At 42.5% G+C, this 55,907-nt stretch carries 64 protein-coding genes and 1 pseudogene; 55 read left to right on the top strand and 10 right to left on the bottom strand.

What is annotated here, in order from left to right:
• Positions 1-14: 14 nt before the first annotated feature.
• From mreD to rplQ, 32 genes and pseudogenes are all read left to right on the top strand, one after another.
• The gene (gene mreD / locus JMX50_RS10320) at positions 15-500 is read left to right on the top strand and encodes a rod shape-determining protein MreD (RefSeq protein ID WP_201619945.1); all 486 of its coding nucleotides are present in this window, start codon (positions 15-17) and stop codon (positions 498-500) included.
• A gap of 235 nt (positions 501-735) precedes the next feature.
• Positions 736-1,485 carry a Maf family protein gene (locus JMX50_RS10315; protein ID WP_201629446.1) on the top strand — a complete coding sequence of 250 codons (750 nt, stop codon included), beginning with the start codon at positions 736-738 and terminating at the stop codon, positions 1,483-1,485.
• 119 nt (positions 1,486-1,604) lie between these two features.
• Positions 1,605-3,197 carry an Rne/Rng family ribonuclease gene (locus JMX50_RS10310; RefSeq protein ID WP_201629445.1) on the top strand — a complete coding sequence of 531 codons (1,593 nt, stop codon included), beginning with the start codon at positions 1,605-1,607 and terminating at the stop codon, positions 3,195-3,197.
• 434 nt (positions 3,198-3,631) lie between these two features.
• Positions 3,632-3,943 (top strand): 30S ribosomal protein S10, encoded by a 312-nt coding sequence (gene rpsJ / locus JMX50_RS10305; RefSeq protein WP_010196670.1) that lies wholly within the window; start codon positions 3,632-3,634, stop codon positions 3,941-3,943.
• Positions 3,944-3,991: 48 nt separating this feature from the next.
• Positions 3,992-4,630, top strand: coding sequence for a 50S ribosomal protein L3 (gene rplC / locus JMX50_RS10300; RefSeq protein ID WP_201562653.1), 639 nt, complete (start codon positions 3,992-3,994; stop codon positions 4,628-4,630).
• Between the two features lie 14 nt (positions 4,631-4,644).
• Entirely contained in the window at positions 4,645-5,247 is a 603-nt protein-coding gene (gene rplD, locus JMX50_RS10295) for a 50S ribosomal protein L4 (RefSeq protein WP_149490930.1), read from the top strand.
• Positions 5,244-5,594, top strand: a complete 351-nt coding sequence (rplW, locus tag JMX50_RS10290) for a 50S ribosomal protein L23 (RefSeq protein ID WP_183621135.1) — start codon at positions 5,244-5,246, stop codon at positions 5,592-5,594. The genes rplD and rplW overlap by 4 nt, the downstream gene beginning before the upstream one ends.
• A gap of 11 nt (positions 5,595-5,605) precedes the next feature.
• Positions 5,606-6,433 carry a 50S ribosomal protein L2 gene (gene rplB, locus JMX50_RS10285; protein ID WP_149490928.1) on the top strand — a complete coding sequence of 276 codons (828 nt, stop codon included), beginning with the start codon at positions 5,606-5,608 and terminating at the stop codon, positions 6,431-6,433.
• 12 nt (positions 6,434-6,445) lie between these two features.
• Positions 6,446-6,721, top strand: a complete 276-nt coding sequence (gene rpsS, locus JMX50_RS10280; protein ID WP_021813372.1) for a 30S ribosomal protein S19 — start codon at positions 6,446-6,448, stop codon at positions 6,719-6,721.
• A gap of 10 nt (positions 6,722-6,731) precedes the next feature.
• Positions 6,732-7,061 carry a 50S ribosomal protein L22 gene (rplV, locus tag JMX50_RS10275; protein WP_068408473.1) on the top strand — a complete coding sequence of 110 codons (330 nt, stop codon included), beginning with the start codon at positions 6,732-6,734 and terminating at the stop codon, positions 7,059-7,061.
• Positions 7,062-7,064: 3 nt separating this feature from the next.
• Positions 7,065-7,857: pseudogene (gene rpsC, locus JMX50_RS10270) on the top strand (30S ribosomal protein S3).
• Entirely contained in the window at positions 7,797-8,210 is a 414-nt protein-coding gene (rplP, locus tag JMX50_RS10265) for a 50S ribosomal protein L16 (protein ID WP_183621137.1), read from the top strand. Before rpsC ends, rplP begins: the two are co-directional and overlap by 61 nt.
• Entirely contained in the window at positions 8,210-8,407 is a 198-nt protein-coding gene (gene rpmC, locus JMX50_RS10260) for a 50S ribosomal protein L29 (RefSeq protein WP_011279794.1), read from the top strand. Before rplP ends, rpmC begins: the two co-directional genes overlap by 1 nt.
• Complete coding sequence (rpsQ, locus tag JMX50_RS10255) at positions 8,404-8,679, top strand: 30S ribosomal protein S17 (protein WP_201562651.1); 276 nt, start codon at positions 8,404-8,406, stop codon at positions 8,677-8,679. Before rpmC ends, rpsQ begins: the two co-directional genes overlap by 4 nt.
• A 181-nt stretch (positions 8,680-8,860) precedes the next feature.
• Entirely contained in the window at positions 8,861-9,229 is a 369-nt protein-coding gene (gene rplN, locus JMX50_RS10250) for a 50S ribosomal protein L14 (RefSeq protein WP_010196702.1), read from the top strand.
• Between the two features lie 8 nt (positions 9,230-9,237).
• Positions 9,238-9,555 carry a 50S ribosomal protein L24 gene (gene rplX, locus JMX50_RS10245; RefSeq protein WP_011279796.1) on the top strand — a complete coding sequence of 106 codons (318 nt, stop codon included), beginning with the start codon at positions 9,238-9,240 and terminating at the stop codon, positions 9,553-9,555.
• A 21-nt stretch (positions 9,556-9,576) separates the two neighbouring features.
• Positions 9,577-10,113, top strand: coding sequence for a 50S ribosomal protein L5 (gene rplE, locus JMX50_RS10240; protein WP_102077550.1), 537 nt, complete (start codon positions 9,577-9,579; stop codon positions 10,111-10,113).
• Between the two features lie 12 nt (positions 10,114-10,125).
• Positions 10,126-10,431 (top strand): 30S ribosomal protein S14, encoded by a 306-nt coding sequence (gene rpsN, locus JMX50_RS10235; RefSeq protein WP_011279798.1) that lies wholly within the window; start codon positions 10,126-10,128, stop codon positions 10,429-10,431.
• Positions 10,432-10,442: 11 nt separating this feature from the next.
• Positions 10,443-10,841, top strand: a complete 399-nt coding sequence (rpsH, locus tag JMX50_RS10230; RefSeq protein ID WP_201629444.1) for a 30S ribosomal protein S8 — start codon at positions 10,443-10,445, stop codon at positions 10,839-10,841.
• Positions 10,842-11,065: 224 nt separating this feature from the next.
• Positions 11,066-11,599 carry a 50S ribosomal protein L6 gene (rplF, locus tag JMX50_RS10225; protein ID WP_183621140.1) on the top strand — a complete coding sequence of 178 codons (534 nt, stop codon included), beginning with the start codon at positions 11,066-11,068 and terminating at the stop codon, positions 11,597-11,599.
• A gap of 11 nt (positions 11,600-11,610) precedes the next feature.
• Entirely contained in the window at positions 11,611-11,961 is a 351-nt protein-coding gene (gene rplR, locus JMX50_RS10220) for a 50S ribosomal protein L18 (RefSeq protein WP_149490924.1), read from the top strand.
• A 2-nt stretch (positions 11,962-11,963) separates the two neighbouring features.
• A complete protein-coding gene (gene rpsE / locus JMX50_RS10215; RefSeq protein WP_010196711.1) occupies positions 11,964-12,479 on the top strand; it encodes a 30S ribosomal protein S5 in 516 nt (171 codons plus the stop codon).
• A gap of 20 nt (positions 12,480-12,499) precedes the next feature.
• Positions 12,500-12,679 (top strand): 50S ribosomal protein L30, encoded by a 180-nt coding sequence (rpmD, locus tag JMX50_RS10210; protein WP_068408453.1) that lies wholly within the window; start codon positions 12,500-12,502, stop codon positions 12,677-12,679.
• Complete coding sequence (gene rplO / locus JMX50_RS10205) at positions 12,679-13,119, top strand: 50S ribosomal protein L15 (RefSeq protein ID WP_068034621.1); 441 nt, start codon at positions 12,679-12,681, stop codon at positions 13,117-13,119. Before rpmD ends, rplO begins: the two co-directional genes overlap by 1 nt.
• 19 nt (positions 13,120-13,138) lie before the next feature.
• Positions 13,139-14,470, top strand: coding sequence for a preprotein translocase subunit SecY (gene secY, locus JMX50_RS10200; RefSeq protein WP_201629504.1), 1,332 nt, complete (start codon positions 13,139-13,141; stop codon positions 14,468-14,470).
• 32 nt (positions 14,471-14,502) lie between these two features.
• A complete protein-coding gene (rpmJ, locus tag JMX50_RS10195; RefSeq protein WP_010196721.1) occupies positions 14,503-14,619 on the top strand; it encodes a 50S ribosomal protein L36 in 117 nt (38 codons plus the stop codon).
• Positions 14,620-14,685: 66 nt separating this feature from the next.
• A complete protein-coding gene (locus JMX50_RS10190; RefSeq protein ID WP_201624038.1) occupies positions 14,686-14,895 on the top strand; it encodes a hypothetical protein in 210 nt (69 codons plus the stop codon).
• Complete coding sequence (rpsM, locus tag JMX50_RS10185; RefSeq protein WP_021813384.1) at positions 14,874-15,230, top strand: 30S ribosomal protein S13; 357 nt, start codon at positions 14,874-14,876, stop codon at positions 15,228-15,230. The genes JMX50_RS10190 and rpsM overlap by 22 nt, the downstream gene beginning before the upstream one ends.
• Positions 15,231-15,250: 20 nt before the next feature.
• Complete coding sequence (gene rpsK, locus JMX50_RS10180; protein ID WP_010196728.1) at positions 15,251-15,640, top strand: 30S ribosomal protein S11; 390 nt, start codon at positions 15,251-15,253, stop codon at positions 15,638-15,640.
• A 48-nt stretch (positions 15,641-15,688) separates the two neighbouring features.
• Positions 15,689-16,330: a 30S ribosomal protein S4 gene (gene rpsD / locus JMX50_RS10175; RefSeq protein WP_011279807.1), complete on the top strand. Its 642-nt coding sequence runs from the start codon at positions 15,689-15,691 to the stop codon at positions 16,328-16,330.
• An 81-nt stretch (positions 16,331-16,411) separates the two neighbouring features.
• The gene (locus JMX50_RS10170; protein WP_068408445.1) at positions 16,412-17,419 is read left to right on the top strand and encodes a DNA-directed RNA polymerase subunit alpha; all 1,008 of its coding nucleotides are present in this window, start codon (positions 16,412-16,414) and stop codon (positions 17,417-17,419) included.
• Positions 17,420-17,438: 19 nt separating this feature from the next.
• On the top strand, positions 17,439-17,798 hold the full coding sequence (gene rplQ, locus JMX50_RS10165) for a 50S ribosomal protein L17 (protein WP_183621142.1): 360 nt from the start codon (positions 17,439-17,441) through the stop codon (positions 17,796-17,798).
• 81 nt (positions 17,799-17,879) lie between these two features.
• Here rplQ and JMX50_RS10160 read toward each other — a convergent pair whose 3' ends face one another.
• Both JMX50_RS10160 and JMX50_RS10155 read right to left on the bottom strand, forming a co-directional pair.
• Positions 17,880-18,500, bottom strand: coding sequence for an L-threonylcarbamoyladenylate synthase (locus tag JMX50_RS10160; protein WP_201619949.1), 621 nt, complete (start codon positions 18,498-18,500; stop codon positions 17,880-17,882).
• A 283-nt stretch (positions 18,501-18,783) separates the two neighbouring features.
• Positions 18,784-19,527, bottom strand: a complete 744-nt coding sequence (locus tag JMX50_RS10155) for an elongation factor P hydroxylase (RefSeq protein WP_201629443.1) — start codon at positions 19,525-19,527, stop codon at positions 18,784-18,786.
• Between the two features lie 251 nt (positions 19,528-19,778).
• Here JMX50_RS10155 and JMX50_RS10150 point away from each other — a divergent pair, with 251 nt between their 5' ends.
• From JMX50_RS10150 to lysM, 6 genes are all read left to right on the top strand, one after another.
• Positions 19,779-20,372, top strand: a complete 594-nt coding sequence (locus tag JMX50_RS10150) for a YceD family protein (protein ID WP_201629442.1) — start codon at positions 19,779-19,781, stop codon at positions 20,370-20,372.
• 328 nt (positions 20,373-20,700) lie between these two features.
• Positions 20,701-20,883 carry a 50S ribosomal protein L32 gene (gene rpmF / locus JMX50_RS10145; protein WP_079691010.1) on the top strand — a complete coding sequence of 61 codons (183 nt, stop codon included), beginning with the start codon at positions 20,701-20,703 and terminating at the stop codon, positions 20,881-20,883.
• 419 nt (positions 20,884-21,302) lie between these two features.
• Entirely contained in the window at positions 21,303-22,271 is a 969-nt protein-coding gene (gene fabD, locus JMX50_RS10140; RefSeq protein WP_201629441.1) for an ACP S-malonyltransferase, read from the top strand.
• Positions 22,262-22,996 (top strand): 3-oxoacyl-ACP reductase FabG, encoded by a 735-nt coding sequence (fabG, locus tag JMX50_RS10135; protein WP_265088596.1) that lies wholly within the window; start codon positions 22,262-22,264, stop codon positions 22,994-22,996. Before fabD ends, fabG begins: the two co-directional genes overlap by 10 nt.
• A 283-nt stretch (positions 22,997-23,279) precedes the next feature.
• The gene (gene acpP, locus JMX50_RS10130) at positions 23,280-23,516 is read left to right on the top strand and encodes an acyl carrier protein (protein ID WP_025652201.1); all 237 of its coding nucleotides are present in this window, start codon (positions 23,280-23,282) and stop codon (positions 23,514-23,516) included.
• Between the two features lie 342 nt (positions 23,517-23,858).
• Complete coding sequence (lysM, locus tag JMX50_RS10125; protein ID WP_201562638.1) at positions 23,859-24,368, top strand: peptidoglycan-binding protein LysM; 510 nt, start codon at positions 23,859-23,861, stop codon at positions 24,366-24,368.
• A gap of 118 nt (positions 24,369-24,486) precedes the next feature.
• Here the strand turns inward: lysM and queG are convergent, their stop codons facing one another.
• Complete coding sequence (gene queG, locus JMX50_RS10120; protein WP_201629440.1) at positions 24,487-25,728, bottom strand: tRNA epoxyqueuosine(34) reductase QueG; 1,242 nt, start codon at positions 25,726-25,728, stop codon at positions 24,487-24,489.
• 192 nt (positions 25,729-25,920) lie between these two features.
• On the opposite strand from queG, the gene JMX50_RS10115 reads away from it, so the two are divergent.
• Positions 25,921-27,696, top strand: a complete 1,776-nt coding sequence (locus JMX50_RS10115; RefSeq protein WP_201629439.1) for an NAD(P)H-hydrate dehydratase — start codon at positions 25,921-25,923, stop codon at positions 27,694-27,696.
• A gap of 70 nt (positions 27,697-27,766) precedes the next feature.
• On the opposite strand, the gene JMX50_RS10110 is transcribed toward JMX50_RS10115, so the two are convergent.
• The gene (locus JMX50_RS10110; protein WP_201629438.1) at positions 27,767-28,267 is read right to left on the bottom strand and encodes a DUF4124 domain-containing protein; all 501 of its coding nucleotides are present in this window, start codon (positions 28,265-28,267) and stop codon (positions 27,767-27,769) included.
• 966 nt (positions 28,268-29,233) lie between these two features.
• On the opposite strand from JMX50_RS10110, the gene JMX50_RS10105 reads away from it, so the two are divergent.
• From JMX50_RS10105 to JMX50_RS10070, 8 genes are all read left to right on the top strand, one after another.
• Positions 29,234-30,946 carry an acetolactate synthase 3 large subunit gene (locus tag JMX50_RS10105; RefSeq protein WP_201629503.1) on the top strand — a complete coding sequence of 571 codons (1,713 nt, stop codon included), beginning with the start codon at positions 29,234-29,236 and terminating at the stop codon, positions 30,944-30,946.
• Complete coding sequence (ilvN, locus tag JMX50_RS10100) at positions 30,946-31,443, top strand: acetolactate synthase small subunit (protein ID WP_183621152.1); 498 nt, start codon at positions 30,946-30,948, stop codon at positions 31,441-31,443. Before JMX50_RS10105 ends, ilvN begins: the two co-directional genes overlap by 1 nt.
• Before the next feature lie 163 nt (positions 31,444-31,606).
• The gene (ilvC, locus tag JMX50_RS10095; protein WP_201562628.1) at positions 31,607-32,623 is read left to right on the top strand and encodes a ketol-acid reductoisomerase; all 1,017 of its coding nucleotides are present in this window, start codon (positions 31,607-31,609) and stop codon (positions 32,621-32,623) included.
• A 266-nt stretch (positions 32,624-32,889) separates the two neighbouring features.
• Positions 32,890-33,315, top strand: a complete 426-nt coding sequence (locus JMX50_RS10090; protein ID WP_201619956.1) for a hypothetical protein — start codon at positions 32,890-32,892, stop codon at positions 33,313-33,315.
• A 368-nt stretch (positions 33,316-33,683) separates the two neighbouring features.
• The gene (locus JMX50_RS10085; protein ID WP_057758834.1) at positions 33,684-33,896 is read left to right on the top strand and encodes a cold-shock protein; all 213 of its coding nucleotides are present in this window, start codon (positions 33,684-33,686) and stop codon (positions 33,894-33,896) included.
• An 828-nt stretch (positions 33,897-34,724) separates the two neighbouring features.
• Positions 34,725-35,474, top strand: a complete 750-nt coding sequence (locus JMX50_RS10080) for an electron transfer flavoprotein subunit beta/FixA family protein (RefSeq protein ID WP_201562624.1) — start codon at positions 34,725-34,727, stop codon at positions 35,472-35,474.
• A 155-nt stretch (positions 35,475-35,629) separates the two neighbouring features.
• The gene (locus JMX50_RS10075; protein ID WP_201562622.1) at positions 35,630-36,562 is read left to right on the top strand and encodes an electron transfer flavoprotein subunit alpha/FixB family protein; all 933 of its coding nucleotides are present in this window, start codon (positions 35,630-35,632) and stop codon (positions 36,560-36,562) included.
• Between the two features lie 331 nt (positions 36,563-36,893).
• Positions 36,894-38,102 (top strand): cupin-like domain-containing protein, encoded by a 1,209-nt coding sequence (locus JMX50_RS10070; RefSeq protein WP_201629437.1) that lies wholly within the window; start codon positions 36,894-36,896, stop codon positions 38,100-38,102.
• 112 nt (positions 38,103-38,214) lie between these two features.
• Here the strand turns inward: JMX50_RS10070 and JMX50_RS10065 are convergent, their stop codons facing one another.
• Both JMX50_RS10065 and JMX50_RS10060 read right to left on the bottom strand, forming a co-directional pair.
• Positions 38,215-39,009, bottom strand: coding sequence for a TrmH family RNA methyltransferase (locus tag JMX50_RS10065; protein ID WP_201629436.1), 795 nt, complete (start codon positions 39,007-39,009; stop codon positions 38,215-38,217).
• 98 nt (positions 39,010-39,107) lie between these two features.
• On the bottom strand, positions 39,108-40,091 hold the full coding sequence (locus JMX50_RS10060; protein WP_201629435.1) for a class 1 fructose-bisphosphatase: 984 nt from the start codon (positions 40,089-40,091) through the stop codon (positions 39,108-39,110).
• A gap of 428 nt (positions 40,092-40,519) precedes the next feature.
• On the opposite strand from JMX50_RS10060, the gene JMX50_RS10055 reads away from it, so the two are divergent.
• From JMX50_RS10055 to JMX50_RS10045, 3 genes are read left to right on the top strand one after another with little or no spacing between them, the layout of a single operon-like run.
• The gene (locus JMX50_RS10055; RefSeq protein WP_201629434.1) at positions 40,520-41,593 is read left to right on the top strand and encodes an aspartate carbamoyltransferase catalytic subunit; all 1,074 of its coding nucleotides are present in this window, start codon (positions 40,520-40,522) and stop codon (positions 41,591-41,593) included.
• A gap of 60 nt (positions 41,594-41,653) precedes the next feature.
• Positions 41,654-42,865, top strand: a complete 1,212-nt coding sequence (locus tag JMX50_RS10050; protein WP_201629433.1) for a dihydroorotase — start codon at positions 41,654-41,656, stop codon at positions 42,863-42,865.
• Positions 42,858-43,415, top strand: a complete 558-nt coding sequence (locus JMX50_RS10045) for a DUF2127 domain-containing protein (RefSeq protein ID WP_227671022.1) — start codon at positions 42,858-42,860, stop codon at positions 43,413-43,415. Before JMX50_RS10050 ends, JMX50_RS10045 begins: the two co-directional genes overlap by 8 nt.
• Positions 43,416-43,533: 118 nt before the next feature.
• Here the strand turns inward: JMX50_RS10045 and JMX50_RS10040 are convergent, their stop codons facing one another.
• The 3 genes from JMX50_RS10040 to JMX50_RS10030 form a co-directional block, all read right to left on the bottom strand.
• Complete coding sequence (locus tag JMX50_RS10040; protein WP_201629431.1) at positions 43,534-44,808, bottom strand: cation:proton antiporter; 1,275 nt, start codon at positions 44,806-44,808, stop codon at positions 43,534-43,536.
• 145 nt (positions 44,809-44,953) lie between these two features.
• Positions 44,954-46,561 (bottom strand): DUF2254 domain-containing protein, encoded by a 1,608-nt coding sequence (locus JMX50_RS10035; RefSeq protein WP_227671021.1) that lies wholly within the window; start codon positions 46,559-46,561, stop codon positions 44,954-44,956.
• A gap of 263 nt (positions 46,562-46,824) precedes the next feature.
• Positions 46,825-48,384, bottom strand: a complete 1,560-nt coding sequence (locus tag JMX50_RS10030; protein ID WP_201629429.1) for a YihY/virulence factor BrkB family protein — start codon at positions 48,382-48,384, stop codon at positions 46,825-46,827.
• Positions 48,385-48,816: 432 nt separating this feature from the next.
• Between JMX50_RS10030 and wrbA the strand changes: the two genes are divergently transcribed.
• Together wrbA and JMX50_RS10020 are read left to right on the top strand one after the other, a co-directional pair.
• Positions 48,817-49,434: an NAD(P)H:quinone oxidoreductase gene (wrbA, locus tag JMX50_RS10025; protein ID WP_201629428.1), complete on the top strand. Its 618-nt coding sequence runs from the start codon at positions 48,817-48,819 to the stop codon at positions 49,432-49,434.
• Between the two features lie 69 nt (positions 49,435-49,503).
• Positions 49,504-50,001, top strand: a complete 498-nt coding sequence (locus JMX50_RS10020; protein ID WP_201629427.1) for a hypothetical protein — start codon at positions 49,504-49,506, stop codon at positions 49,999-50,001.
• A 121-nt stretch (positions 50,002-50,122) separates the two neighbouring features.
• Here JMX50_RS10020 and JMX50_RS10015 read toward each other — a convergent pair whose 3' ends face one another.
• Positions 50,123-50,893: a DUF3108 domain-containing protein gene (locus tag JMX50_RS10015; RefSeq protein ID WP_201629426.1), complete on the bottom strand. Its 771-nt coding sequence runs from the start codon at positions 50,891-50,893 to the stop codon at positions 50,123-50,125.
• A gap of 603 nt (positions 50,894-51,496) precedes the next feature.
• On the opposite strand from JMX50_RS10015, the gene JMX50_RS10010 reads away from it, so the two are divergent.
• From JMX50_RS10010 to JMX50_RS10000, 3 genes are all read left to right on the top strand, one after another.
• Positions 51,497-51,787: a co-chaperone GroES gene (locus JMX50_RS10010; RefSeq protein WP_010196840.1), complete on the top strand. Its 291-nt coding sequence runs from the start codon at positions 51,497-51,499 to the stop codon at positions 51,785-51,787.
• Positions 51,788-51,914: 127 nt separating this feature from the next.
• Positions 51,915-53,564 (top strand): chaperonin GroEL, encoded by a 1,650-nt coding sequence (gene groL / locus JMX50_RS10005; RefSeq protein ID WP_201619970.1) that lies wholly within the window; start codon positions 51,915-51,917, stop codon positions 53,562-53,564.
• A 537-nt stretch (positions 53,565-54,101) separates the two neighbouring features.
• A complete protein-coding gene (locus tag JMX50_RS10000) occupies positions 54,102-55,715 on the top strand; it encodes a hypothetical protein (protein ID WP_201562594.1) in 1,614 nt (537 codons plus the stop codon).
• Positions 55,716-55,907 lie beyond the last annotated feature (192 nt).

Raw genomic sequence — 55,907 nt, 5'->3', positions numbered from 1 at the left:
AAAGGTAAGTATTCATGGCATATCCTGATTCTGATAATGCAACTGGGCTGTTGCTTGCCGTGATTGTCCTGAGCTTTATTGTCGCCTCCTCGCTCAGTGTTTATCCGTTAAGCCCGAGCATGGCAACATTGCGCCCGATGGTTATGATGATGGTGCTGATTTTTTGGTTACTGTTTCAACCACGTTATGTTGGGGTTTTTGCCGCCTTTACCATTGGCATCATCGCTGATTTGTTGATGGACACACACTTAGGTCAGCAAGCCTTTGCTGCCGTGATGGTGGCATTGGTGATAAAAGTCACTAGCATCTATATCAGACAGCTAAATACCATCAGTGCGTGGTTAATTGCCAGCCTAGGATTGGTCATCTTTCAAGTCACTTTATGGATACTACAGATGTATATCCAAGATACCTTTGTCGCCCAATCTGCCTTATCTTTATTGATGAGTATTATAAGTTGGCCATTGGTGCTATTTATATTACGCAAATTTGCGCGCTGATTTTAGATGCTTATTAGGGCGTGTCCTCATTTTAAAAATGGTGATAAAAATGAGATAAATTGTAGCCAAACGAGGAAAATAGTGCAGTTAATATCGGGATATTACCCAGCTATTTGACGAGGTTTGGCAAAATTTAGCCATTTTTAGCCCATTTAGATGTCCATCGATTGAATTGAGGACACGCCCTAATCTGCAACAATAAAAAGTCATGAATTTATAAAATAAGAGAATAGCAATGAAACTCATTTTAGCGTCTGGCTCACCGCGCCGTCATGAGCTGTTAACCAGAGCGCAACTGGACTTTACGGTCATGAGCATCGATATTGACGAAACGCCTCATATTGACGAAGCACCCAAAGCGTATATTGAACGTATGGTCGCTACTAAGGCAGAGGCAGCAGTCGAACAATTAAATAGAGCATTGAATAAAAAGTTAAACGACAAACAAGCTGATTTACCCGAATCCATTATTATTTTAACCGCTGATACCATCGGTGTCTTAGCAGACGGCAAGACAGTGTTGGTTAAACCGGCTGATCGTGAAGACGCTTATCGCATGTGGCAGCAGATGTCTGATAATGTCCATGAAGTCTGGACAGCGGTGCAAGCAACTCATGTAGCATTCTCCTCTAAAGCGGCTAACAATCCAAATCATAAGCCAGTATTGCAAGTCGTGAATCAGCAACGAATCACTGAGCGTACCGAAGTGACCTTTATACCTTTAACCATAGAGATGATGAGTAATTACTGGGACAGCGGCGAGCCTGCTGATAAAGCGGGTGGTTACGGCATTCAGGGTTTGGGTGCAGCATGGGTGAGCCGTATTAATGGCAGCTATACCAATGTGGTTGGTTTGCCGCTGGCACAGACATTGGCGCTTATAAACAAGATGCAAATAAATGACATGCAAGTAAATGACATGCAACTAAAAGAAATGCCAGAGGATAAAGCTAAGGTTGTCAATTCGCTAAAAGCAGATGGCTAACCTTTATGCACATAATGACACGGTAGGGTGATGGGCAAACGCAAGGTGCATTTGGTACACTGTGAGGCTACCAAACTATGAACGCTTCACAAGAAAGCTGAGTGATAAGAGAAAATATTATGTCCGAAGAGCTGCTGATTAATATTAGTCCCATGGAATCTCGGGTCGCCGTGTTGGATAACGGTGTCTTAGGCGAGATTTATATTGAGCGTCATCATAAACTGGGTTTGGTCGGCAATATCTATCTAGGGACGGTGGTACGTGTGCTTCCTGGTATGCAGGCAGCCTTTGTTGATATTGGACAATCGCGCACCGCATTTTTACATGTCAATGATATGCAGCGTGAACCGCGTCCAGTCGCCGAAAAGAAAAACAAATCCCAAGACTCGACCAATAACGAACGCACTATTATAGACGCTGCTACTGATGAATTAGCAATCACGCCGCCCGTTGTCAGTGCGCAAAGCACTGAAGTCGTCCCCGTTACAAAAACTCTGATTCAGCATCGTCTGCACGAAAGCCAACGTATTTTAGTACAAGTCACCAAAGACCAGCTCGGTAGCAAGGGTGCGCGTCTAACCACCAATATCTCGCTACCATCACGTTATTTAGTGTACCTGCCATCAAGTGAGCATATCGGTATCTCGCAACGTATCGATGGCGACGAAGAGCGCACACGGCTGAAAACTGAACTTGCTAGCCTGATGCAAACGGTCAATCTAAAAGGCGGTCTGATTGCCCGTACGGCGGCTGAGCGTGTCCCTGTCGATAAGCTTGAAGAAGATATTTACTATTTATTGCAGCTGTGGCGCACTATTTGTGCCCGTCGCCAAGAAATGAAGCCCAATCAAAGCTCCGAGCTTATCTATCAAGAGTTATCGCTGCCACTGCGCTCGATTCGTGACTTGGTACATGCCGATACCGAAAAAGTGGTGATTGATAATGAACAAATTTATGAGCAAGTTAGATACTTTGCCAAAGAATTTGTCCCCTTTGTCTATGACCGCATTGTGCATTATACCGCTGAGCAATCACTGTTTGATGTGCACCGTGTCGAAGACGACTTACGCGACGCCCTAAAACGGCGGGTTGACTTAAAGTCGGGTGGCTATCTGATTATCGATCAGACTGAAGCCATGACCACGATTGATGTCAATACCGGCTCATTCGTTGGCGCGCGCTCGTTAGAAGATACCGTTTATAAAACCAATCTCGAAGCCACCCATGCTATTGCACGGCAGCTACGTCTGCGCAATCTAGGTGGTATTATTATTCTAGATTTTATTGATATGCTTGAGCAGCAGCATAAAGACGATATTTTAGAGAGTTTGCAAGCACAGCTGACACAAGACTATGCCAAAACCAAAATCACCCAAGTCAGTGAGCTTGGCTTGGTTGAGATGACGCGCAAACGTACGCGCGAATCGCTCGGTCAGCAGCTTTGTGAGCCGTGCTCAACCTGTCAAGGTCGCGGCTTTGTTAAAACCGCTGAAACCGTCTGCTTTGAGATTTTCCGTGAAATTATGCGCTGTGCTCGCACTTATAACTCACCAAAGAAATTTACCGTGGTCGCCCATGCTGCCGTGATAGATTTATTACTGACTTCAGAGTCGGACACCGTGGCAGATTTAGAATACCTATTGGGTCGGGTAATTACCTTTGATGTTGAGAATCTTTATACCCAAGAGCAGTATGATATTGTTCTAGATTAAAATGTGATTGTTAACTGCCTCAAATACATATTTAATAAGTTATTTTGCTATAAATAGTAGGAATGTGTTTTACAAATAATGTTTTATATCAACTACTATCTAACATCATTGCAAATAACCTCCTTGCAATGGGTCAAAAATTATGTATAATACACACCACTGAATTATATATGCGCAGCCAATCAAACAGCTGGCGCTATGACAGCTAGAGCATCGTTTCTAGCACTATTTCATTATGCCTTTGCTGACATCCTATAATGGAAGGGTCGGCGGGGCTTTAAACTATTTTGCTTTTAGTACGCTATAAGTTCCGTTAACGAACTCATTCTGGTTTAGAACAGAAGGCCGCTTTAAGTGAATATTTAACCAAACGGCTTTTGCTCATTTACTTGCAAAGCAAGAATGACAAAGGCACATATTAGGAGCTTGCTGGCATGGCTAACCAGAGAATCCGTATCCGTCTTAAGTCTTTTGATCATCGTCTGATTGATCAATCTGCACAAGAGATTGTTGATACTGCAAAGCGCACCGGTGCGCAAGTTTGTGGTCCTGTACCGTTGCCGACTCGCATTGAGCGCTTCAACGTTCTAACTTCACCACACGTAAACAAAGACGCTCGTGATCAGTACGAAATCCGTACTCATAAGCGTATGGTTGACATCGTTCAACCTACCGACAAAACTGTGGATGCGCTAATGAAGCTTGACTTGGCGGCGGGTGTTGACGTTCAAATTGCTTTGGGTTAATGCACATAAACACCCAACCCATTAATATAAGATATAAAGAGGTCTAAAATGGCGATCGGTTTAGTCGGTAAAAAATGCGGCATGACCCGTGTCTTCACTGAAGCAGGCGCATCTATCCCTGTAACAGTGGTTGAGATCAGTGCTAACCGCATTACTCAAGTAAAAAATACTGATGTAGATGGCTATCAAGCCATCCAAGTTACCACAGGCACCCGTCGTGACAGCCGCGTAACAGCAGCTCAAAAAGGTCACTTCGCTAAAGCTGGTGTTGCAGCTGGCCGTGGTGTTTGGGAATTTCGTGCCAATGAAAGCGATCTTGAAGGTCGTGAAATTGGTGGTGAGATCCTAGCTGACTTGTTCGAACAAGGTCAGATGGTTGATGTCACAGGACAGAGTAAAGGTAAAGGCTTTCAAGGCGGCGTGAAGCGTCACAACTTCAGCATGCAAGATGCCACTCATGGTAACTCAGTATCTCACCGTGCCCTTGGTTCAACTGGTCAAAACCAGTCACCAGGTAAAGTCTTCAAAGGCAAAAAAATGCCAGGTCAGATGGGTAACAAACGTGTTACCGTTCAGGGCCTAGAAGTGATATCGGTTGATGTTGAAAAAGGGTTACTTGTCATCAAGGGTGCTATCCCAGGTGCCACCGGTGGCGATGTCATCGTACGTCCGTCAGTCAAAGCCTAAGCAAGGGGATTAACGTGGATTTAAAAACAGTTACAGGGGCGGCAGTTGAGCTTTCTGATACGGCTTTCGGTCGTGAATTCAACGAAGCATTAGTGCATCAAGTCGTCACCGCATATCTTGCTGGTGCTCGTCAAGGTACACGCGCTCAAAAAACCCGTGCCGAAGTTTCTGGCGGTGGCATTAAGCCATGGCGCCAAAAAGGTACTGGTCGCGCTCGTGCAGGTTCTATTCGTAGCCCAATCTGGCGTTCTGGTGGTCGTGCATTCGCTGCAAAACCACAAGATTGGTCACAAAAAGTTAACCGTAAGATGTATCGCGGTGCGATGCAGTGCATCCTAGCCGAATTGATTCGTCAAGATCGTCTAATTTTGGTTGAAGAGCTAAGCGTTTCTGGCCCTAAGACCAAAGAGCTGATTGCAAAGTTAAATGACTTAGGCGCACCTCGTGCACTAATCGTCACCAAAGAAGTTGACGAAAACTTATACTTAGCTGCTCGCAACATTCCACACGTCAATGTACTTGGTACAAACGAAGTGGATCCAGTGAGCTTGATTGCTTTTGATAAAGTAATCATGTCAGTTGAAGCTGCGAAACAATTTGAGGAAGCACTAGCATGAATAACGCAAGACTTTATCAGATCCTAAGAGGACCTGTATTCTCAGAGAAATCTCAAATGCTTGGCGATTCACTTGGTGTGCAGGTATTTAAAATTGACTCTAACGCTACTAAGCTAGAAGTCAAAAAAGCAGTTGAGATGATGTTCGAAGGCGTTGAAGTTTTAAAAGTAAACACTTTGAATGTTAAAGGTAAGACAAAGCGTTTTGGTAAGAATATCGGCCGTCGTAATGACTATAAAAAAGCCTACGTTACCTTAAAAGCTGGTCAAGATGTACAAATGGCTGATGCTGGTGAAGACGTCGCAAAAACGACTGCTTCTACTAGTGAAACAGCGAACAACGAATAAGGATTACACTCATGCCTATCGTAAAAGCAAAGCCAACATCACCAGGCCGTCGTTTTGTTGAAAAAGTGGTGCATCCACACCTTTACAAAGGTCGTCCTTTTGCAGCGCTTCTCGAATCAAAAAGTAAGTCAGGTGGTCGTAACAATAATGGTCGCATCACGACTCGTCACATCGGTGGTGGTCATAAGCAACATTATCGTATTATCGATTTCAAACGTACTAAAGACAATATCCCAGCCACGGTAGAGCGTATTGAATACGATCCTAACCGTACTGCGCACATTGCTTTACTTAAGTACGCTGATGGTGAACGCCGCTATATCATTGCTGCTAAAAAACAAGCAGTTGGTGATACAGTAATGTCAGGAGAGAACTCTCCAATCCGTCCAGGTAACTGTTTACCGCTGAAAAACATCCCATTGGGTACTGTGATTCACAATATCGAACTTAAAATCGGTAAAGGTGCACAGCTAGCTCGTTCTGCGGGGGCCAGCGTTCAATTACTTGGTCGTGACGGTATTTATGCTATTCTACGTCTACGTTCTGGCGAAACACGCCGCGTACATGTGAACTGCCGTGCCGTTATCGGTGAAGTTTCTAACACTGAAAACAACTTGAAATCACTTGGTAAAGCCGGTGCTTCACGTTGGCGTGGTGTTCGTCCTTCTGTTCGTGGTGTTGCTATGAACCCGGTTGATCACCCACATGGTGGTGGTGAAGGTCGTAACAAAGGTCGCCATCCAACCAGCCCTTGGGGTCAGAAGTCTAAAGGACTTAAAACGCGTCACAATAAGCGTACTGACAGTATGATCATCCGCCGCCGCGCCAAGAAGAAATAAAGGAAGAATTTCATGCCTCGTTCATTGAAAAAAGGTCCATTCATAGACGCGCACTTGTTTGCCAAAGTTGAGAATGCATTAGACACCAACTCACGCAAACCAATTAAGACTTGGTCGCGCCGCTCGATGATTTTGCCACAAATGGTTGGCCTAACCTTATCTGTTCACAACGGCCGTACTCATGTACCGGTTATCGTGAGCGAACAGATGGTTGGTCATAAACTAGGTGAATTTGCCCCGACTCGTACGTATCGTGGTCATGGCATTGACAGAAAAGCTAAGAAATAAGGTGCTTACCATGGAAGTAACTGCAAAATTACGCGGTGCCGCCATTTCGGCACAAAAAGTTAGACTCGTTGCTGATGAAGTTCGTGGCAAATCTATCGAGCGTGCTTTGGATATCCTAACGTATAGTAATAAAAAAGGCGCTGTCTTCGTTAAGAAATGTCTTGACTCAGCCATCGCCAATGCCGAACATAACAACGGTTTAGATATTGATACCCTTAAAGTATCAACCATCTACGTTGATGAAGGCATTACGCTAAAACGTATCCTACCACGTGCTAAAGGTCGCGCTGATCGTATCAGTAAGCGTACTTGTCACATCACTATAAAGGTAGGAGAATAAGTTATGGGTCAAAAAGTACATCCAATCGGAATTCGTCTTGGTGTTGTCAAAAAGCATAACGCAAACTGGTATGCTAACCCTAAACAATACTCAGAATACCTGATCAACGACATCCAAGTCCGCGAGTATCTACGCAAAAAACTAGATAATGCTATGATTAGCAATATCATGATTGAGCGTCCTACTGGTGCTGCTAAGATTACCATCGCCACTGCGCGTCCTGGTATTGTTATCGGTAAGAAAGGCGAAGATATCGAAAGACTTCAAAAAGAATTGACCAAAATTATGGGCGTACCTGCTCAGGTCAACATTGAAGAAATCACTTCACCTGATCTTGATGCACGTTTGGTCGCTGATGGTATCGGCAGCCAACTTGAGCGTCGCGTTATGTTCCGTCGTGCGATGAAGCGCGCGGTACAGAACAGCATGCGCTCTGGTGCTAAAGGTATTAAAGTTGAGTTGTCTGGCCGTCTTGGCGGTGCTGAGATCGCTCGTACTGAATGGTACCGTGAAGGTCGTGTGCCATTGCATACACTCCGCGCTGATATTGACTACGCGTCAGTACGTGCAGAGACAACTTACGGCACTATCGGTGTAAAAGTTTGGATTTTCCGTGGCGAAATCCTTGACGGCATGAACAGTGTATACAATCCCGTCAAAGAAGAGCAGACTCGTGCGCCAAAACGCCGTGGTCGTGGAAACGGAAACCGTCGAAACACAGACAGAGGTTAAACTATGTTACAGCCAAAACGTACCAAGTTTCGTAAAATGCACAAAGGTCGTAACACTGGGCTAGCTCATCGTGGAAGCACCGTTGCATTCGGACAAATTGGTCTAAAATCGTTGACTCGTGGTCGTATGACTGCCCGTCAAATTGAAGCAGCACGTCGTACCATCACTCGTAAAATTAAGCGTGGCGGTAAGATTTGGATTCGTGTATTCCCAGACAAACCAATTACCAATAAACCACTAGAAGTACGTATGGGTAAAGGTAAAGGTCCTGTAGAATATTGGGTATGCGAAGTCAAACCTGGTAAAATGCTATATGAAATCGAAGGGGTTTCAGAAGACCTTGCTCGCGAAGCGTTAACGCTTGCTGCAGCAAAACTGCCCTTTAAAACTACCATTGTTAAGCGGACGATAATGTAATGAAGATCAGTGAATTACGTGATAAATCATTAGAAGAACTGACCCAGTTACTTGATGAAAAGCAACTTGATGCTTTCCGTATTCGTATGGCTAAAGCAACTGGTCAGTTGGGGAATACCCATGAAGTGCGTGTCAATCGTCGTGCGATTGCTCAGCTTCAGACTTTGATTAACGAGAAACAACGAGGCGACTCATGAGCGATAACAATCAAACAGCGACCAATGCTAGCGTATTGACAGGACGAGTTGTCAGCGACAAGATGGACAAGTCCATCACAGTTTTGATTGAGCGTCTGGTTCGTCATCCTTTGTATGGCAAACAGCTTCGTCGTTCTACAAAAATCAAGGCTCATGATGAGAATAACGTTTGCCAACAAGGCGACCTTGTCCGCATCAAAGAAACGCGTCCAATCTCAAAAACCAAGTCTTGGACTTTGGTTGAAGTGGTTGAAAAAGTAGAAAAAATCTAAGTAAATTGCATTAAAAGCCAGAAGCTGTTAAAATAGCCGCCTTTTTAAGGATGCTGATTGCGCCGAGCGTATATCACTCACATTAAGAGTAGCAGCGGTTATTATTATTAAAATGCCGACTACTCATACTGTGCTAGCGGCAGCAACTGGTTTTTATTGCTCATACGTGTGGAGTAACGCTATGATTCAGGTTGAATCGATGCTGGAAGTTGCAGATAATAGCGGTGCAAGACGAGTTCAGTGCATTAAAGTACTGGGTGGCTCTCATCGTCGTTATGCATCAGTTGGCGACATTATTAAAGTAACGGTTAAAGAAGCCATTCCGCGTGGTCGTGTTAAAAAAGGCGACGTGATGAATGCTGTAGTTGTACGTACCAAAAAAGGCGTTCGTCGTCCTGATGGTTCTGTTCTGCGTTTTGACGACAATGCTGCGGTATTGTTGAACCAAAACAAAGCACCGATTGCAACTCGTATTTTTGGACCGGTAACTCGTGAACTACGTGGTGATCAGTTTATGAAAATTGTATCACTAGCACCAGAAGTATTGTGAGGTAATCCATGTCAAAATTACGTAAAGGCGATACAGTTATCGTGATTGCTGGGAAAGACAAAGGCAAGCAAGGTACTGTACAAGCTGTAAAAAATGATCGTATTAAAGTTGAAGGCATTAATATTGTCACTAAACATCAGAAGCCAAATCAGGCAACTGGCGTTGAAGGTGGCATTCTTAAGCAAGAAGCTTTTCTGCATATCTCAAATGTCGCAATATTAAATGCGCAAACCCAAAAAGCTGATCGTATTACTTATCAGTTCGGCGAAGACGGCAAGAAACAACGCGTCTATCGTTCGAACGGTGAAGTAGTGGCGACTGCGTAAGACACTAAGGGTGTAATGGTAATGGCAAGATTAAAATCTTTATATAACGAAGAATTAAAGCAGCAAATCAAAGAAGAACTTGGTTTGGCGAACGTGATGCAAGTGCCTAAAATCACTAAAATCACACTAAATATGGGTGTAGGCGGCGCGTCTCAAGACAAGAAATTGCTTGAAGGTGCAGTAGCTGATATGACCGCTATCGCTGGTCAAAAACCTGTCGTCACCAAAGCGCGTAAATCAGTTGCTGGCTTTAAAATTCGTGAAGAATGGCCAATTGGCTGTAAAGTAACGCTACGCGGTGAGCAAATGTACGAATTTTTAGATCGTCTCATTGCCATTGCAATTCCTCGTATTCGTGATTTCCGCGGTTTTTCACCTAAAGCCTTTGACGGACGTGGTAACTACTCATTGGGTATCAAAGAACAAATCGTATTCCCAGAAGTAGACTTTGACAAGATTGATCGTATCCGCGGTATGGATGTGACAATCACCACGTCAGCTGGTACTGATGAAGAAGGTCGTGCGTTGCTTAAAGCATTCGGCTTCCCATTTAAATAAGGTAAAGACGTTATGGCAAAGAAGAGCATGATTAACCGCGAATTAAAGCGCGAAAAAATGGTTGCTAAGTACGCTGACAAGCGTATCAAGCTAAAAGAAACTATCAGTGATATGACTGCAAGTGACGAAACTCGTATGGAAGCGATGTTAGAGCTACAAGCTCTACCACGTAACGCATCACCAGTACGTCTGCGCAATCGTTGTGCTATCACAGGTCGTCCTCACGGTTACTTCCGCAAGTTTGGCTTATCACGCAATATGCTGCGTGAGCGTGTCATGCAAGGCGATGTGCCTGGTGTTCGTAAAGCAAGCTGGTAAGGAGTAACTATATGAGTATGCAAGATACCGTTGGGGATATGCTAACCCGTATTCGTAACGCACAAATGGCCAATAAAGTATCGGTAGCAATGCCGAGCTCTAAACTACGTAAATCAATCGCTGACTTATTGGTTAGTGAAGGTTATGTAGCTAGCGCTGTTGTTACTGAAGAAGAAAACAACAAAGCAACTTTATCTATCGAATTGAAATACTTCGAAGGTAAAGCTGTTATCGAAACGATTCAACGTTTTAGCCGTCCTGGTTTACGCCAGCATCGCGGTAAAGACGCTATCCCTACTGTTAAACAAGGTATGGGTGTTGCTATCGTATCAACTAGCCAAGGTATCATGAGCGATCGTGCTGCACGCGCTGCTGGTATCGGTGGTGAAGTCGTTGCATTCGTTGCCTAATTAGCAATTATTGCTATGGGTAATGAGACGATAAAGTCTACTTGAACCCCTTTGAGCTGCTGATAACTCTGCATAGAATTAACGAAGCTCAAAGAACGCTAAGCATTTGATATTGATAAAATTGAATGATGTTTATTGGGAACAATTATGCTAAACTAGCAGGCTTTTTAGCCTGTTAGTTTTTTCGCTAATATAAAGAAGTTAATTTTTTAAGGAATATTCCTATGTCTCGTGTGGCTAAAGCCCCAGTGACGCTGCCAAACGGCGTAAGCGTTACTTTGAACGATCGGCAGGTCGAAGTTAAAGGCAAGAACGGCAATTTGTCTTTACGCCTGCATGATTTGGTCGAGCTGAAACAGGAAGATGATGCAATCATTTTCTCACCTACAGTCGATTCAAAAGAAGCCATGATGCACACTGGCACCATGCGCGCTCTGCTTAACAACTATGTTACAGGCGTTAATGAAGGCTTCGAAAGACGTCTTCAACTAATTGGTGTTGGTTATCGTGCTCAAGCTACTGGTAATAAAGTAACGCTAAACGTTGGTTACTCACATCCAGTAGAATATACGTTACCTGAAGGTGTATCGGCTGAAACACCAACGCAAACTGAAATTGTTTTGAAATCAAACAATAAGCAGCAGCTTGGTCAAGCAGCGGCTAATATCCGCGCTTTCCGCCCACCAGAGCCTTACAAAGGTAAAGGTATTCGTTATAGTGACGAGCATGTGATTCGCAAAGAAGCCAAGAAAAAATAAGGTGAGTTGAAATGTTTGATAAAAAAGCAGCTCGTCTACGTCGAGCTAAGAAAACCCGCGCACATATCCGTTTCTTGGGCGTTCATCGTCTAACGGTTAACCGTACGCCGAAACACATTTATGCCCAGATTATCTCTCCGAACGGTGGTGAAGTGATTGCGCAGGCATCTACCTTAGACAGCAGTTTGCGTTCAGGCGCAACTGGTAACGCTGATGCAGCGACGTCTGTGGGCCAATTGATCGCAGAACGCGCAAAAGCAGCTGGTATCACTAAAGTTGCCTTTGACCGTAGTGGTTTTAAATATCATGGTCGAGTTAAAGCTTTAGCTGAAGCTGCTCGCGAAAACGGATTGGAGTTTTAATCATGGCTAGAAATGATAAAAATGATAAAAATGAACAGACTGACGGTCTAGTAGAACGCTTAGTTACCGTTGATCGCGTTGCAAAAGTTGTTAAAGGTGGTCGTATTTTCTCTTTCACCGCGCTAACTGTAGTTGGTGATGGCAATGGTCGTGTTGGTTTTGGTCGCGGTAAAGCACGTGAAGTGCCAGCTGCTATTCAAAAAGCACTAGAAGCTGCCAAACGTAATATGATTACTGTTGAGCTAAATGATGCAACTTTGTATCATCCAATCAAAGCACGTCATGGTGCTAGTAAAGTTTATATGCAACCTGCATCTGAAGGTACTGGCGTAATCGCTGGTGGCGCAATGCGTGCTGTATTAGAAGTTGCTGGTGTCAAAGATGTTTTGACTAAATGTTATGGTTCTACCAATACCGCTAACGTTGTTCGCGCAACGTTCAATGGTTTACGTGATATGTCAACTCCAGAAAAGATGGCAGCGAAACGTGGTAAATCTGTAGACGAAATCTTGGGTTAACTTAGACTAGGTGAGTTACGATGAAAAAAATGAAAGTCACTCAATTTAAATCGGGTGCCCATCGCCTCAAGAGCCACAAAGCGAGCTTGAAAGGATTGGGTTTACGCCGTATTGGTCATACTGTTGAAGTAGAAGATACTCCTTCAACACGTGGTATGGTCAATCGCGTCAACTACATGGTAAAAGTGGAGGAAGCGTAATGGGACTTAGATTAAATGAATTATCACCAGGTGTTGGCGCAAAGAAAACTGCCCAACGTCGTGGTCGCGGTATCGGTTCAGGTCTTGGTAAGACTGGTGGTCGTGGTGTAAAAGGTCAGAAATCTCGTTCAGGTTCTAGCATTCGCTCAGGATTTGAAGGTGGTCAAATGCCTTTATATCGCCGTCTACCAAAATTTGGTTTTACCAGTAAAATGGCCATGACGACTGCTGAAGTTCGTCTGTCTGAACTGAACAAAATCGAAGGCGATGTGGTTAGCATTGAAACATTAAAAGCTGCTAACCTTATCCGTCATGACATGAAGCGCGCTCGTATTATGTTGTCAGGCGAAGTTACTAAAGCTTATACCTTTAAAGGTATCAAAGTGACTAAAGGCGCCAAGCAAGCAATCGAAGCTGCTGGTGGTAGCATCGAGGAGTAGTAACGTGTCAAAACAATCAATGTCATCGGCTGGTATACCGCTCAATCCATTTGCATTTATACGTAAGTATGATGAATTATGGACGCGTTTATTATTCTTAATCGGCGCATTGATTGTTTATCGTTTAGGGTCACATATTCCAGTGCCGGGTATCAATCCGGTTAACTTGGCTGATCTGTTTTCGCGCAACGAAAATACCATTCTGAGTATGTTTAACATGTTCTCAGGTGGTGCACTAGAGCGTATGTCCATCATGGCGCTTGGCATCATGCCATATATTTCAGCATCGATTATTGTACAGATGATGTCTGCAGTACTGCCATCGCTTGAAGCCCTCAAAAAAGAAGGTGAAGCGGGACGACGTAAGCTAAACAAGTACACCCGTCAGGGCACACTTGCGTTAGCGCTAGTACAGTCATTAGGAATGTGTGCTGGCTTAATCAGTCAAAATCTTACCTTATCTTCTGGTCTGACCTTTTATATTCCAGCGGTTACCTCATTGGTAGCTGGTGCTATGTTCTTAATGTGGCTTGGTGAGCAGATTACAGAGCGCGGCGTAGGTAATGGTATCTCAATGCTCATTTTTGCGAGTATTGTGGCTGGTACGCCAGGTATGATTTCGCAGTCTATCGAACAGGTCAATCAAGGGCAGATGAACTTGATTGTACTCTTTATCTTTGTATTGCTAGGCATCGCGGTGACTGCTGGTATCGTTTATATTGAACGTGCTCAGCGCCGTGTACCAGTGAACTATGCACAGAAGCAACAACAAGGCCGCAAGATATATGCTCAGCAGCAGTCACACTTGCCGTTGAAGCTGAACATGGCAGGGGTTATCCCGGCCATTTTTGCCAGCTCGTTATTGTTGTTTCCAGCAAGTTTAGGGCAGTGGGTTGGTCAATCGGCTGATCCTACCTTGACGCAAAAGGTATTGCAGAATATGGCATTGGTGTTGTCTCCAGGGCAACCGCTATATTTGGTTCTGTTTGGCGCAATGATTATTTTCTTCTGTTACTTCTATACGGCATTGGTATTTAGTCCGCGTGAAGTCGCAGAGAACCTTAAACGTAGTGGTGCGTATATCCCAGGTATTCGCCCCGGACAACAAACTCAGCGTTACCTCGATCATGTATTAAACCGACTGACCTTTATTGGCGCGATGTATATGACGGTTATTTGTTTAATGCCAATGGTCGTCCAGTCATCGTTTGGTGTACCGTTTCAACTTGGTGGTACGTCGTTACTGATTATGGTGGTTGTGGTGATGGACTTCATCTCGCAAATCCAAGCGCACTTGATGACCCATCAATATCATGATCAGACGTTAATTCAATCGCCCACTCAACCTTAAATGAGCGGTACGATATCTCAAAGGAGTATGCTATGAAAGTTCAAGCATCAGTTAAGAAGATTTGTGGTAGCTGTAAAGTTGTGCGCCGTAAAGGCCGTGTACATATTATTTGTACCGCAGAACCTCGCCACAAGCAACGTCAAGGTTAATATTTAGTACTCTAAAGTGTTAAGCTTTAGTTACTAATTAAATTAATACTTGAAAAATGACGGCGGATGGGATATCATCCGCCACTTGCCGTAGTTTATGCAAAATCTTTTATAACATGGTCAATGAATGGGCTTGGTTACCAAGTCAAAACAGCGATAATAATTATAAAAGCTTTAGTATTGACAGCAACAAATCTGAAAAATAACGCCTTATCTATAGATAAAGCTTATTTTTCTTTAATGGAGAGAAATCAATGGCTCGTATTGCCGGCGTAAACATTCCGGATAATAAGCATGCTGTTATTTCACTAACTTACATCTTTGGTGTAGGTCGTACCACTGCTCAGAAAATCTTAGAAGCAGTTGGCATTGCCCCTACTACTAAAGTTAGTCAGTTAGATGATACACAGTTAGATGCTATCCGTGCACAAGTTGCAAATTACATGACTGAAGGTGATCTTCGTCGTGAAGTGTCAATGAATATCAAGCGTTTGGTTGATCTTGGTTGTTACCGTGGCATCCGCCATCGCCGTAACCTACCAGTTAGAGGTCAGAACACCAAGAACAACGCTCGTACTCGTAAGGGTCCGACACGCCCTCTCAAAAGATAATTAACTTAGGAAGCTAAAAGATGGCAAAAGACACTCGCAGTCGCAAAAAGGTGGCTCGTCGTTCAGTATCGGAGGGCATTGCCCATATCCATGCGTCTTTTAATAACACCATTGTTACGATTACCGATCGTCAGGGTAATGCATTGGCTTGGGCCACTTCAGGTGGACAAGGCTTCCGTGGTTCACGTAAATCTACACCATTTGCAGCTCAGGTTGCAGCTGAAGTCGCTGGTAAAGCGGCTCAAGAATATGGTGTTAAGAATATCGACGTTTTGGTCAAAGGACCAGGACCGGGTCGTGAGTCTGCGGTAAGAGCACTAGGTGCATTGGGTTATAAAGTCAACAGCATCTCTGATGTAACCCCAATCCCACACAATGGTTGCCGTGCGCCGAAAAAGCGCCGCGTCTAATATTAAAGACGAAGCTTTTTATCATAAGAGCTTATAGGAGACATAACAATGGCCCGTTATATTGGACCAAAACTCAAATTATCACGTCGTGAAGGTACAGACTTAGGCCTTAAGTCTGGTGTTAAACCATACGACGTAAAAACGAAAAAATCGGCTCGTCCACCTGGTCAACATGGTGTTAGCCGTAATAAAAGTTCAGAATACTCTCTACAGTTACGTGAAAAACAAAAAGTTAAGCGTATCTATGGTGTATTAGAGCGTCAGTTTGCAAACTACTACAAAGAAGCTGCTCGTAAGCGTGGCGCTACTGGTGAAAACTTGTTAGCAATGCTTGAGAGCCGTCTTGATAACGTAGTATATCGCATGGGCTTCGGCTCAACTCGCGCTGAAGCACGTCAGCTAGTTAGCCATCGCACTGTGATGGTAAAAAAAGCTGGCCGTGATGAGTTTGTTCGTGTGAACATTCCATCAATTCAGTTGCAAGATGGTGATGTCATCGCTATCCAAGAGAAGTCTCGCGAACAACTACGTATTAAAAACGCTATCGAACTAGCGACACAACGTGGTATTCCAGAATGGCTAGATGTTGACCACAGCAAACTACAAGGCACGTTTAAGAAAGCGCCTGATCGTATTGATCTACCTGCTGAAATCAACGAAAGCTTGATCGTTGAGCTATACTCTAAGTAAGTAACGTGATGCTCGATGTTATGAAAATAGCATTGAGCAATTGACGTTAATTAAACCAGTTTAATAAATCGAGGTGACATCATGATGCTAAGTGCAACTGAGTTTCTAACGCCGAATGCCATTAACGTGGATACGGTTAATGAAACGATTGCGAAAGTCACGCTCGAACCGTTAGAACGCGGCTTTGGGCATACCTTAGGTAATGCCTTACGTCGCATCTTGTTATCTTCATTACCTGGTGCTGCAGTCATTGAAGCTGAGATTGATGGTGTTGACCATGAATACTCAACGCTTGAAGGGCTACAAGAAGACGTGCTTGACTTGCTTTTGAACCTAAAAGGCTTGGCAATCACCCTTCATGACCAAAATGAAGTATTTTTGACCTTGGATAAACAAGGTCCAGGCACTATTACTGCTGCAGACATCACCTTGCCGCATAATGTTGACATTATCAATCCAGAATTGGTATTAGGCACATTAAGCGATCGTGGTCATCTTAAGATGCGTTTGCGCGTAGTAATGGGTCGTGGATATGAGCCAGCAAACCAGCGCCGTGAAGATGGTGACACTAAAGCGATTGGACGCTTAAAGCTTGATGCAAGTTTTAGTCCAGTACTTCGTGTTGCTTATCAGGTTGAGAACGCACGTGTAGAACAACGTACCGATCTTGATCGTCTCATCATTGAGCTTGAAACTAATGGCACTATAGATCCAGAAGAAGCAATTCGTAAAGCAGCCACTATTTTACAACAACAGATTTCTATCTTTGTTGACCTAGAAGCTGAAGAAGCGCCTGAGCCTGTGAAAGAAAAAGAAGAGGTTGATCCGGTGCTATTACGCCCTGTGGACGATCTTGAACTAACGGTTCGCTCAGCCAACTGCTTGAAAGCTGAAAACATTTACTATATCGGTGATTTGGTACAGCGTTCAGAGACTGAACTACTAAAAACCCCAAATCTTGGTAAGAAATCATTAACGGAAATCAAGGACGTATTAGCGTCTAAAGATTTGGAGCTTGGTATGCGCCTAGATAACTGGCCGCCAGCTGACCTTCGTGTTGATGATCGCTTTTCTTATCGTAGCCGTTAAACTTTAAGGATTTTTGACTATGCGCCATCGTAAGAGTGGAGTCAAGCTGGGTCGTACCGGCAGTCATCGTAAGGCAATGTTTCAGAACATGACCAACTCATTATTTGAGCATGAACTGATCAAAACAACTTTACCAAAAGCAAAAGAGTTACGTCGCGTTGCTGAGCCATTAATCACTATGGCTAAAGAAGACAACGTTGCTAACCGTCGTTTGGCATTCAGCCGTATGCGTAGCAAAGCTATGGTAGGCAAACTATTTGGTACTCTTGGTCCTCGTTACCAAGCTCGTCCAGGTGGCTATTTGCGTATCGTAAAATGCGGTTACCGTGATGGTGACAATGCGCCAATGGCTTATGTAGAACTGGTTGATCGTGACTAATTTTACACGCTAATTGTAAGATAAAAAAAGCTCCAATTAATTGGAGCTTTTTTTTATGCATTTTTTTTATGCATTTTTTATTTATAACAATAGCGAGCTGACATCAGCCGCACCTTGTCTAATAACCTCGGGCTGGCCACTGGTCATATCAATAATGGTAGTTAGCTTAGTGGTTTTAATGCCGGCATTTATCAAACCATCTATTTGATGACCCAATAAGTCTTCGATCTCAAAGGGATCGTCCAATATATCATCACGGTTTGGTAGTATTAAGGAGCTGGTCAGGATAGGTTCGTCCATGGCTTCTAACAGCGCCTGCGCAATAGGGTTGCTCGGTACTCGAATACCGATGGTTTTTTTCTTAGGATGCGCCAATTTCTTAGGCACATCTTTGGTAGCGTTTAAGATAAATGTAATCGGTGCTGGTGTATGGGCTTTTAGCTGTTTAAATTGTACATTGTCTACGCTTGCATAATTGGCAATTTCACTTAAGTCGCGACATAGCAGCGTAAATTGATGCTTATCATCAAGCGCACGTATTTGCTTGAGCTTTTCTAGCGCATCTTTGGCACCTAACCGGCAACCAAACGCATAACTGGTATCGGTAGGGTAGATAAGCAGCTGATCACTGCGTAATAAATCCGCCGCTTGTTCGATAAGTCGCGGCTGTGGATTCTCTGGATGAATGTAGAATACTTGCATAATCGTTCCTTATTTTATAATTATAGATTATTTGATATGGGATTTTTAATATAAAAATTTAATCCATCATGATTGAATCGAACAATTTTAATATCAGACTTTTTTCTGACTAACTATGCTAATAAACAATTAAGCATAGAAAAAATCAAAACTACCTATCCAGTATAGCGCAAAGCAAATATAAGTTTATTGGCACGGCGTTACTATGAGTAGGGAAACGTTAACGCTATAAAATGGATTATTTTTGATAAGTAGCAAATATGAGGTGAGCAGTATTGTGCAACTAAGCAGCGCTACAGATAGTCAATAATGCCTGCAATAACGTTTTGGCATCACGTGGTAGCGTATGAGGCTCAGCAATATAAGCTTTGGCTTGTTGATAGACGTCCTGCGCAAAGGTGCTAGTGCTGGTATCAAAGTCTGCAAATAGATTGTCCTGTGAGACTTGAAAATTACGCCCGCAAGCCAAGCTAAACAAACACTCCAGTGCCTGTGGTTTAATCTCTACACGCTCAAATGCCTGCTGCTGCGCTGCCGTGCGTCCATCAGGCGCATACCAGTAGCCAAAGTCGCTCAAGCTCCTACGCTCGCTACCAGTGAGGCTCCAGTGACTTAGCTCATGCAATGCACTTTGAAAGAAACCATGGGCAAATTCAATACGTGCTGGCTGATTGTTTTTGGCAGGAAAATACTCTGGTTCGCCCGCGCCGCGTACTAAGATAACCTGCTGCTCCGCAAACAAGGTATTGAATAAACTTATCAGCCAATCAGTCGCTGCTTTTTCATTCTCATCATTAGAGGTATTTGTACTTTGTGCATCTATGATTGGCTTTTCAGGAAAGGGTTTTGTATGTTGAGTATGGATAATCTGCTGCCATTGTTCTGACAGTGCTTTTAGCTGCGGCTTTACTTTGACCCTATCATTGGGTTTTTTATTGTCCAATGCCTGAAGACGTTTTAGTAAACGTTTGGCGTCAGGCGCAGAAAGTAAGTGAGAAAAATCAGGATCAACCACAGGCGATATCATATTAAAATAGTAACCAAGTAAGAGATTTATGGCGCTTTATACAGGCACAATAGAGTGACGCCGATAAAACAAAGCAAGAGGCAAACCTTTTGCGAAAATTAGTGTACAACAATTAGCATCAAAACCAGTGCTATAACTATTACTAAAGTTAGTGCCAAAAAATCTTAACATACTAGCGCTAGCGCTAATCAGTGCTTTCCGTTAGTATGGCAGGCAATATTATACACCGTTTTTGATGAATGAGGCCGCGCATGTCAAGCACCCCAACAAACAAGCCCTCAGCGCTTCAGGCTGATAAAGCATCAGTCCCTACGTCAGCGAATCTGCCAGAACATATCTCTTTAAGTAAATGGGAAGACAGTGGTTTTGAATGGGTAGGGCAAGTGGCACCGCGCTCTTTTGAGCGTCTTAATGCCTTACTGACGACCGAGCATCTACAGTCAGAGCTTGAGATTAAAGCAAATCTTTATCGCCGTAATAATGTTTTGCATCTCTCTTTTACCTTAACCGGTGAGATATGGTTAACTTGCCAGCGTTGTTTGCAACCGATTGCGATTGATTTGACCGATGATTATGATATCGCATTGCTCGATAATGAAAGCCAAGTGCGCTTGGTCGGTGAAGAGCAGGATTATTTATTGCTTGATGAAATTATCACTGAGCCGGCTCCTGAGCGTTTATTACCGCTTAAAAAACTGGTCGAAGATGAGATTTTATTGAAAACACCGATGGCACCAAAGCATGATGATTGCGAGATGAGTGTTGAGCAGTTCGGTGAGATACCAGAAGAAGAAGAAAATGAAAATCCTTTTGCGGCGTTAGCTTCGTTAAAAGGTAAGTTGTAGTCGTATAATTTGCAGTATGGGCAAAATTAATGGCGGCTTTATACCTTTTATCAGCTTTCTGCAGAAGAGTGGAAAGCAGGGCTTTATTAATTCGCGAAACATGCGTATAATGTCCCGTTTATTGCATTCTAGCAACCTGCCGCTGGCAGAGAGAAGCTGACCTTGCAAACGAACTATAGATTTTAGACGTAGTCAGCACTTTAATACGTGTGGCAATCTATTTAACTAATGATGCGTAAGACTTAGGTTGTTGTGATTATATAGCCTCTGTCAGTATCGATTAAAGCTGAATTTCAAGCTTATCCCTTTTAAGTATAGGAGCTATATCATGGCTGTTCAAAAAAGTCGTAAAAGTCGTTCTCGTCGTGACATGCGCCGTTCACATCATCGTATGGAAATCGCTGAGTTAAGCATCGACGCCACCACTGGTGAAAAGCATCGCCGTCATCACATGACTAAAGATGGTTTCTATCGTGGTCGCCAGTTGTTTAAAGTTAGTCAAGACGCTTAAGTTATTTGCTAATTGATGGTTGATGCAAAATGATGATAGTTCCGATAACTATCTATGATTTTACACAGTTATTATTGGGCAAGCAGTTTGAGCAAACGAAAGCCAAGTTATTTCGCTATCATATATTATGTAGCTAGATAACTTGGCTTTTTGTTATTGGTTTTTTAACAGTAATTCATTTTAAGTAGTAAATATTATAAATTTAAGCAGTAAATATTATAAATAAACCGTTTTACGCCATTGGCTTGTTGGCAGCTATGCTAATTGCCTGCGTCAGTGTATAGTTTAACCACCGTTAGCTGTCTTAAAGGAATAATGATAGCCATCACTTTATATCATAAATCTTCTAATTATTTTCTAATTCTATAATGCACCCCATTAATTTAGGGGTATTTCCAATTAAATAAGGAATATTGGTTATGGCCTCTGTACCCGATATGATAAAGAAACAACCCACTCGCATCGCAGTTATGTTCCCAGGACAAGGCTCGCAAGTCGTCGGAATGCTGAGTGAGCTTGCTGAAACCTATCCTAAAATTCGTGATACCTTTGCTGAGGCGAGTACGGCGCTTGGTGAAGATTTATGGGAAATTTGTCAGGACGAAGACAAGCTCAATCAAACCCAATACACTCAGCCGGCTTTATTGACTGCTAGTATCGCTGTTTGGCGCATTTTACAACAAAAAATAAAAGACAAGCCTTGTTACCTAGCGGGTCATTCTTTAGGGGAATATAGCGCCCTGTGTGCGGCTGGTGTGATAACGCTTGCTGATGCCGTCAAGCTGGTACATAAGCGTGGCCAATTGATGCAAGAGGCGGTGGTTGGTATTGATACTGCAATGGCAGCCGTACTAGGTCTAGAAGACCACCGGGTTGAGAACTTGTGTGAACAAGCTACCGAGCATGTTGATGATGCCATTGTCGGGGCAGCAAACTTTAACAGTCCCGGACAAGTGGTGGTTTCAGGTAATGCCGCAGGCGTCAACGCCGTCATTGATAAAGTCCAAAATACTGGCAAAAAAGCCATTCCATTAAAGGTCAGTGTGCCATCGCATTGTGCCCTTATGGAACCTGCAAGCAGTGCCTTGGCCGAAGAGCTAGCGGCTATTCAGTTTGATCAAGCGACTATTCCTGTGATTCAAAACCGTCATGCACGGGTCGAAACCAGCGCCACGGGCATCAAGCAGGCATTGACCGAGCAGTTAAGTGAACCTGTCTTATGGTCAAAAACCATGCAAGAGCTGTCGGATAAACAAATTAATATTTTAATCGAGTGTGGCAGTGGTAATGTCCTGAGCAATTTGGCCAAGCGTCAAGCGCATCCTATTGCCAGTTATCCTACCGACAAGCCCGCCCGTCTAGATAAGTTAATGGAGGTATTATCATGAGCCGTACGATTACATTAGTGACCGGTGCTAGCCGCGGTATTGGCAAAGCCGTTGCCAAACGTTTTGCCAAAGAAGGCCATTTTGTCATTGGCACCGCGACCACAGAAAAAGGCGCGGCACTTATTGATGATTATTTACACGATAGCGGCGGTATTGGTCGAGTATTAGACGTACGTGATACCGCGCAGATTGATAAGCTGTTTGAAGAGATTGAAAGCGTCTATGGCGCGGTACAAGTATTGGTCAATAACGCTGGTATTACCCAAGATGGCTTATTGATGCGCATGAAAGATGAAGATTGGGACAATGTGCTTGATACCAATTTAACCTCAGTCTATCGTATGAGTAAACGTGCGGTACGCGGTATGATGAAAGCGCGCCGTGGTCGTATCATCAATATCACCTCTGTTGTCGCCCAAATGGGCAATGCGGGCCAATCTAACTATGCTGCGACCAAAGCTGGTGTAGAAGGTTTTAGCCGTACGCTGGCGCGCGAGATTGGCTCAAGACAGGTGACCATTAACTGTGTCGCTCCAGGTTTGATTGAAACAGACATGACCGATGAGCTCGATGAGCGCTTACTCAATTCAATGCTCGATGCGGTGCCGATTAGCCGCCTTGGTCAGCCAGAAGATATCGCCGCGGCGGTCTCATTCTTAGCAAGTGATGAAGCCAGTTATATCACCGGTGCGATTATTCCAGTTAATGGTGGCATGTATATGTAGCATTAGAATTTATTATTCTAATTAAGCGTTACATACTTATAATAAAAAACTCTGTGAACGAGTGTAAACTATAATAAAGGGTGCTATAATGACGGATACTTTTTTGTCAAAGCCCTGTATGATAGCAAGGCTTTACCAGACATTAGTCAAAACGTATAATTGGTTATAGTGCACTCAGACAGCCATATTAATCTGAACATCCCATTTTATATATAATGCTATAGTGCCCAATACGGGACTATAGCAATTTGTCAAAATAATAGATCAAAAAGGAGAAATCTACATGAGTAATGATACCGAGCTAAGAGTTAAAGCGGCAGTAGCAGAACAATTGGGTATGAATGTTGAAGACATCAACAACGATGCATCATTTATGGAAGACTTAGGCGCTGATTCATTAGACCTAGTTGAATTGGTTATGTCATTTGAAAGCGATTTTGGCATCACTATTCCTGATGAAGATTCAGCAGAACTAACCACAGTTCAAAAAGCAATTGATTACGTGCAAGCGCAGCTATAATTAGCGATTAGCTTAAACCATTTGATATGACCGTTTATCTTAATAGATAAGCGGTTTTTTTTGCTTATTTTTTTATAGCTTATTTTTATAAATATCGTCTGGCTATCTATTATTGTCTTTCTTAATTTGGCGTAATAGCTTTTATACATTACTCGTTACCATTAACGATTACGTTAACATAAGCTACGCCAAATCAACATTACTCAACATACTATTACTATTCATCGCTGATACCTTTGCTTATACTCATAATGGTAAGCAAAAAAGGATGGTAACCGCTAGGCGTTATCATCGTAAAAATAACCATGCATAATAATTAATAATATTTTAAGGAGCAGTTATATGGGTATGTTCAGTTTTGCAAAAGATATCGGTGATAAAATCTTTAACCGTGATGATGCCAAGCATGACGCTAAAGCAGAAACCAAAGCGGATGCCAACACCCCAGTACAAAGCAGTGAGCCATCAGCTCAGTCTGTTGCCAATATTTTACTGCGTCGTATTCAGCAACAAAACCTGAATATCAGCGATTTAAAAATCAAATACAACGGCTCAACCGATACTGCTGAAATCAGTGGTAAAGCGAAAACACAAGCAGACCGTGAAAAAGCCATTATTGCTATCGGTAACGTGCAAAACGTTGCTAAAGTCATCGATAATATCGATATCGAAGAAGATGCGCCTGAATCTACTATGTATACGGTAAAATCTGGTGATAGCTTATCTAAAATTGCAAAAGACGTTTATGGTTCAGCGAATGATTATATGAAAATCTTCGAAGCCAATAAGCCAATGCTTTCTGAGCCAGATAAGATTTATCCTGGTCAAGTATTGCGTATTCCTAAGCCATAAGATGATTTTGAATATTAAAATATAGACTTTTAAACATAAATATTTAAAGTTACATGCTAATAAAAATGCCTCTTACTAAAATAAGAGGCATTTTTTTTTGGTATATTTGCTATAGAAGTTATGGCTTAAAGCTTTCTAATTTTTCCTGCTGCTCCTTGATAGCCCAAGTAATATGCTCATCGAGCATGGCATTATGGATGCCCAATTTTTGCTGAAGTTGAAAGGTTATTTCTGCGCTACCATCCGCATTGCCAAGAGCAATGGCAATATTACGTAAAAAATTCACATAACCCGTGCGTCTCAATGGGCTACCTTCGGTCTTTTTCATAAACTCTGCTTCCTGCCATTGCCATAGCTCAAGTAAACTGCTGCTATCAAGATTGTGCCTCGGCGCAAAGTCCTCTACCGATGTCAGGTTGGCGTAGCGATTCCATGGGCAAATAAGCTGACAGTCATCGCAGCCAAAGATACGATTACCAATGGCGCGGCGGTATTTGGTGTCTATAATGCCATCGTGCTCAATGGTGAGATAAGAGATACAGGCAGAGGCATTAAGCTCGTAGGGCGCGATAATCGCTTGGGTAGGGCAGATGTCGATACAAGCGCTGCAGCTGCCACAATGCTCTTTAACCGGCTCATCATCGGGCAGCTCGAGGCTCATAAACAGCTCACCCAGTACAAAAAATGAGCCAGCTTGTTTGTTGATGAGTAGGGTATGTTTGCCCGTCCAACCAAGACCTGCTGCGTCGGCAATAGGTCGCTCAAAGATAGGAGCAGAGTCACTAAAGGGTCTAAAGATAAAATCTTGCTCTGAGCCGATATTAAGATGCTGCCATTCAGGAAGCATGGCTTCGATTTTTAATGCCAATTGCTTGAGGCGACTACGCATTGTTTTATGATAATCGCGACCTCGAGCATAACGGGCGATGATACCTTGATTGGGATAAGCATTATCAGTGACCGCTCGCGGTGTGGGAGTTTGGGTTAAATAATCCATGCGTACGCTGATGATGGTTTTGGCGCCTTCTACCAGCTGTTCGGGATGGGTACGCAAATGATGGTTATTATGCATAAACTGCAATTGCCCCTCATAACCTTTAGCTAGCCATTGCTGTAGTCGCTCAGTCTGCTGAACAAATAAAGGATGATGCACCGATAAAAAACCACAGTCAGCAAAGCCTAGAGCTTGGGCTTGGGCTTTAATCCATTGCTTTACCTCAGATGGCGTTGCAAAGGTTGGCGCATTATTAACATCAATTTTTGTTTGTCGTACATGATTGGGCGTAGTCGTCTGCGCTGCTAACGCCTGTGTGTCTGGCTGTATTAACTGAGACTGAGTAGGTTGGGATTTGCTATTCATAGTGAGCTATAAATGATAATGTGAATAGCTGTATGATAAGCCAGTGAGCCAAGAGCGCAAGTAGCAAAATAAATAAATCTGGATTTATACTATATCTGATCGAACCTAACATTTGAATAAGCTCATAGGGATGATAAGTCATCCTATTATTAAAATAACAAAGCTATTAAATAAAATAAGCGAGAATCAACCATGCCAGTACCAGTCAATTTATTAGCAAATAGCACTATGCCTATCGCGCTATATAACAGTAAACAACTTTATGCTATGGAACAGGCATGGTTTACAGACGGTCATGATAGTTTTGGACTGATGAAACAAGCGGCATGGCAAATGGCGCAGTATATTGCGGCGCTTTATGAGCAAAAATCCCTAAATATTCATGCATCAGATAATATTGATTTTTACCGTCGTCCTGCTTATTCGCATCGAGTCAGCATTTGGGTGGGCAAGGGGAATAACGGTGGCGACGGTTGGGTGATTGCTTATTATTTGCAGCAAATGGGCTGGCAAGTAGAGGTCATAGCCGTTGGTTTTGATAGTCATGAGTTTGAGATAGCTAATACAACGCAACATCTTAACGAGAAAAAAGCGCTATCTGATGCAGAAAAGGCGCTACAAATAGCGTTGTCTACTAACTGTTCTTATCAGCACTTTGAAGACAGTAATGATAATGATAATGAGAAAGTAAATAAGCAGTGGCAAGCGGATGTTTATATCGATGCGCTATTCGGTATTGGTTTAGATCGTGCGCCTACAGGTATTTATAAGCAGGCAATTTGCGCTTTTAATGCTGCTATTCAGGATGATAGTGCTTTGGCGATTGCGGTTGATATTCCCAGCGGATTGGTTGCTTCTACGGGTCAAGTATTCGACCAAATAGCGGTGCAAGCTGATGCGACGGTATGCTTAATTGCGCGTAAATTTGGTTTGCATACTAAAGATGGTATGGATTATAGCGGAGAAGTGATGGATATACCGCTGATACCGTATCAAATGGATAGTGAGGCATTTAAGCCAGTTGCCAAATTAATGACGACTGCACATGCTTTAAATCCTCGTCGGCAAAACAGCTATAAAGGCAGTTATGGACATGTACTGGTCATTGGTGGTAATCGTATTGATGGCTCCCAAGGGATGGGCGGTGCCGCTATCCTTTCGGCCTCGAGTGCGATGGCAACAGGGGCTGGTAAAATCACCGTAGCCTGTCACGAGGCATTTCATGCGGCGCTATTAACCTCACTGCCAGATGCAATGACGATGAATTTACATGATACAGATGGGGTAAAAGACCTTATCAAGGAAGCCAGTGTGATGGCTATCGGTATGGGACTGGGCCGTGATCAAAAAGCAAAAGCAGTGTTTATCACTTATATTGAAGCTGCGATAAGAGAAGGTAAGCCGATAATCATTGATGCGGACGGTCTTTATCATCTGGCAGCATTACATCTCGATGAACATCAATTAATCACACAGCTAAAAGAGCATAGCGCTAAGCGTCAGGTTTGTTTCACCCCGCATAGTGGTGAAGCCGCTAAGTTATTAAATAAAAAGATTAGTGAGCTAGAAGCTGATAGGTTAGTAGCGATAAAACAGTGTGCCAAGATATATGGTGGAGATTGGGTATTAAAAGGCGCAGGGTCGTTGATTTTGGAACAGGATAAAGCAGAGCATCATGTTTATGTTTGCGGCGTCGGTAACGCTGGCATGGCAAGCGCTGGTATGGGCGATGTGCTATCAGGTGTGATTGCAGGTCTGCTAGCTCAAGAAGATTTAAACGAAGCAGCGCGTAGTTTGCACCAAGCGGTGCTTCTTCATGGGTTGGCAGGAGACTGCTTAGTCAAACAAACGGGGAAATTAAACAGTATGACCAATAATGATAGGTCATTACTTGTCGGTCAACGAGGCTTACAAGCGCAAGATATGCCCGCTGCTATTCGTCATGTTATGCAATTGCTGACTGAATAATTAATAACTCAGTCATTATTGATAAGCGTTAAATAGAGCGTCATTAAAATTCTTGAAAAAATAATTAAAACTAGGTTTTAGCACCATTACAATATTGATTGATCGCTTGCTGTACACGCTCACGCTTTAGCTCAATTTCACGGCCATCTAAATATTGACGTTTACCGTTGGCATCCATCTCATAAATACGTCCGCCAACATTGAGGTTGGTCAAATTGTTACGTAATGACTGGCAACGTTGAGCATTGGCCTGCGCCTCTTGCTCTTTGATACGCGCTTCTAACTGCGCCACCCGCTGTTCTTCTGCGCTTTGTGGTGCCGCTTGGTTGGCTTCAGTTTTACCAGCTAATTGCCCAGCATTACTTTGTCTACCGTCACTGCGAAATTCAATCACTTCGATATTTCTACCATCTTGCGGGGCATGTTGGCTATATTTCACCTCACCATGCGCGCCGATAGACTTATAAACCTGAATGGCATAACTGGCATTGATTGGTAGCATGAGCATACACGCCGTGCTGATACTCATAAGCAGTTTGGCAGCGGTATTTATCGTAGACGCATATGCCATGGTAACAATCCTCTTAATAGGTAAAAAACGGATATATTTATCAGTTAAGGATAATATTTAAACGTCTTAATAACAATATAAATACATTAGCGTTTGATTCTAGCAAATAATACTTATAAATGTACATTATTTAATAACTAATAGTTAGGTATAGGGTTTAGAAGTTTTTCTTGACAATGGTGCCCAAACCACCGAATATAATAGCAGTTGATTGGTCAGTGAGCGGCTTTTATGATATTGCCGTGGCACTTGAAAATAAGGACTAGCGGTTGCTTATCAGTAGCTCGCTTAGCTGTATTTTCTTTGTGACAAGAATATAAAATAGATGGTCATTATCGCAATGGTTATCAGATGCTATATTTATTGTCTCCGGACTTATCCGTCTACAATGACTAAGATAAACTTATTATTAGTGTGTTTGCTAAGATTTGGCTGTAGTAAAAATAGGGCATAATGTGTGGTTATAACATTTACTCATCAAACAGGTTATAAGATTTAGCGATCCTATAATGTGGTAACCATTTTGAGATTTGTTTTTTCATGCGCTATCGATTTATTTATTACTGGCGTAAGCTCGTATTCATCACAAATAATAAGCTTCTTTTATAGGTGCATTCGCATCTTGTCACTTGTCTATCGATAAACTCCTGTCACAATACTGACCTTACATATATTGCTGTGTTTGAGTGGCTTGCTGTCTTATAAAACAGCGTTACTTAGATATGGTGGGCACACATTCTTGATATGGACAAGGATTCGTATTTATTTTAAAAGCCGGACAACCCTATGTAAATATCGTGGTTTTCTCTTATAAATAAACGCCAATTCTTGCCACAAAAAAAGGTGATGACAGTGACGCAAACCACGCAAAGTCCAAATATGACTGGACATACCCAAACGGGTAATGCCGCCAAAAATTTTGAAGAGAAGCAACAACGCCTTGCTGAAGGTAGCGATCAGCCTGTGATGCTATCTGGCGCTGAGATGTTGGTGCAATCACTCACCGATGAAGGGGTCAAATATATTTTTGGCTACCCAGGCGGTGCTGTTCTGCATATTTATGATGCCTTGTTTCAACAAGAGAATATCGAGCATATTTTAGTACGTCATGAGCAAGCAGCCGGTCATATGGCAGATGCTTATTCGCGAGTCACAGGTCAGACAGGGGTGGTCTTAGCGACTTCAGGTCCGGGCGCTACCAACACGGTGACGGCTATTGCCACCGCCTTTATGGATTCTGTGCCGATGGTGGTCATCGCAGGTCAGGTACCTAGTAGCCTAATCGGTGAAGATGCCTTCCAAGAAACCGATATGGTTGGTGTATCGCGTCCTATCGTGAAGCATAGCTTTCAAGTGCGCCATGCTAGCGAAATTCCTATGATTGTCAAAAAAGCCTTTTATATTGCCCAGTCTGGGCGCCCCGGTCCTGTGGTCATCGATGTGCCAAAAGACATGACCGCGCCTAGCGAGAAATTTGCTTATGAATATCCGAAAGAGGTATTTATACGCTCATATCAGCCGTCATTAAAAGGTCATAGTGGTCAGATTAAAAAAGCGGTTGAAACGCTGCTCGCTGCTAAGCGCCCGATCATTTACTCTGGTGGCGGTGTTGTTTTAGGTAATGCACATAAAGAGCTGACTCATCTTGCGCATCGCTTGAATTTACCAGTAACCAATACCCTAATGGGCTTGGGTGCCTTTCCTGGCTCTGATAGTCAGTTCTTAGGAATGCTTGGTATGCATGGCACGTATGAAGCCAACATGACCATGCATCATGCTGACGTCATTTTGGCAATTGGGGCGCGTTTTGATGATCGCGTAACCAATAATGTCAAAAAATTCTGTCCGAATGCGACGATTATTCATATTGATATTGATCCTACGTCCATCTCGAAAACGATTAATGCGCATATTCCGATCGTGGGCGATGTCAAATCTGTCCTTACCGATATCCTAGAGATTGTCGGTGATGATAAAGAGCTAGAACAACATGCATTGTTAGATTGGTGGTCACAAATTAACGAGTGGCGTAAGCGTCATGGCCTGCGTTATGACACCAGCACTGACAATGGCATTAAGCCACAAGCGGTCGTGCAAGCTTTAGATAAAGTGACTAATAGTAACGCGATTATCACCAGTGACGTCGGTCAGCATCAGATGTTTGCGGCGCTTTACTATACCTACAATGAGCCGCGTCAATGGCTAAACTCAGGTGGTCTTGGTACCATGGGCGTTGGCCTGCCATACGCAATGGCGGCGAAGCTTGCTAACCCTGAGCGCGACGTGGTTTGTATTACCGGTGAAGGCTCTATTCAGATGAATATCCAAGAGCTCTCAACCTGCCTACAGTATAATTTGCCAGTTAAAATATTAAACCTAAATAACGCCCAGTTAGGTATGGTAAAACAGTGGCAAGACATGCTGTATGAAGGCCGTCATGCACAGTCTTATATGAATTCATTACCGGATTTTGTCAAATTGGCCGAAAGCTATGGTCACGTCGGTATTAAAATTACTGATCCTGCGACTATGGAAGCACAGTTGGCAGAAGCCATGGCCATGACAGATAAATTGGTATTTATCGACGTTTATGTCGATCGTAACGAGCATGTGTATCCGATGCAAATCGCTGGGCAAGCGATGCGTGATATGTGGTTAACAAAAGGGGAGCGTACCTAATGCAACAACAACATCTCATTTCGGTATTGATGGAAAACGAAGCGGGTTCGTTGTCGCGAGTGGTTGGTTTGTTTTCTCAACGTGGCTACAACATCGAAACTTTGAACGTTGCCCCAACAGACGATCCGAGTATTTCTCGCTTAACGTTAACCACTATTACCTCACCTGAAAAAATTGAACAAATCACCAAGCAATTGCATAAATTGATTGAAGTGGTTAAAGTGCTTAATCTATCAGATAATGTACACGTTGAACGCGAGCTTATGCTAATCAAAGTACGAGCGACAGGCGGTGTACGTGAAGAGATTAAACGCAGTGCCGATATTTTCCGCGCACAAATCGTTGATGTAAATTCAAACCTTTATACCATTCAAATCGTCGGTGACAAAGCCAAGCTTGATGGCTTTATCGATGTGATTGGCCGCGAACGTATCATGGAAGTCGTGCGTTCGGGTGTGATTGGTATTGCACGCGGCGAAAAAACGCTAAGCTTATAATCAGCGTTTATTGCAAAATATACGGTTTTAAGCTTGGTATTTTAAACTTATTTATTCAACACTTAACATAGCGCTTATATAGCAAATCACTTTACGACAGTGACTGTAATCTAGGCGTTTATTTATCCATGGCCCGCCATGATTGAGGAAAAGGACTCTACTTATGAACGTTTATTATGACAAAGACTGTGATCTATCGATTATCCAAGGCAAAAAAGTTGCTATTATTGGTTACGGTTCACAAGGCCATGCACACGCACTTAACCTCCAAGATTCAGACGTCGATGTGACCGTTGGTCTACGTGCCAACTCTGGCTCATGGAAAAAAGCGGAAAACGCTGGTCTAAAAGTTGCGGAAGTAGAAGAAGCGGTAAAAGCTGCTGACGTCATCATGATTTTGACACCTGATGAGTTCCAAAAAGAGCTCTATCAAAATGAGATTGAACCAAATATCAAAGAAGGTGCAACATTGGCTTTCGCTCATGGTTTTGCGATTCATTACAACCAAGTCGTTCCACGTAGCGATCTTGACGTTATTATGGTTGCGCCTAAAGCACCAGGCCATACTGTACGCTCAGAATTTACCAAAGGCGGCGGTATCCCAGATTTAATCGCTATCTACCAAGACGCATCAGGTCAAGCTAAGCAGTTAGCCTTGTCTTATGCTGCTGGTGTTGGTGGTGGTCGTTCAGGTATCATCGAAACCACGTTTAAAGATGAAACTGAAACTGACTTATTTGGTGAGCAAGCGGTTCTTTGTGGCGGCGCTGTTGAGCTAGTTAAAATGGGCTTTGAAACCCTAACAGAAGCAGGCTACGCACCAGAAATGGCTTACTTTGAGTGCTTACATGAGCTAAAGCTTATCGTAGACCTCATGTATGAAGGCGGTATCGCTGACATGAACTACTCAATCAGTAACAACGCTGAATACGGCGAATATGTGACTGGTCCTGAAGTTATCAATGAGCAATCACGTGAAGCTATGCGTAATGCGCTAAAACGCATCCAATCTGGCGAATACGCAAAAATGTTCATCAGTGAAGGCGCAACCAACTATCCATCAATGACGGCACGTCGTCGTAACAACGCTGAGCATCAAATTGAAGTGACTGGTGCTAAATTGCGCGGCATGATGCCTTGGATTGGCGGCAACAAAATCATCGATAAAGACAAAAACTAATTGGCTAGTGAGCGATTAGGTAATTAATCGCTCATCTAGAAATCAAAACCCGTGTTATCACTTGATGGCACGGGTTTTTTAATGGCTATTATTTCAATAAGCTAAGTAAGGTTTTCATGTCAATTGCTTTAATATTGGTTGAAAACGCAGCATCTCTGCCTCATATAGACAGCCTTCATCATTTTTATCAATGACTTTGTCTTATTTAAAGCGTTATTTCATATCGCTTCTTATTCTTATTTTTTCTTGATTACAGGTTGTCTGTTGTGCAAATACCAAATCCTAACTGGCTAACGCCGCAATTCGCATATATTACTCTGAGCGCTATCGTGGCTGTTTTGATATGGATAGAGGGGGAGATGCTCAAAAGCAATCAGGGTAAGTTGCCAAAGTCAAAATTTTTCCAAATCAGCTCCTTGATTGATACCGCTTGGTTTTTTGTCTCGACGGTCGCCTTATATGTTATCGATCTAGCGCCATTAGCGCTCGCAGTTCCGGTTGCTTATAGTATTTATACCATCTATGGTTGGATATACGGCACACGGCTACTCAAACGCAAGGGCATACCAGATTCACCGAAAGACTTGGTGGTTCCAGCTAAGTACATCGCTTATAGCCAATCGTTTTCCTTGATATTTTTTGCCCTATGTCTACTGGTATTATCGTCACCATGGCTACCGTTACCGCAGTAGATATCGAGTTAAACAGTTAATTTATTAATTTTATCATTAAGAAAAACGTGATGAGTGTTCGTTATAGTTTGCTAAATAACGACAAATAGTTATGAAAATCAATAGCTTAGATAGATTTACGTCATCCTAACCATTCCCTTTACATAAGAAGTGAATTATTTACAAAAAAAAGTAATTTAACCTGTTGCAGTTGAGAAAAGCTGTTATAATCAGCTTGTACTCAAAGGATTTGAGGCGAGGACAGATAGTATATCTTCTAGATATATCAAGGGTTTAAGCCGTCGCATTCAGCAGAAAATACTTGAGTATATATCAATTAATCGGTGATGACACACGTCTCGCCAACAGTTAAAGAGTTAGGAAAATTTATGTCAGATAAAGTTGAAGGCACTGTAAAGTGGTTTAATGAAGCTAAAGGTTTTGGTTTTATCGCTCAAGACAATGGCGGACAAGACGTATTCGCTCACTACAGCGCTATCCAAGGTAACGGTTTCAAAACTCTAGCCGAAGGCCAAAAAGTGTCTTTCATCTTAGGTGATGGCAAAAAAGGCCCACAAGCTGAGCAAATCGAAGCTATCTAATCTTACTGATTATTGAGTCATACTGATTTATCAGTTTACTTAATAGCAAAAGATTATTAATAAGCATTGATTCCTTTGTTTGTTAAAACAATAAAAATACTGTTTAGACTTTAAAAAAAAGCAACCTCTCATCAGGTTGCTTTTTTTATGCAATTTTCTAAGAAAATAGACTACATATTTAATATCACTAAGCTTGTTCTCATTGATTTTAAATAGAATATAGGCGATCCGCTATAAAATGAACACAGAGCTACTGGTATTCATTTTGCGCAGCCTCTGTCTGCGTAGGCACAGCAAGCAAGGAAAATGAATACTAGTAGCGCATTATAATACTTGTACTTATTTTATTTAGGACTGACTATAGAAGCCTAAATCAAGAGATAATTATCAAGTTAAGTGATTCGTAAAGCATAGAAAGCATAATAAATATTGTACTGCTAACGGTTTTTAATAAGATAAATGGTTCATTTATGCGCTTATAGACGCTTTTTGCAACAGTGGTGACAAATTTATGACGCATTATTCACGGCGTTGCCTTGACCTTAGCACTGTGCTCACGCAAGATAGATGGGTCTGATAATTACGGTTGGCTTAGCTTTAACAGGTTTTAATATTTTACTTTTAAATTTTGATTATTGGTAAAAAGCAAGTATTATGCCAAGACACTTTTGGCGATTGGCTTATGAGTGTTTAGTTAAAATTTCTGTTACTGTAGTAATAACCTTTAGTGGTATTTTGAACGACGATTTGAACAACAGTTTGAAAAAGATGAACCTCTGGTTCTTAACTGGCAATTTTTAATTCATAACATTAATAAACGAGGAACGTATGAAAGCATTAGTAGCGGTCAAGCGTGTCATTGATTACAACGTAAAAGTTCGTGTAAAAGCTGATAATTCTGGCGTAGATTTATCTAACACTAAAATGTCAATCAACCCTTTTGATGAAATTGCTGTTGAAGAAGCGGTTCGTCTAAAAGAGGCGGGCGTGATTGATGAAATCATTGTGGCATCAATTGGTCCAAAAGAGTCACAAGAGCAGATCCGTGCAGCTTTAGCATTGGGTGCTGACCGTGGTGTCTTGGTAGTGACTGACGCAAAACCTTATCCACTACAAATCGCTAAAATCCTAAAAAGTATCGCAGAGGCTGAATCTACCGATATTATCCTGTTGGGTAAACAAGCTATTGATGATGATAATAACCAAACCGGTCAGATGCTAGCGGCATTGATGGGTATTGGTCAGGGTACGTTTGCGTCAGAAGTGAAAGTTGATGGCGGTAAAGTAAATGTCACTCGTGAAATCGACGGTGGTTTACAGACCCTAGCGCTTGATCTACCAGCGGTTATTACCACTGACTTACGTTTGAATGAGCCACGTTATGCTAAATTGCCTAACATCATGAAAGCGAAGAAAAAGCCACTTGATGAGAAAACGCCTGCTGATTTTGGTGTTGATATGGCATCTAAGCAAGAAATTATCAAAGTCGTGCCACCTGCTGAGCGTAAAGCTGGTATCAAAGTGGGTTCAGTTGACGAGTTGGTCGATAAGCTAAGAAATGAAGCAAAAGTTATTTAATTGTTAATACTTTGCTACGGCATATCCTGTGCAACGTTATGAGGTCTGAGCAGTTTAATATTTAAGCTATTTAATATTTAAGCTAAATGTATAAATAACGCTGTACACAAACAACCGCATGAATAGATGATACGAATAAATAAAGGACAAAAACAATGGCAATTTTGGTATATGCAGAACATGACAATGCCAGTCTAAAAAAGGCAACTTTAAACACGATCGCTGCTGCTAAACAAATGGGCGATGATGTCCATGTATTGGTGGCGGGTAGTGGCGCACAAGCGGCAGCTGATGAAGCAGCTAAAGCAGATGGCGTGACTAAAGTATTATTAGCAGACAATGCCGCTTATGAGCATCAATTGGCTGGTAACGTTGCGCTATTGGTTGCTGATATTGCTGGTGATTATAGCCATATCCTTGCACCTGCTACCACCACTGGTAAGAACTTTATGCCACGTGTGGCAGCTTTACTTGACGTGAGCATGTTGTCAGAAATCTCAGCTGTAGTAGATGCGCAAACGTTTGAGCGTCCTATCTATGCAGGTAACGCTACGGCAACGGTTAAAACCACAGAAGACAAAGTCGTTATGACAGTACGTACGACAGCGTTTGACCCAGTAGCAAGTGAAGGTGGTTCAGCGACTGTTGAAACTATCGACAACGTACAAGAAACTGGTAAAGCAAGCTTTGTTAATGAAGAGATGGCCAAATCTGACCGTCCTGAATTAACTTCAGCAGGCATCGTTGTTTCTGGTGGTCGTGCCTTAGCAAATGGTGAAAACTTCACTAAATACATTGAGCCATTAGCTGACAAGCTTGGTGCTGCTGTTGGTGCATCACGCGCTGCTGTTGACGCAGGCTATGTACCAAACGATATGCAGGTCGGTCAAACGGGTAAAATCGTGGCACCGCAGCTTTATATCGCGGCTGGTATCTCAGGCGCTATTCAGCATTTGGCTGGTATGAAAGATTCTAAAGTCATCGTTGCTATCAATAATGACCCAGAAGCGCCCATCGCTAGCGTTGCTGATTACTTCTTAGAAGCTGATTTGTTTGAAGCGTTACCTGAGCTGACTAGCAAGATTTAGTTCTTAACGGTTTAGTGCTTTATATCGCTTAATCTATAACAGTTTTAAAAGCCTCCGGTTCAATGAATCGGAGGCTTTTTTTATGTAAAAATTCAAATCCTATTAACGGTCTATACTTCGAAAGTTAATTTTGATTTTATTAGCCTATCCACTATGATAGACTAAAATTTAGTCTATCAATTTAGCAGGATTTTGGATAAATAGCTTTATCATAGCGCCCGCGGGCTAAGTGATAGTCAGGTGATTGTTATGAATATATTCTCGTGAGAGGCTACTCATAACTGGATGCTATAGACCAATGAAGTAGTACATAAGGGATTAGGAGATACTAATGAGTGCAGGATTAAACGCGGCAGTACGCTTACCTCAAGAATGGCATGAGTGGGTAGCAACGAATATAATACGCGGTGTCCAAACAGAGACAATCATTGAGACATTAAAGAGCAATCACTTTTCAGATGCTCAGATCAAAGCCGCTCTCAATGATGAGTTAGAGCCAGTGGCGAATGACAGCAAGCAACCCATTCGTAGGCTGCCGAATAATTGGAAAGAATGGGTCGCTACTAATCTACTTGAGGGAACGAGTAAAAGCAGTATCGCGAACGTATTGGTGCAGCAGGGATTTAGTGAGGTAGAGATTGCCCTAGAGGTACAGACGGCTTTAAAAAGTCCCTATTTGCGAGCGGGTATAAAGGCTGCCAAAACGCTAAAAAAGCGAGAATGGCTACTTGAAACCTGTGATCACTTGGCTAGATTGGATGCCGGTTACAACCAACAGCTTGATGTCATTGATACGCCAGCGTTTGAAACCTTTATTAGAGATTATTATAGTAAGCACAAGCCTGTGGTACTTAAAAAAGGCATTGATCATTGGCCTGCTCTTAAAAAGTGGAGTCCACAATACTTTGCTGAGGTTTTAGGGGATGCAGAAATTGAGGTGCAGTTCGATCGCGAAAATGATGCGCTTTTTGAGCGGCATTCTGATAAGTATCGCAAATCGATGCTGATGTCTGAATTTGTCAATATGATAGAAAATGACGGTGAAAGTAATAACTATTATATGACTGCCAATAACACGCAACAAAACGTTGAAGCCATCAGATCAGCACTTGATGATATAGGGGATTTTGGTGAAGGCTACCGCCAGCTTTTAGACAGTGATGCAGCCTTTAGTACGTATTTTTGGATGGGACCCAAAGGTACTTTTACGCCGCTACATCATGACTTGACTAACAATATGTTGGTTCAAGTGTATGGCTCTAAAAAGGTTACTTTGATTCCAGCTTGGCAAGTGCCTTGGCTCTATAATGATTTGCACGTGTATAGTGAAGTAGATTTTCCCAATTTTGATTTGAAAAAACATCCATTGATGCAGCATGTGACCCCAGTTGAAGTTACTATTGATGCAGGCGATGCGTTATTTATTCCTATTGGGTGGTGGCATTGCGTAGAAGGGCTGGATAAATCTATTAGCATCAGCTTCACCAACTTTAATGCACCAAATAACTATGCTGAAAGCTTTAAAAAAGCGCAGAGTTGAGAGGCTGGATTAAAAAACCGAGCTTGCTCTTAAACTAAAAATGACTGATAACGCAAAATAGTGCTATCAGTCATTTTTTAATAAGTACTTGTCGATATATCCAACACTAATGCTAAGTATATTTTCTCTGGCGCAACGTCTCATATAAGCATAATGAGCCTGCAATGGCGACATTAAGACTTTCTTGCCCGTTAGGCTGCGGTAGAGCGATAGGGATGGCACACTGCATCAGCTCATCACATACGCCTTGGCCTTCATGTCCCATAATCCAAGCAATAGGTTGCTTTAAATCGTGTTGATAAATGACAGTATCAGTATGTGAGCTGGTCGCAAATAGCGGCGTTTGCACATAATCTAAAATATCTTGCACACTGAGATCTTCATAAATGGTTAGGGCAAACTGTGCGCCCATACCTGCTCTGAGTGTCTTTGGTGACCATGCTTGCGCGGTACCACTGGTACATAGGATATTGCGTATGCCAACTGCGGCAGCAGTGCGCAACAGCGTGCCCACATTACCGTTATCTTGTACATCATTAAGAATAAGACAATCGTCACTGATTGCCACTATGCTCGGCGTTGGTATAGTAATCAGCGCCATAATGTCGATACCGGTACCTAAGCTACGAATACTCTCATACAGTACATCGGACAAAGTCAAAATAGGTGTGTAGGTTGGCAGTCGCGTTAAAATCTGCTGAACCTCAGGATGCTGATGCGCTGAGTCTGCCAGGAGTATTTGCACGAACGGATAATCGCTACGCAGCGCCGCATCGATTAGATGCACACCCTCAATGACGGTTTGACCTTGCTTTTTGCGTTGGCGCGCTTGCGTTAATAACCCTTTGACAAGCTTGACGGTCGTATTTTTATCTGAGGTAATAAGCTCGGTGGGATTTGCTACCATAATGGATCGCTCAAAAATATAGAGAGTTATAATTGTCATTATAAGGCCTATCAATTATAGGACTTTATAATGACGGTTAGCAGATTGGCGCGGCTGAATTATTTATCCGTATAATTTACATGTAGGTTTTTAACGTAATCGACTTCGTTTTTGCTGCCAAGTACCACAGGGACACGTTGGTGAATATCGGTTGGCGCTATATCCAAGATACGATTGACTGCGTCAGTGGCAGCGCCGCCAGCACGCTCAATCAATAAGCTCATCGGATTGGCTTCATACATGAGGCGTAACTTGCCCGCCTTATTGGCATCTTTAGTATCAAAAGGATAAGTGAAAAGTCCGCCGCGACATAAAATACGATGCACATCACCGACCATCGCCGCTACCCAACGGGTATTAAAGTCACGACCACGAACACCAGTTTTGCCAGCGATGAGCTCGTCGATATATTGTTGCATCGGCGCGCGCCAATAACGATAGTTTGAAGCATTGATAGCGTATTCGCTGGTATCAGCATCGATGGTGACATTTTCTTCTATCAGCACATAGTCATTGGTATCAGGGTCTAAGCTAAACATCACAACATTATCAGTAATAGTCAGTGCTAATACCGTAGAGGTACCATATAGCAAATAACCGGCGGCTAGCTGCTGGTTGCCCGCTTGTAAGAAGTCGCTATTTTCACTGGTTTGACCTTGGCGTTGATAAGGTAGGATAGAGAAGATAGTACCGACGGCCATATTAATGTCGATATTTGATGAACCATCAAGCGGGTCAAACAATACCAATAAACTGCCATCGGCATTGGCAGGGGTGGCATCGTCGAGCTCTTCTGAAGCGACGCCCGCACAATGGCTGTTTTTTGCCAAAGCGTCTAATAATAAATCATTAGCCAACACGTCGAGTTTTTTCTGCTCTTCACCTTGGACGTTTTGATTGCCCGCTTCACCTAAGATATCTGCAAGCGCCCCTTTTCTTAATAACTGTGAGATAGTCTTACCGACATCAGTCACGGTAGTAATCACGTCATTGAGGGCAGGGTTACTGGCATGAGCGTTTAGATAGTTTGCTAAGGTTGTCATAATGCTTCCTGATAAAGGCTATTGAAATGAAAATGATTTAAAATAAAGGCTGGTAAATTTAAAGAACAAATGAGCGTTTGAGAAATATTTTAGCTCGTACTTAATGCCCTTAAATCTGGTAAATTTTTAAATACCCCACACGGCATCTTTGTCCTGACCACAAAATCAGCTACACTAGCGCTATTATTATTTATTTATCGTTTGGATAAGCGGATTTTAATGATGGTTATGACAGGTCTATGGCTATTACCCAAGAAGATGACGAATGCTGTTTTTTGCGGCGTTATGTCTATCACAGCCACTGGGGTAAATTGTAGCAAATAAGTGCCAAAATGTCCTTGTCTCTGTGCTTATCGACCATAAATCGCCAAAAAATGCATAAATGATGCTTAGCAAATCATATAAACCAACAATAAAGACCTGCCATTATGTCAAATTCTATCGATAGTCGCTCAACCCAGACCGTCTCGCCAACGGATTACGCTAAATTCGACCCTGATACCATTCATCAAAAGCTCAATAGCTCGTTAAGTCTTCCGCAGCTTAATAACGATGGCAGCATTCGCCACTTCTTAGGGGTAGAAGGGCTTAATAAGGCGCAATTGCAGGCAATTATTGCCAAAGCTGAAACGTTCTTTGATGAAAATGGGCAGCTGATTAACCGTCCTGAGCTTGAAGGCTATACGGTGATGAATTTGTTTTTTGAACCGTCAACGCGTACCCGTACAACCTTTGAAGTGGCCGAAAAGCGTCTTGGTGCCAATGTGCTAAACATCGATATCGAACGCTCTAGTACCAAAAAAGGCGAAAGTTTGCGCGATACGCTGTGGAATCTACAAGCGATGACGGCAGATATTTTTGTGGTACGGCATTCAGCGTCAGGCGCGGCCCATTTTATGGCAACCGAAGTGACGCCGGATATTGCTATTATCAATGGCGGTGATGGCTGGCATGCGCATCCAACCCAAGGGATGCTCGATATGCTGACCATTCACCGTGAAGCGCCGCGCCCATTTGAAGAATTATCAGTGGCTATCGTTGGTGATATTAAGCATTCACGGGTCGCACGCTCTGATATCAGTGCCCTGCAAACTTTAGGCGTTAAAGACATTCGCGTCTGCGCGCCGCGTACCTTGTTACCTAAAGGTATTGAGCGTTTTGGCGTACAAGTGTATGAAAATATGAATGACTGTGTCACGGACTGTGATGTCATTATGGGATTAAGAATACAAAATGAGCGTATCGGCTCGCCGCTACTGGCGTCGTCGAGTGAATATTATAAACACTATGGTATTACGCCTGAACGGCTGGCGCTGGCTAAACCTGACGCCTTGGTGATGCACCCAGGGCCGATGAACCGCGGTGTTGAGATTGCCTCAAGCGTCGCCGATGGAGCGCAATCTGTGATTTTAAAGCAGGTAAATAATGGTATCGCTATTCGTATGGCGGTCTTGTCACTGGCAATGGAAGGTCAGCGCGCCCATCAAGCTGAGAGTAAATAATACTCTGCTGCGCTGTTTTATATTTATTTATCCCATTTTATTGATACGGTAATAACGCTCATGACCACTATGTTAAATACGGATGCACCGATAATTAACCATCTTCCTCAAGCATTTAAAGATTCACTACCAAGCGGGGCAACAGACAAATTAGCTGCAGTTGCAACGGGCGGTGAGATGTGGCTGCTGCCACCTTTGGTTGATTTGTGCGCGCGCCTACGTGAACCAGGGCAACAACAACACGGTACGTTAGAATCAGAAGGGCGCGCTGCCCGTGGCAATGGTTTTTTGCATGTGGTGATTCCGCCTGATACCAATCCTATTTTAGAAAACGGCTCGCTGTTAAAAGGCTTGCGTGAGCGTGCGCTTGGTGATGGCGGTATTTATTTACATATTTTAGGTGCTCTGACCGCAGGCTTAGAAGGCGAGCGCCCATCAAATATTGCTGGGCTTAAAAAAGGCGGCTGTATCGCGGTTTCTAATGCGCGTCGACCTTTTCGCAATGACTTAGTATTACTGCGTACCTTGGAATATGCGGCTACTTTTAATATGAAAGTGTTCTTTTATCCTGATGAGCCAAGTTTGTCTGGTGATGGGGTGGCACATGAAGGTTATATCGCCTCATATCATGGTCTGCAAGGGATTCCTTGGATTGCTGAAACCGTCGCCTTATCAACACAGTTATTGATGGTGGAAGAAACGGGTATTGCAGCACATTTTAGCCAGTTATCTTGTAAGTCTTCGATTGAGCTGATGCGTTGGGCAAAGGATAAAGGGCTGCCGGTGACTTGTGATGTGGCGATGCATCAGCTGTATTTAACTGATGATAATTTAAAAGGCTTTAATGCCCAAGCTTATGTGCTACCACCGCTGCGTAGTAATACCGATCAGCAAGCTATCCGCCGCGGGCTAAGAGATGGCACCATTGATGCGATTTGTAGCCATCATGAGCCGCTAAATAGTACCGCTAAAAAAGCACCGTTTGCTGAGAGTACGCCCGGTATCTCAAACTTTGATACCTTTATGGCGTTGGCATGTCAGTTGGTACGTGATGAAGTATTAACCTTAGGACAGTTGGTCGATAAAATCTGTCTTAATCCAGCAAAAATCGCTGGTATTAGCGAGCAGTATGAAAGTATCGGCGGCGCAATATTGGTCGATCCAAATATCGAATGGCAAGTAACCACAGAATCCATGCTGTCAAATGGTAAAAATACGCCATTCTTTAATCAGCAGTTGCAAGGCCGCGTTGTGGAGACTTTCTTTGGCTAACTTGCCCCGACAGGATGATAATCTGCAACCATCCTCGAAGGATAACGACCGAAATTTAACCAGCCAGCAGCATAAACCGCACAGTAGTGCTAGTACCTCTAGCGAATCTATTAAAGCGGTCGCAATATACGAGGTGGTCAAAGGCGTCGGTGCGCTATTAGGGGCGGGGGCTTTATGGTCATGGCATAGTGACCTTGAGCATTGGCTTACGACAGCGACCGCTTCTTGGCAACAGAGCTTTGGACAGCTACTGGCACCGCAGGTTGATAGTGCGGTACGCATTGCTCAGCAGGCAAGCAAAAATTGGCCAGTATTTTTATTGTTGATTTTTGCTTATGCCAGTTTGCGCTTTCTTGAAGCCTATGGTCTATGGCAAGACAGAACGTGGGCATATTGGTTTGGGGTATTAGGCTATGGGATATTTATCCCTATCGAGCTTTATTATCTGTTTGCAAGCCCGTTTGATTGGTTTAAGCTTGCTATCTTGGTATCGAATATTATTATTGTGATCGTGGTTTATCGCAATATGAAGCGTAAAGGTTTGATATAACTAGGCTGCTATAAAAACGAATAAACGCGTTCAATAGACCTAAAAAAGCCAGTATAAGCGATGATACTTATACTGGCTTTTATTTTACTAAAACGACTAGATTAATACTCTTTAAAGTCTATATTTCTGCTACTGGCTCATCAGTGCGAATACTTTTGGCGACTTTACCGACGCTCAAACCTTGCACCAAGATAGAGAATATCACCACCGCATAAGTCAGCGCCAATAAAATATCACGCTCGCTGCCTGCCGGCAGCTGCAAGACCAGAGCAACCGAAATGCCGCCACGTAATCCGCCCCATGTCAGCACTTTCCACGCGCCTGTCGGTAAATCAAGCTGACGGTGAAAGGTTTTGGTGGTCATACCTACCACGATAAAGCGCGCAAGTAGGGCAATAACAATGGTCAAACCAGCGGCGATAAACAAATTGCCCGAATAAGCTATCATCACCACTTCTAAACCAATTAACACAAATAAAATAGCATTGAGAATCTCATCAATTAATTCCCAAAATAGGTCGATATAATGGCGCGTTTTATCGCTCATTGCCAGTGCCCGTCCGCGATTACCAACCATTAACCCCATCATTACCATCGCAAGTGGACCTGATAAATGCCAATGGCTGGCGAGTGCATAACCACCTATTACGCCTGCCAGCGTCAATAATACTTCCTCTTGATAACTATCGATGCTTTTTATTAAATAATATAATATGCCGCCGAGTATCAAACCAAAGATAATACCGCCACCCGCTTCAACGGCTAAGGTATGGGCGACATAATTGGCCGTTGGGATATCGCCGCTCGATAAAATACCGAGCAGCAGCACGAAAATAACCACGCCGATACCATCATTAAATAATGACTCACCAGCAATGACGGTTTCAATACTTTTTGGCGCGCCTGCCGATGCCAAAATACCCATGACGGCGATAGGATCGGTCGGCGATATCAAAGCACCAAACAATAAGCACCACAAAAACGGCAGCCGAAAACCAAATAGCGGCAGCATAAAGTATAGCGCAGCGGCAATTAATAGCGCCGATACGATCGTGCCAATACAAGCAAGGATACCAATGGGCAATTTATAACGTTTTAAATCGCCAATATTGACGTGTAGCGCCCCGGCAAATAACAACATAGACAGCATGCCGTCTAATAAGACTTCGGTAAAATCAAGCTGCTCTAATAAGCTCACTTCGTAATCAATCAGCTCATCAAAACCTAAAAAGCCCAAAAATATCGCACCGATAGATAGTAAAATGGAGATAACCATCACGCCAATAGTCGTTGGCAGACCGATAAATCGATGGTTTACGTAAGTCAGTAAGGCGGTAATCGATAAAAAAATAGCGCTGATTTCTAGTATGGTCAAGCTGCTGGTAGGAGCCATAAAAAAGGTCTCAAATAATGATAAAAAATCGTCCTAAGATTAGAACTTATAAAGATTGCCTGGGTTTTTATTTTAGTTATTTTCGCGCTTGCATGCTAGTTATGAATAGCAAACTTATTTTTAGTAATGCAACTTGCTTTAGGGATTACCTTGATTGCGCTTGTAGCGTTTGACGAATATGAGCATCAAACTTAGGGACATAAGCAAAGTATTGATGCTGGGCATCCTCATTTAGAATAAATTGCTTAGCTTGTTGGCACATGGCGCTTAAGTCATCGACCAATTCTTGATAGCTGAGATTGTCTTGTCCAGCACGTTCAATCAATGTCAGCTCATGTAGTAGCGTTTGCTGCTGGGCGTTATTAACTTTAGCATAATTGAGATCCACCAATGCCTGACAAAGCGCCTTTAATACCATTAAATCTGCCGTTGCGTAACGGCGTATCTCGCCAAGCGATGCATCGATAAAGTCGGATATTTTAGGAGTATGAGTCACAACGGCTAATATGGCGACGCGTGGTTTATTGTTTATGCTTTCAATATTGCTGTTGTCTGAGTTTGTTTTATCTGGCGCAGGTTGCTCTGACGTTGATTGATCTGGGCTTGATGTATAAAAGTGATAGGGGCTGGGAGGCTGACGCCGCATCATAATGCTTAAACAAGCGGTCAAAGACTGCACACAGTTGACCGCTGTTTTTGGATCATTAATCCCTGGTGAGAGGGCGCGTACCGCGATTTCAGTCATTTGTCCTAAGCTATAAGCGATATCGTTGGGGTGGCTTAAGCGTTGCTCAATACGTATACAGCCAGCAAAGCGTTGCCAGAACAGCCCATCAGGCGCACGCGGGACGATAGCCAGATTTGGCGTATTGGTTTGATGGCGATTGTCTGAATGGTCGGCTGGACGCTGATAAAAATAGCCAATAATATTTCTATCAGTGACAAAATCACCAAGATTGGCGTTCATGTGCACCACGCCGCCATAATCTTGGGTCAAGGTGATCAGTGACTCTAGATAAATTTGCTGCAAATAGCCTGAGCACGGTGGATAAATCGGCGTGGCAGGCCAAGTATGAAATTGTTCAACGTCATGATGTTTAACGTCACGTTGATGCTCAATATCGCAGCGGTCTTTATACCAGTAGTGAATATTTTTAATCGCCTCATTACTTGCGCCTTGAATCACATGTGATGCCTGAATCGCATGTACCATATGCTGCACGAAATACACCAATAATAACGCGCAAATAATCGCCATGATAATGGCAAAGGTCACCGCCAATTGCGGCACCCCAAAACCAACATCATATTTATGAATCGCTTTTAACACCAATAAACTATAGCTAAAAGTGCCAATAAACGCACCTAAGACAAACTGATTAGGCGTATCGGTCAAAAAATTACGTAACAATCTGGGGCCAAATTGCGAAGACGCCATCGATAACACGGCAATCGTAATCGAAAAAGTGGTCCCAGCGACACCGAGTACGGCACCGGCAATGGTGGTCATAATAGCGCGGGCGGCATCATCATCACCTGTAAAGGCAAAGGTGATTTCTCTAACTGTCTCGCGGTCGAAATGTTCATCAATCGTGACCAATACAGGCGCAAGTAAAATACCTACCACCACACAAGCAGTTGGAATAAACCAATAAGAGCCAATAAGCTGCTGCCATATATTTCTTAGGCGATCAGGCAAATCGGTCAGCGTCTGTAGCGACCAGAGCTGGGTAAATTGCTTTAATCTATGCATGAGTGTAAGCCATGCAAATTTAAGCCAGCCATTCTCAGGGTGTTTATCCAATGTTTTGTGCTCCACAAATGACCTAAAAACTAACCTAAGAAATAATCCCATTTTTATTAACAATTAAGGATTCTATTTGGCTGATAAAATCTCTTAAAAGTAAATTACCTTACCATATAAGCCATAAGGATTAAAAATTTAGTAAAAAAATAAGCCCCTGCAGTAGGGGCTTATTTATGTCTCATTACGGTTATAAGTAAAGTTATATTGAGCTAATTTGCTGTAGGATTATCCGCTTCAGTAATGATATCGCTTCTATTGGTAGCGTGCTTGCTGTCAGCATTCACTTTGTCACTATCAATATCAACATCTTTAGGTAGGATAATTTCATTATTATGCTCGTCATACTCTATGTCGCTGTCTTTATCATAAGCGACCGGCTCAAAACGTGGCGTGACGTCATCACTATCTTTATCTTCCTTAATTAAGTGATTAGGAGTCGCAGCGTCAGATTTTCTAAAGAGTTTAGAGCGCTCTTTTTTAGCTAAATCGGCTTCGTTTTCCGCTGATTTTTTTCGCGGTTCACTATGAGCAAAAATAGTATTTAACGGCATATTTAATTGCTGCTTGGCATAGGCTTCTGTATTTTCAAAGCGATTGACCAACAAGCTTAGCCACGGTTTTTGGTCTTCTGGGCTCATCTCATCCAGCTCATCTTTGATAGGTAAGGGATAAGGTAGAGTGCGATAAAAGTCCCATAAAGTCATTTTGCTCAAATCTTTTTTCAGCACATAATCTTCTTCTTCCGTCATGGTAATCAAGTTGCTGTCTTGTAGATAATTAAGGTAGGTATACCATTTTGGCAGCTCTTTACGCCCCAAGACATTGCGCAATGCTTGTTCGCTCACCGCTTCGCCTTTTAAATGATGGGTATAAACAAGGTTTAGCATATCGAGCAAGCTTAAGAGCGGGTGGCGCGGATAGACCTCTTCGGTCTCAAAAATAGTCAAGGTATAGCTAATCTCAACGCCCAATAAAATCAAGTTCCACGACAGATATATCCATAATAAGAAAATTGGCAGCGCCGCAAACGCACCATAAATGACTTCGTAGCTGGTAAAGTTTGCCATCACCGTACCAAAAAGATTCTTCATTAGCTCAAAGATAATGGCGACAAACACACCGGCAATGGCGGCATTTTTTGCAGGGACACGCGCTTTTGGAATAAACCAATACATACTGATAAAGCCGGCTACCGTGATGGTAAAGGAAACGACTTGTACCCAAAATGACCAGTCGATACCATAACCAGCAATTTGTCTATTTAAAAAACTTAGGCTTTGTACCGCGCTTGAGGCAAGGAATGCTGTGCCTAATACTAACGGTCCTAGCGTGACGATGGTCCAATAGCGCAGCATACTTTTCATACCACCAGAGCGGTTTTCTACCCGCCATATTTGGTTAAAAGCGCGCTCAATGGTCGTCAAGGTCATGATGGTGGTAAAGAATAAAACCATCGCGCCGATAATGGTCAGATTTGACGATTGCTCAGCAAAGGTATTGATATATTTACTGACCTGTAAGCTCGATTGGGGCAGCAAATTGCTATAAATAACTTCATAAATCTGCGCTCTGACGGAAGCCAAGGCTGGAACAGAGGACAAAATCATTAAGAGTACCGTTAGGATAGGTACAATGGATAATAAGGTCGTATAGGTCAGTGACGCGGCTTTTTGTTGGCAATTATCTTCAAAAAAATGCCGCGTCAAAAAACGCAGAAATTGAAACCAGCTTTGGTGTAAAAAGGGGATTTTTTTTAATAAGTTTTCCATGACGACCATTTAACGCGGATAAGAGTGCGAATAGTGTAGCAAAAATGGGCATTGAGAATCTGCCGCTTAATTGTGTCGAAATGCATTTAAGCGACTTTCATATCATTCTATAGTGGATTAAATATAAAAACGATGTAGCGGAACAGTGATGAATTTTTTGCAGCCTCTGTCTGCGTAGGCACAGCAAGCCAGAAAAACTCATCCCTGTTCTGCGTCATAACCATAATCGATTCAATTAGTATGGATTATATATAACAGCACTTAAACTAGAGTGTTAAGTGCGCTTTGTTTGCATGTCAGTGAATGACTCGGGCATAATGTGCACATCTATTTATAATGCCTGTTGTCTGCTATAAGTTGCCCGCTATATATGATGCAAATAACACATATATCAAATAACAACGTCAATGATTTTAGAAGGAAGTTTTGCTAATGAGTCAGACCGCCCCTTATGTCTTGGTACTTTATTATTCAAATTATGGTACGACTAAGACATTAGCATATGCCATCGCCCAAGGTATTGAAGACGCTGGCATGACGGCGCGTATTCGTACGGTGCCGATAGTCGCGCCTGAAACCACGGCAAGTAAGCCTGCTATTCCTGATGAAGGCGATCTTTATTGCACCATGGATGATTTAAAAGATTGTAGCGGTCTGGCGCTTGGTAGTCCGACGCATTTTGGTAATATGGCAGCACCCATGAAGTATTTTTGGGACAATACCGTGACGCTTTGGCTGGCTGGTAATCTACAAAATAAACCAGCAGCCGTATTTACCGCCACCGGTTCGATGCATGGCGGGCAAGAGACGACCTTGCTGACCATGATGATGCCGCTATTGCACCATGGCATGATGATTGTGGGCGTCCCTTATGCTGAGCCTGCCCTAAATCGTACCCGTGGTGGTGGCTCACCTTATGGCGCAAGCCATGTCAGCGGTGCTTTACATGATCAGCCTGTATCAGCAGATGAGCGTGAACTGGCGATTGCTCAAGGGCGTCGTTTGGCGATTACGGCTTCTGCCTTAGCCCAAGCCAATTGGAATCGTTAATTGCTGTCTAGTTAATTGACCTCTAACTATTGCTGCTTGCTGCTATCAATTAGGAAATAAATATCTCTCATGGCTACTAACCGCTCGAATCAGGACAATAACATTCAAACGCCAACTGAAAAATCAACTCAGGCTACTAATGCTGTTAAGGCGCAAAAACCGATAACGCCTATTCGTCAGCGGTTAATGGTGACGTGGTTGGTATGGCTGGTTTTTAGATTATTGGCGCTGCCGATTTTAATCAGTGTCTTTAATCCCAGTAATCCAGATATTATCGGCGGTATTGCTTGGCAAGCGCTATGGTTGGTGCCGGCGTTTGTCTTGACGCCATCGATATTACGTGGGCGTTCGCCGTATGCGCTATTGATAGGCAGTATGTTTACCTTGGTTTATCTCGGCGCGAGCGGTGTGGTGCTGTTTACGCGCATCTATGGCAGTAGTTGGGCTGAGATAGTGGTATATCTACTTGATTTTGTGTTATTGCTGGCAATCAATGTTTGGTTATTTATCTTACTAAAACGCCTACCGTCAATGAATAATGTCGTTAAGCAACCACGTTCTCGCTAGATGAGTCTTGGCATCTTGTATTGTTGTAACCTATATTGATAGCAAGATTGATAGCAAAAAAGCGGCGCTCTACTTTAGAGCGCCGCTTTTTTATGTTAGTCATTTATGCAGAAATAATGGCTTAATTAACCTTGGTTAATTCTAAATCCATCTTTTTACCGTCGTTAATCTGACTGACTTTAACCGGTAGATAATCTAAGCTTGGCGCCAACCAAAAACTGGTCGAGCGGCTGTTGTCATCATGGACACGGTCGACACGCACGGTGTCAAAGGTACCCGCTGGCACGGTAATCTTAGTATTACCTGATTTTTTAAACGGCGTTTTTTCTACTTTGTCTTTTTTCGCCATGTAATAGTTGCCAGAGAATTTACCATTTAACAAGTCTTGGCGAATTTGCACCTCGAGGCTCAAATCATCAAAAGCTTGCTGCGCCATATTCATGGTGGTCGACTTGCCGCGATAGTTACTTACCACCTTTTTACTGCTTGGATTAAAGTCCAGTTTATGGGTACGACCAACACCCAATAGCTTATAAGTAGTGCTTGCTTGGGTTGGAACGACATTATTACCGTTAATGCTAAAGGTACTGTTTTGCGCGGCACTTGCGACACCGGCTACCCGCGCATTGACGTTATATTTCCACGTATTGCCGGCTTTATTTAACGTACGCGTAGCCGTCCCTTTGTATTTGTCTTCAACGGTAAAGCTATAATTGGCGCTTGATGGTTCAATGTTTTTGGCGCTGGCAAGGGTAGGTGCGGTCATACTTAAAGCTCCAATCGCAGCAATGCTCGCCCCAGTGGTTAAGACGGTAAAAAATTTAGATGGGCTGCGTTTCGGGTTATTAGAATCGGTTGCTAGGGATTGTTTATTGTTTAATAAAAAACTCATGGATATTCCTTAATTTGGTTTCAGGCTGTGTTATCAGCTTTTATTTATAAATATTGTCTTTTGTTTGACTGTTAGCTTTTATTTATAGGTCTTGTTATGTGCTCAGTCTTATATATGGTCATACTCTGTTACATTTTCAAGGGCAGCGACAGAGTCAAGCGTTTGGCTAATGTAGTTAATGTTGCTGGTTTTGCTAAATAAAGCAGGCGCAGTAACTTGCTGTAATCTTAGTAAGACGGCGTAAATGGAATAGATAGCAATAACTAAAGTGCATTCAGGTCCTACCGCTTGCATTTACAGCCACTATTCGATAGTAAATCCGATGTTTTAGAATAATGCTGAGACCTTTAATAGCGTGCAATTCAATCAAATGATTTTTTTAAAACATCATTACTGACTGAATAAGCGACAATGTGCAAAATTCTTGTAAATTTTTGGTCTTTACACTTGAACCGAACTCACCTTGCCCCCACTTTTTGATACAAGCTCAAAGCTTATCTAAAGAATGCTGTTTTTAAGCAGACATTTTGATAGATCTTGGTATTGAGATCATTAATTCAAATAAACCCTTACTTTTAATAACCAACTTTTGGAGTCATATCGATGAACATTCGTCCTTTACATGACCGTATTGTCGTCCGCCGTATAGAAGAAGAAACAAAAACTGCGGGTGGTATCTTACTTCCTGGTTCTGCTCAAGAAAAACCTTCACAAGGTGAAGTGCTAGCAACCGGTAACGGTCAGATTCGTGACAACGGTGAAACTCGCGCGTTAGATGTAAAAGCTGGCGATAAAGTCTTGTTCGGTCAATATGCTGGTCAAACGGTAAAAGTTGACGGCGAAGAGCTATTGATTATGAAAGAATCTGATGTATTGGGTGTGCTAGAAGGCTAATTGTCCACGAGGCAATTTTAGCTAATTATTCTTAGCTAACACCATTTATACCTCAAGAGCATTTATAAAAAAATTCTTTAAAACATTTAATTGCATTCTCATACTTATAATAGTGGAGTAATTTAACATGGCAAAAGACGTAAAATTCGGCATTGATGCCCGTAAACAAATGATGGACGGCGTAAACGTTCTAGCAAATGCGGTAAAAGTAACTTTAGGCCCTAAAGGTCGTAACGTGGTTATCGATAAATCATTTGGCGCACCTACCATCACTAAAGATGGTGTTTCAGTTGCCAAAGAAATCGAGCTTGAAAACAAATTTGAAAACATGGGCGCGCAATTGGTGCGTGAAGTTGCTAGCCGTACTAACGATGTTGCTGGTGATGGTACAACGACTGCTACTGTATTGGCTCAGTCAATCTTGCAAGAAGGCATGAAATCTGTTGCCGCTGGCATGAACCCAATGGATCTAAAACGCGGTATCGATAAAGCTGTACGTGCAGCAGTTGAGCAAATCCATTTGCTATCAACGCCAGCTGATGATTCAAAAGCGATTGCTCAAGTTGGTTCTATCTCTGCGAACTCAGACACCAAAATTGGCGAACTGATTGCACAAGCGATGGAAAGAGTTGGTAAGCAAGGTGTTATCACTGTTGAAGAAGGTTCAAGCTTTGAAGATACCTTGGAAGTTGTTGAAGGTATGCAGTTTGACCGTGGTTATATCAGCCCGTACTTTGCTAATAAGCAAGACAGCTTAACCGCAGAATTCGAAAACCCATATATCTTGCTTGTTGATAAAAAAATTAGCAATATCCGCGAAATCGTGCCATTACTTGAGCAAGTCATGCAGCAAAGCAAACCGTTGCTAATCATTGCTGAAGACGTTGAAAACGAAGCGTTGGCTACTTTAGTTGTCAACAACATGCGTGGCGGCTTAAAAACTTGTGCCGTTAAAGCACCAGGTTTTGGCGATCGTCGTAAAGCCATGCTAGAAGATATCGCAACGCTAACTGGCGGTACGGTTATCTCTGAAGAGATTGGTCTAAGCCTTGAGACTGCTACTTTAGAGCAGCTTGGTACCGCTAAGAAAGTCACGGTCGGTAAAGAAAACACCGTTATCGTTGATGGCGCTGGTAACAAAGCTGACATCGAAAACCGTGTTGAATCTATCAAACGTCAAGCTGAAGAATCAACGTCTGACTATGATAAAGAAAAGCTTCAAGAGCGTATGGCAAAACTTGCTGGCGGCGTTGCTGTTATCAAAGTTGGCGCTGCGACTGAAACTGAAATGAAAGAGAAGAAAGACCGTGTTGATGATGCGCTACATGCGACTCGTGCAGCGGTTGAAGAAGGCGTTGTCCCTGGTGGCGGTGTTGCCCTAGTTCGTGCGATGAATGCATTGTCTGAGCTACGTGGTGATAACGACGACCAAAATGCTGGTATCAATATCTTACGTCGCGCAATGGAAGCCCCATTACGTCAAATCGTCACCAACTCTGGCGAAGAAGCCTCAGTTGTGGTTAACGAAGTGAAGAGCGGTAGCGGTAACTACGGTTACAACGCAGCTTCTGGCGAATACGGCGACATGCTAGAGATGGGTATCCTTGATCCAGCTAAAGTTGCTCGTTCAGCATTAGAAAATGCCGCTTCTGTTGCAGGCTTAATGCTAACGACTGAAGTCATGATTACTGATTTACCGCAAGGTGATGATGGTATGGCTGGCATGGGCGGTGCTGGTGGAATGGGCGGTATGGGTGGAATGGGCGGCATGATGTAATTTATGCCTCTACTAAATTTGTATGATGTTATGGACCTCGGTTGCTTTAATTGAATAACCGTACTTTTTTAGTCAATCTATAAGATACTTTTCGCTAGAAGTGTAAGTATTTCTGTAAAAGTGTTTGAACTACCGAAAGCTCTGTTGTCGTTAAGATAGCAGGGCTTTTTTGTGTCTGGTTGTAGTAGCCTAGTTAATTTGGATAATAGGCTATAAATGGATTGATATATCTCAAGTTGATAGTGCCGAGTAAGGATTTACAGTTATGGTAAATATTGAACTGTTATCTAGGTTGAGTCGCTTCTATTAACCTCATAACCTTTAACGTATGTTATATCGTTTAAAAATTAAAAGACTATAGAGTAGAGTAAATCTATTCAAAAATTATATAAGCTTTTAAGTATATAAAATTTCTTTAACTATATGCTAGTATTAGAATATAGGTTAAATGGACTTAAAATTTATTCAAGGGAATAGTTGGGCATGTGCTGTAGGTTAATAGCTACAACAGCTTGTGTGCCATTTAAGGCGATAAAGATGAAAAAAACTAGGCTTGGAATTCTAATAGAAGATGAAACATTAGCATGGCACATGTTTGAACCATTAAAACTTCTAGTTGATGAGGGTATCGTTGAGGTTTGTATCGCTGTTCGACGAAGTGTAAAACCAAAATCTATCATATCTAATGTAACAGAGGTTATTCCATTTATTAATCAACGAATATTCTCTTTCCTTTCTCGTACTAAAAGTGATGTTAAGGGTTATTCTATCCATGATTTGGTAGCTAACGGCAAGATACCTATCATTATATCAACACCAAAACAGTATCAGTCTACTGATGAGATTGAAGACTCAGTTATTGAGAAACTTGGAGCAGCAGATCTAGATTACCTTCTTAATATTGGTTTCCAGAACTTAACTGAGAAAGTCTTAGGTATTACAAAAAAAGGTATTCTTTCTTTTCATTATGGTGACGAAACCATAAAACGAGGTGAACCAGCATTGTATTGGCAGTTTGCCGAACGATGGGATCATAGCGTAGTTAGTCTACACCTATTAAGTGATTCCCTTGATGGTGACAAAGTTGTGGGGAGAGGTTATTGTACTTTGTTCTATTTGAACTATAACTTAACTGAGCATAAATTAAATGGGGTTCTAGCATCAATATTGTATTGTTATTTCCATAACAATAATATTGGAGTCGAGAGTGAAAAATTTGCTGATTCAATTGACGACTGCAAAAACTATAAGACCACTAAATATTTAACTGCTATAAGGCATTTGACGGGTTATTTAAAGTATTACGCTGTGGAAATATTTTATAAAATTTCTTATCTAAGTCAATGGAGTATTTTTATTGGCTCTGTTGATCAATCAATACAAACATATACGGAGCTATTACCTGAAAAAGGATGCTTTTGGGCGGATCCTTTTTATATTGAACAAGACTCAAGGCGCTATATATTCTTTGAAAGCTTAAATTACAAAGAAAATATAGGTCGTATAGAATGGGTAGAACTGAATGAAAGCAATCAAGTTATTGATTCGGGACCGACAAATTTAGGTATTAGCGTTCATTTGAGCTTTCCTAATGTATTTAAGTACAACAATGTAATATATATGATTCCAGAAGCTGCAGAGACCAATTGCATTAACCTATTGAAAGCGACAAACTTTCCTCACAAGTGGGAGAAGGTTCATAAGTTGGTTGTTGGGGTGAAAGCATTAGATAGTGCAGTTATTAAACACAATGGACTATGGTATCTTTTCACGACTCATGGTTCACTATCAGAAATTACAGCGGGTTTAGAGTTGCAGATTTATATTTCTGACAAGTTAATGTCGGATGATTGGACACTCCATCCGCTTGCACCTATCAAGATTGATGTACGTGGATCACGATTAGCAGGAGCACTATTTCGGAAAAATGGTCAGTTGTTTCGTACTGCCCAGGACTGTACAATTAGGTACGGACGTAGGATAGCTTTATACTTAGTAGAAGATTTGACGCCGATATCCTATAAAGAAACCTTTGTGCGTTATATTGAACCCAATTGGGCAACTGATATCGATCGTCTCCATACTTATAATATCTATGATCAAACTGTCGTACTTGATGTTTCAAGAGATAGGTTTCGCTTTACCGTATAGTTATTAAGAAATCTTATGGCAGCTGTGCTAATTCTTTGTCAAAAAACCCCGATAGGCTGAGCTTATGAACCGACCCCCATAAGTTGGACACAACTTATGGGGGTATTTTTATGCGTTACGATCTAGACTTTAAGATGCAAGTCATCGCATACTATCGGCAAGGACATACCGGACTTGCCACAAGTGAGAAGT

It is taken from the genome of Psychrobacter maritimus, from assembly GCF_904846345.1.
In the GTDB taxonomy this organism is placed as follows: Bacteria; Pseudomonadota; Gammaproteobacteria; order Pseudomonadales; family Moraxellaceae; genus Psychrobacter; species Psychrobacter maritimus.
The sequence above is the reverse complement of the archived record's forward strand: the minus strand, read 5'-3'. Positions and strand labels throughout refer to the sequence as shown.

What these genes read in the sequence shown, in the direction of transcription:
- wrbA (WP_201629428.1), top strand. Translation starts at nt 48,817, where the DNA reads ATGAGTCAGACCGCCCCTTATGTCTTGGTACTTTATTATTCAAATTAT.
- JMX50_RS10010 (WP_010196840.1), top strand. Translation starts at nt 51,497, where the DNA reads ATGAACATTCGTCCTTTACATGACCGTATTGTCGTCCGCCGTATAGAA.
- JMX50_RS10150 (WP_201629442.1), top strand. Translation starts at nt 19,779, where the DNA reads ATGTCAAGCACCCCAACAAACAAGCCCTCAGCGCTTCAGGCTGATAAA.
- rplP (WP_183621137.1), top strand. Translation starts at nt 7,797, where the DNA reads ATGTTACAGCCAAAACGTACCAAGTTTCGTAAAATGCACAAAGGTCGT.
- secY (WP_201629504.1), top strand. Translation starts at nt 13,139, where the DNA reads ATGTCATCGGCTGGTATACCGCTCAATCCATTTGCATTTATACGTAAG.
- JMX50_RS10315 (WP_201629446.1), top strand. Translation starts at nt 736, where the DNA reads ATGAAACTCATTTTAGCGTCTGGCTCACCGCGCCGTCATGAGCTGTTA.
- rplW (WP_183621135.1), top strand. Translation starts at nt 5,244, where the DNA reads ATGAATAACGCAAGACTTTATCAGATCCTAAGAGGACCTGTATTCTCA.
- JMX50_RS10050 (WP_201629433.1), top strand. Translation starts at nt 41,654, where the DNA reads ATGACCACTATGTTAAATACGGATGCACCGATAATTAACCATCTTCCT.
- lysM (WP_201562638.1), top strand. Translation starts at nt 23,859, where the DNA reads ATGGGTATGTTCAGTTTTGCAAAAGATATCGGTGATAAAATCTTTAAC.
- rpsN (WP_011279798.1), top strand. Translation starts at nt 10,126, where the DNA reads ATGGCAAAGAAGAGCATGATTAACCGCGAATTAAAGCGCGAAAAAATG.
- JMX50_RS10080 (WP_201562624.1), top strand. Translation starts at nt 34,725, where the DNA reads ATGAAAGCATTAGTAGCGGTCAAGCGTGTCATTGATTACAACGTAAAA.
- rplO (WP_068034621.1), top strand. Translation starts at nt 12,679, where the DNA reads ATGGGACTTAGATTAAATGAATTATCACCAGGTGTTGGCGCAAAGAAA.
- rpmF (WP_079691010.1), top strand. Translation starts at nt 20,701, where the DNA reads ATGGCTGTTCAAAAAAGTCGTAAAAGTCGTTCTCGTCGTGACATGCGC.
- rplE (WP_102077550.1), top strand. Translation starts at nt 9,577, where the DNA reads ATGGCAAGATTAAAATCTTTATATAACGAAGAATTAAAGCAGCAAATC.
- rplB (WP_149490928.1), top strand. Translation starts at nt 5,606, where the DNA reads ATGCCTATCGTAAAAGCAAAGCCAACATCACCAGGCCGTCGTTTTGTT.
- rpmD (WP_068408453.1), top strand. Translation starts at nt 12,500, where the DNA reads ATGAAAAAAATGAAAGTCACTCAATTTAAATCGGGTGCCCATCGCCTC.
- rpsS (WP_021813372.1), top strand. Translation starts at nt 6,446, where the DNA reads ATGCCTCGTTCATTGAAAAAAGGTCCATTCATAGACGCGCACTTGTTT.
- ilvC (WP_201562628.1), top strand. Translation starts at nt 31,607, where the DNA reads ATGAACGTTTATTATGACAAAGACTGTGATCTATCGATTATCCAAGGC.
- JMX50_RS10155 (WP_201629443.1), bottom strand. Translation starts at nt 19,527, where the DNA reads ATGATATCGCCTGTGGTTGATCCTGATTTTTCTCACTTACTTTCTGCG.
- rplC (WP_201562653.1), top strand. Translation starts at nt 3,992, where the DNA reads ATGGCGATCGGTTTAGTCGGTAAAAAATGCGGCATGACCCGTGTCTTC.
- rplR (WP_149490924.1), top strand. Translation starts at nt 11,611, where the DNA reads ATGTTTGATAAAAAAGCAGCTCGTCTACGTCGAGCTAAGAAAACCCGC.
- JMX50_RS10070 (WP_201629437.1), top strand. Translation starts at nt 36,894, where the DNA reads ATGAGTGCAGGATTAAACGCGGCAGTACGCTTACCTCAAGAATGGCAT.
- JMX50_RS10020 (WP_201629427.1), top strand. Translation starts at nt 49,504, where the DNA reads ATGGCTACTAACCGCTCGAATCAGGACAATAACATTCAAACGCCAACT.
- queG (WP_201629440.1), bottom strand. Translation starts at nt 25,728, where the DNA reads ATGAATAGCAAATCCCAACCTACTCAGTCTCAGTTAATACAGCCAGAC.
- JMX50_RS10065 (WP_201629436.1), bottom strand. Translation starts at nt 39,009, where the DNA reads ATGGTAGCAAATCCCACCGAGCTTATTACCTCAGATAAAAATACGACC.
- rplX (WP_011279796.1), top strand. Translation starts at nt 9,238, where the DNA reads ATGTCAAAATTACGTAAAGGCGATACAGTTATCGTGATTGCTGGGAAA.
- rplQ (WP_183621142.1), top strand. Translation starts at nt 17,439, where the DNA reads ATGCGCCATCGTAAGAGTGGAGTCAAGCTGGGTCGTACCGGCAGTCAT.
- rplV (WP_068408473.1), top strand. Translation starts at nt 6,732, where the DNA reads ATGGAAGTAACTGCAAAATTACGCGGTGCCGCCATTTCGGCACAAAAA.
- rpmJ (WP_010196721.1), top strand. Translation starts at nt 14,503, where the DNA reads ATGAAAGTTCAAGCATCAGTTAAGAAGATTTGTGGTAGCTGTAAAGTT.
- JMX50_RS10170 (WP_068408445.1), top strand. Translation starts at nt 16,412, where the DNA reads ATGATGCTAAGTGCAACTGAGTTTCTAACGCCGAATGCCATTAACGTG.
- JMX50_RS10115 (WP_201629439.1), top strand. Translation starts at nt 25,921, where the DNA reads ATGCCAGTACCAGTCAATTTATTAGCAAATAGCACTATGCCTATCGCG.
- rpsJ (WP_010196670.1), top strand. Translation starts at nt 3,632, where the DNA reads ATGGCTAACCAGAGAATCCGTATCCGTCTTAAGTCTTTTGATCATCGT.
- JMX50_RS10015 (WP_201629426.1), bottom strand. Translation starts at nt 50,893, where the DNA reads ATGAGTTTTTTATTAAACAATAAACAATCCCTAGCAACCGATTCTAAT.
- JMX50_RS10040 (WP_201629431.1), bottom strand. Translation starts at nt 44,808, where the DNA reads ATGGCTCCTACCAGCAGCTTGACCATACTAGAAATCAGCGCTATTTTT.
- JMX50_RS10035 (WP_227671021.1), bottom strand. Translation starts at nt 46,561, where the DNA reads ATGCATAGATTAAAGCAATTTACCCAGCTCTGGTCGCTACAGACGCTG.
- acpP (WP_025652201.1), top strand. Translation starts at nt 23,280, where the DNA reads ATGAGTAATGATACCGAGCTAAGAGTTAAAGCGGCAGTAGCAGAACAA.
- JMX50_RS10085 (WP_057758834.1), top strand. Translation starts at nt 33,684, where the DNA reads ATGTCAGATAAAGTTGAAGGCACTGTAAAGTGGTTTAATGAAGCTAAA.
- rpsD (WP_011279807.1), top strand. Translation starts at nt 15,689, where the DNA reads ATGGCCCGTTATATTGGACCAAAACTCAAATTATCACGTCGTGAAGGT.
- rplF (WP_183621140.1), top strand. Translation starts at nt 11,066, where the DNA reads ATGTCTCGTGTGGCTAAAGCCCCAGTGACGCTGCCAAACGGCGTAAGC.
- JMX50_RS10075 (WP_201562622.1), top strand. Translation starts at nt 35,630, where the DNA reads ATGGCAATTTTGGTATATGCAGAACATGACAATGCCAGTCTAAAAAAG.
- JMX50_RS10160 (WP_201619949.1), bottom strand. Translation starts at nt 18,500, where the DNA reads ATGCAAGTATTCTACATTCATCCAGAGAATCCACAGCCGCGACTTATC.
- ilvN (WP_183621152.1), top strand. Translation starts at nt 30,946, where the DNA reads ATGCAACAACAACATCTCATTTCGGTATTGATGGAAAACGAAGCGGGT.
- rpmC (WP_011279794.1), top strand. Translation starts at nt 8,210, where the DNA reads ATGAAGATCAGTGAATTACGTGATAAATCATTAGAAGAACTGACCCAG.
- JMX50_RS10310 (WP_201629445.1), top strand. Translation starts at nt 1,605, where the DNA reads ATGTCCGAAGAGCTGCTGATTAATATTAGTCCCATGGAATCTCGGGTC.
- JMX50_RS10110 (WP_201629438.1), bottom strand. Translation starts at nt 28,267, where the DNA reads ATGGCATATGCGTCTACGATAAATACCGCTGCCAAACTGCTTATGAGT.
- rpsM (WP_021813384.1), top strand. Translation starts at nt 14,874, where the DNA reads ATGGCTCGTATTGCCGGCGTAAACATTCCGGATAATAAGCATGCTGTT.
- JMX50_RS10030 (WP_201629429.1), bottom strand. Translation starts at nt 48,384, where the DNA reads ATGGAAAACTTATTAAAAAAAATCCCCTTTTTACACCAAAGCTGGTTT.
- mreD (WP_201619945.1), top strand. Translation starts at nt 15, where the DNA reads ATGGCATATCCTGATTCTGATAATGCAACTGGGCTGTTGCTTGCCGTG.
- rpsH (WP_201629444.1), top strand. Translation starts at nt 10,443, where the DNA reads ATGAGTATGCAAGATACCGTTGGGGATATGCTAACCCGTATTCGTAAC.
- JMX50_RS10190 (WP_201624038.1), top strand. Translation starts at nt 14,686, where the DNA reads ATGGGATATCATCCGCCACTTGCCGTAGTTTATGCAAAATCTTTTATA.
- JMX50_RS10105 (WP_201629503.1), top strand. Translation starts at nt 29,234, where the DNA reads ATGCTATCTGGCGCTGAGATGTTGGTGCAATCACTCACCGATGAAGGG.
- JMX50_RS10000 (WP_201562594.1), top strand. Translation starts at nt 54,102, where the DNA reads ATGAAAAAAACTAGGCTTGGAATTCTAATAGAAGATGAAACATTAGCA.
- JMX50_RS10060 (WP_201629435.1), bottom strand. Translation starts at nt 40,091, where the DNA reads ATGACAACCTTAGCAAACTATCTAAACGCTCATGCCAGTAACCCTGCC.
- fabD (WP_201629441.1), top strand. Translation starts at nt 21,303, where the DNA reads ATGGCCTCTGTACCCGATATGATAAAGAAACAACCCACTCGCATCGCA.
- rpsQ (WP_201562651.1), top strand. Translation starts at nt 8,404, where the DNA reads ATGAGCGATAACAATCAAACAGCGACCAATGCTAGCGTATTGACAGGA.
- rpsE (WP_010196711.1), top strand. Translation starts at nt 11,964, where the DNA reads ATGGCTAGAAATGATAAAAATGATAAAAATGAACAGACTGACGGTCTA.
- rplN (WP_010196702.1), top strand. Translation starts at nt 8,861, where the DNA reads ATGATTCAGGTTGAATCGATGCTGGAAGTTGCAGATAATAGCGGTGCA.
- rpsK (WP_010196728.1), top strand. Translation starts at nt 15,251, where the DNA reads ATGGCAAAAGACACTCGCAGTCGCAAAAAGGTGGCTCGTCGTTCAGTA.
- groL (WP_201619970.1), top strand. Translation starts at nt 51,915, where the DNA reads ATGGCAAAAGACGTAAAATTCGGCATTGATGCCCGTAAACAAATGATG.
- JMX50_RS10055 (WP_201629434.1), top strand. Translation starts at nt 40,520, where the DNA reads ATGTCAAATTCTATCGATAGTCGCTCAACCCAGACCGTCTCGCCAACG.